This is a genomic window from Companilactobacillus nuruki (genome assembly GCF_002872255.1).
In the GTDB taxonomy this organism is placed as follows: Bacteria; Bacillota; Bacilli; order Lactobacillales; family Lactobacillaceae; genus Companilactobacillus; species Companilactobacillus nuruki.
On sequence record NZ_NIPR01000012.1, the window covers coordinates 1 to 57,671 of the forward strand.

Genomic DNA, 57,671 nt, shown 5'->3' on the forward strand with positions numbered 1-57,671 from the left:
TGTTTGATGAGATAATCATAATTCGAATTCCGCCTAAATCATAGACGGTCGGTTATTAGGTGCTTACAAACATTCTAAAAAGTATTTATGTTAAAGGATAATTTGATATAGTAAAGCTATTGATTTTTAAATTGGGGAATTTTTAATTTAGAAATAAGGGGATTGTATACATGGATACTAGCCAAGTTACGAATATGAGTCGGATGTTTTTAAATTGTCGGTCGTTAAAAAGTCTTGATTTATCAGATTTGGATACAAGTAAAGTTGAAGATATGTCGAATATGTTTAATGGATGTAGTAATTTGAAGGCCCTAGATCTTACTAAGTTTGATACTAGTCAAGTTACTGATATGGATGGGATGTTTGCAGGTTGTGAATCACTTGAGGAATTAGATTTATCTACTTTTGATACAAGAAATGTCAAAAGTATGAAAAATGTATTTGAGTCAGTCGATGCTTTGAAAACCCTAAAATTGGGGAAAAATTTTGTTACTTCTAAGGATCAAAAAAATGACTCTAAGTTAATTGAAAAAACATGGATAAATATTGGCAAAGGGACTGTTAATAATCCTAAACCTGAGAATAAGATGGGAATTAGTTCATCAGATTTATTATCGTGTGAAAACAAAGGTGAATGGGTCGTAAAACCGATGGAAGAATATCATGGCCCCTATATTGTCCAGGTTACAAATAATTTGGATGATAATTTAGGAATAGTAGTCCCTAAAAAGCTCCAACCGGAATATGTGGGAAGTACTTTTGATTTAGTTGTTCCTGAACGAACAGGATATACTGTTGACAAGAAGACTATTTCGGTAATGACATTAAAAAATAGATTATCAAGTGTAGATACAGTTACATATACACCAATTCCAGAAAAAAAGAAGACTGTTTTGAAAACCGATAGTAGTGTTTCAGAGAATAATAATTATGTGGCTCTTCATTCGGATTTAAAGAATGCTAAACTATATGATGTAAGTGGACAAGTTAGAAAGCATGTTTTGAGTCAGGGTGATGGATGGCTAAGTGATAAAATATTGAAGATTTCTAATAATAAATATTATCATGTGGCTGGTGATGATTGGGTCAAATCTGATGATGTTTATCTTTACAAAGATGTAAAGAATCGAGTTAAAACTAAAGATGTTCTAATGACCACTTTGGTTGATAGCCATGCTAGAGAGATCAGTAACCGTGGTTTAGGAGCTTTAAGTACCTGGGACACAGATGAGGTAGCAATTATTAAGGGTCATAGGTATTATCGGGTATCACATAATGAGTTTATTGATTCTGATAAAGTGGATATAGTGAGATCATAGTTGGAAAAGATAACGTATATATTAAAATGTACGTTATTTTTTTACCGTTATGGCGTTACCTTATTTATTGAATACTTTCATATAAAATAGTTATACGTTATGAAAAGATATTATTCTAAAAATGCCTATATGAAGGCATTTTTATATTATAAATTAAGAAAATAATAAGTCTAACTAATTAAATACCGTTGGTTAACTCGTTGTGATAAATTGAGTATGGTATAATTTTGTTTGAAATGTGTGAGAAATTAAAAATAGAATTAATATAGTAAGAGGTTGATCCCTATCGAAACTGAATCAGGAAAAAAATTCACACCTATATTATTAGGTAGTGACATGAATGTTTACGGAATGGCTCGAGCTTTCCACGAACTATATGGGGGCACTGTTCAGGCCTATGCCGATATCCAATTGGCGCCTACAAGATATACAAAAATTTTAAATCTAACTCTTCACTCAGGTTTCTCTGAAGATCCAGTCTTTATTGAAACAATGCGTGAAATTGCAAAAGTTTACCAAAACCATGATGAACCAGTCATTTTGATTGGCTGTGGGGATGGTTATGCCGAACTTATTAGCAAACATAAAGATGAATTATCTAAGACATTTGTCTGCCCATATGTTGATTATGATTTATTAAAATCGTTGAACAATAAAGAGAGTTTCTACGATGTTGCTGACAAACATGGTTTGCCACATCCATTGACTAAAATTATTACTAAAGATATGTATGAGAATAAGACAGATATGGATGTTCCATTTGATTTTCCAGTAGCATTGAAACCCGCAAATAGTGTTGAATGGTTGGATATTCATTTTGAGGGTCGTAAAAAGGCTTTCACAATTCATTCACAAGATGAATATATGAGTATCGTTGGTAAGATTTATGATAATGGTTATACGTCTGATTTGATTCTCCAAGATTTCATTCCAGGTGATGACTCTAACATGCGTGTTTTGAATGCTTATGTAGATCAAGAACATCATGTCAAGATGATGTGTTTAGGACATCCAATTTTGGAAGATCCAACGCCTCAATCAATTGGTAATTATGTAGCAATTATTCCAGAATTCAATCAAGACGTTTATGATCGTGTTCAAAAATTCCTTGAAGATATTGAATTCACGGGTTATGCAAACTTTGATATGAAGTATGATTCTCGTGATGATACATTCAAATTCTTTGAGATTAATTTGCGTCAAGGTAGAAGTAGTTTCTTTGTGACCTTGAATGGCTATAATCTTGCTAAATATGTCGTAGAAGATTATGTTGAAGGCAGCTTAGAGAATGAACCAACTGTTTATGCCAATAAGAACAAAGCTCAACATAAACTTTGGCTAGGTGTTCCTGTTAAGGTCTTCAACAAGTATGCTGCTGAAAATGAAGCAACAAAGTATGCTGATGAATTGATCAAACAAGATCGTGTTGGCACCACTGTTTTCTATGATAAAGATAGATCATTGAGACGTTGGTTACTTTTGACGTATATGTTCCATAATTATGTTAAGAGATTTGATCAATATTTCCATGAAAATAAAGGACGCGATTTCGAATAATTTAGGAGGTTTTGTTGATGGACGAAATAAAAGAATACAAAGTAAAAAAAGTAGACTATTCTAAGATTTTGATTTGTGTTGATTCAGATGATTTTGTATCATCGAAGAATGCCTTTAATTATGCTTGTTCATTAGCTAGACATCATGATGCTGAACTAGGAATAGTTTCAGTGTTGGAGACAGGCGATCTGAATATTTTTCAGTCACTAGATCCAGCTGTGTTAAAAGAACGTCGTGAAGAAATAAAAGAATTACTTGAGATATATGGTCAAAAGGCCGAAGAATTTGGAGTTAAGGATGTTCATTTGATGGTGACAGAAGGTGCACCGGGTTCAACCATCGTTGATCGAGTTATTCCCAAATTTGAACCAGATTTGGTTATTGTTGGTGTGGAAGAAAAAAATCGCACCCGAAATACTATTGGTTCGCAGGCTGCTAAAATTGTTAATAATTCTAGATGCTCAGTGAGCGTTATTAGATAAAAAGGTGAGGCTAATGTCTCATCTTTTTTATTACATCTATGTTATTCTAGCAATGGTTTACGAACGATAAATATTCTAATAAAATAAATTTAGTGATATAGTAGTCACTAAAAACTAATGGCGGTGAAAATATTGTTAATTAATAAAGTTATCGGCGGAGCAGGGGATATGGTAGATGCTAAACCAGCCGATTATAAAGATAATTTGTATTTGGCTGTTAATGGTGCATGGCAAGAGAATGCTGAAATTCCAGCTGATAAATCACGTACTGGTGGTTTTTCTGATCTCGATGAGGGTGTTGAAAAGACACTTATGAAAGACTTCCATGAATTTGCAAATAATGAAAATGAGATTAATGATGATTTAATGTTACAGGCGATTAAATTATATCGTTTAGCTAATAATGTAGATCATTTAAGTAAGTTTCATCAACAACCAATTTTGAAAGATATTCAAAGAATCAATGATTTAGAAAGTTTAAAAGATTTAAGTGATAATTTGGCTGACCTTTCAAAAGATGGTTTTCCATTGCCAATTGATATTGGAATTGAAGCTGATATGAAGGATACCTCTAAAAACGTTGTTTATGTTCAAGGTGCAAGCTTGATCCTTCCTGATAAGACCTACTATGATGAGGATAATGAGTCCGGTAAGCAATTGTTAGCTAAGTATGCTGAAGTTGCGGGGCGTTTGTTATCCATGATTGGCTATAAGTTAGATGACGCAAAGGTAATTGTTGAGAAGGCATTGTCCTTTGATAAATCATTGGTACCAATTGTTAAGAGTTCAGAAGAGTGGGCTGATTATACTAAGGTTTATAATCCGATGGACTTTTCTGATTTCGTTGCCAAATCAAATAATCTTGATTTGAGGAGTTTAGTCGTTGATTTGATAAATGATACCCCTGAAAAGGTTATTATTGAGGAACCAAGATATTTGGATAACCTTGGAAAATTAGTCAATGATGAAACCTTTGAAAATATTAAAGCTTGGATGATGGTTAAGTTTCTAACTGGTAATGCTTCAATTCTTGATGAAGAATTCCGCCAAACTATTGGCGAGTATAATTTGGCTCTAAGTGGTGCCAAGGAATTGAAGAATAGGACTAAATATGCATATAATTTTGCAGCAGGAATGTTTAGCGAAGTTGTGGGCGTCTATTATGGTAAGAAGTACTTTGGTGAAAAGGCTAAGGAAGATGTTCGTAGTATGGTCAAAAAAATGATCTCTATCTATGAACAAAGACTATCCAATAATAATTGGTTGAGTGAAGATACTAAGAAAAAGGCAATTGTTAAGTTAGACAAGATCGTTATCAAAGTTGGTTATCCTGATAAGATTGATGATATTTATAGTAAATTTGAGATTAATGAGAATGATTCATTGTATGATAATGTTTCACGTCTAAGAAAAATCATTACTCAAAATTCTTTGGATCAATATCATAAACCAGTTGACCGTACAAAATGGTTGATGCCAGGACATATGGTCAATGCTTGCTATGATCCATCAAGAAATGACATTACTTTTCCAGCTGCTATTTTACAAGCACCGTTTTATAGTCTGAATCAAACAAGCAGTGAAAATTTTGGTGGAATTGGTGCAGTCATTGCCCATGAAATTTCACATGCTTTTGATAATAATGGTGCCCAATTTGATGAGTATGGAAATATGAATAATTGGTGGACTAAAGAAGACTACGCTAAGTTTAAGACTTTGACTCAAAAGATGATCTCTGAATTTGATGGTATTCCATATGCTAACGGCAAGGTCAATGGTACCTTGGTCGTTAGTGAAAATGTCGCTGATGTTGGAGGACTACGTTGTGCTTTAGAAGCAGCTAAGTCTGAGAGTGACTTTGATGTTAAGAAGTTCTTTATCAATTGGGCAAGAGTTTGGAGAAATAAGTCAACTAAACAATTGACAGAAATGTTCTTGTCGATAGATGTTCATTCACCAGCACCATTACGTGCCAATGTTATGGCTCAAAACATGGATGAATTCTATGATGCCTTTGATGTTAAATCAGGCGATGGAATGTGGTTAGATAAAGAACAACGAGTTAATATTTGGTAGAAGAGAGTAGAAAACCAGTAATTGATTTATGTTAAATGATTTTAATCTTTCAAAATAAATAGTCTGTATTGATTATTAAACATGCTTGAAAAAACATGGTTGATTTCAATACAGACTATTTTTTAGTATATTTGAGTATTTAGAATAAAAGTATTTATAATATTTTGCCTTAATGTTGTATTCGCTTTCTACTATAATAGATATTAACTAAGAAGGGTGAGGAAAATAATGGCATACATTGAGGTTAGAAACGAATCAAAAAAATATCAAATGGGAGAGACAACAATTTATGCGAATAACAATCTTTCATTTGATGTCGATCAGGGAAAACTAACAGTTATTCTGGGTCCCAGTGGTGCTGGTAAATCAACGGTCTTAAACATCTTGGGTGGTATGGATACTCCTAGTGATGGTCGAGTTATTATTGATGGAACAGATATTGCCCAGTTTTCTGAACGAGAATTAACGACTTATCGTCGAAATGATGTCGGTTTTATTTTTCAATTTTATAATTTGATACCAAACTTAACTACGAAAGAAAATGTTGAATTAGCCTCCGCTATTGTTAAGGATGCTCTGGATGCAACTAGAACTCTTCAAGCAGTTGGGTTGGGAGATCGAATAGATAATTTTCCATCACAGCTTTCTGGTGGAGAACAACAACGTGTAGCTATTGCACGGGCCTTGGCTAAAAATCCAAAACTATTGCTTTGTGATGAGCCAACTGGTGCACTAGATTATGAAACTGGAAAACAAGTTCTTACTTTATTACAAAATGCCAGTCATTTGGATAATAAAACAGTTATCGTGATAACTCATAATTCGGCTCTAGCCAAAATGGCAGATCGTGTAATTAGGATTCATGATAGTAAGATTCAATCAATTGAAGACAATCCGTTTCCAACTCCAGTGAAAGATATCGAATGGTAGGTGATTAGATGAATCCACTGACAAGAAATATGTGGCGTGATATACAAAAGTCCAAAGGACGTTTTATTGCCATCATCTTAATCATTATGTTGGGCGTTTTGATTTTTGTTGGGGTCAAGGCGGCTGGTCCTAGTTTGAATGATTCATTGAATAAGACGGTAAATAATAAAAATTTGTCTGATATTCAAGTTGTTTCATCAACTGGTTTTGATCAATCTGACCTTGAATTGGCCCGTAAAGTTCCAGGAGCACAAGTTGAAGCAACAAAATTGAAATATGTGATTGGTGGTAAAGATAAAGTAGCTATTGCTTTATATGGATATAATCCTAACTCAAAACAAAATCGTTTAATAATGCGTAGTGGTCGATTACCACATAATAATAATGAGATTGTTTTGGATAGTAGAGCTAAGACCAAGTATGGTTACAAATTGGGCCAGCAATTTAAATTTGATAAGGATTCTGAAATGAATAATCGTTCTTATAAAATTGTTGGTTTTGCTGATTCGCCACAGTACATTGATAATCAATCTCGTGGTTCAACCAATATTGCCGATGGACAGGTACAGTTATTTGCTTATATTCCTGAAGCAGAATTGGGCTTGACGGTCGGAACAGTGCTCAACTTGCATTTTAATTCATTAAAGAAAATGAATACCTTCAGTGATGATTACAAAAATGCTGTTGCTAAGAAGTTAAAATTACTAAAGCACGAATTTAGAAATCGAGCTAGCCAAAGAACTAATGAGGTTGCCAGTGATGCTTTAACGTCACTGGATCAACAACAGTTTTTGCTTGATAAGCAAAGATCGATTGATGTTCAAGCGACTAATCAGCAACAGATCCAATTGAATTCCGCTCGGATTAAAATTTTAAAACAAGCCAAAACTACCTATACTTGGCAAACTCGTGAGGATTTAGCTGGGTTCTCTGCTTATGGTGAAAGCTCCGATCGTATCGCAGCCATTGCCAATGTATTCCCAGTTTTCTTCTTCTTAATTGCTGCATTAATTACATTCACAACTATTACTAGAATGGTTGAGGAAGCTCGTAGTGAGATAGGAACCTTTAAAGCATTAGGTTATACAAAGTGGGAAATTTCTAAAAATTATTATTACTATGCCATTTCCGCTGGAGTTATAGGTGCTGTTATAGGGGCAATTATTGGAAATGAAACCCTGCCACGAATTGTTTTGGCATTATATAAACAATATATAACGATGGATTGGGTAGTTGGGTTACAGTGGAATACAATTTTAATTGCTTTGTTCTTTTCACTCTTGGCTACATTAGGGGCAGCAATTATTGTTATTAGAAAAGAATTAGTTGAAGGTCCCGCTGCTTTGATGAGGCCAAAATCACCTAAATCGGCTAAGAAAATACTTTTGGAACGGATCAAGCCATTATGGAATCACTTTAGTTTCAATAGAAAAGTTAGTTATCGAAATCTGTTTAGATTTAAATCCAGAATGTTTATGACGATTATTGGAATTGCAGGTGGAACAGCCCTGATATTGACAGGATTTGGTATTCAAAACTCTATTGGAGCTAGTGGGGATAGACAGTATTCTGAAATATTTGATTATCAGGCAGTAGTCAAATTAAATGACGATGGTAGTTTTACTAAAGTAAAAAACGTTTTGAAACAAGATAAGAAATATCGGAGTAGTACACCAATTAATTCGACAACTGCTAAGGTAATGGCATCAGGTAAACAAGTGAATGATGTTAATGTGTATACACCGGATTCGGTTAAGGATTTTGATAAATTTGTTCATTTGGGAACGAATTTAGATAAACATTCCGTGATATTATCGAAAAAAACGGCTCAGTTATTGAATGTTAAATCAGGAGATAATATCCATGTTAATCTGACGGGTGGTAAGAAGGTGACATTGAAGGTCGGTGCAATTTCGGAAAACTTCATTGGTCATTTTCTATACCTAAGTCCAAGTCTGTATCAACAAAAATTTGATAAGCAAGTTGACCCTAATACATTATTAGTGCATTTGAAAGAACAAACTAATAAGCAGAGGAAAACTTTAGCCAACAACTTATTAAAATCAGGATCAGTCATGGGTACCAGTTATACACATGATGTCTTAAGCACAGTATCAAAAATGTCATCATCTTTGAAACCAATTGTTTTGATTTTTATTCTTTTATCTGGCGTCTTGTCTTTCGTGGTATTGTACAATTTAACCAATATCAATGTCTCTGAAAGAATTAGAGAGTTATCAACTATCAAAGTTTTAGGATTCTATAATAATGAAGTGACAATGTATATTGTTAGAGAGAATATTATTTTGACGATTGTGGGAATTATTGTTGGTTATGGAGTTGGTAATCTATTAACTGCCTATATTTTGAATCAGGCAGCGACGGAACAGGTTATTTTCCCATTAACGATCAGTTGGCTAGGATATTTAGTTGCCACGTTATTGATGATAATTTTTACAGCTATTGTTATGCTAGTAACACACAAAAAATTACAACATATCGATATGATCGGTGCGTTGAAATCTAATGAATGATTGAGGGTAATTAATATGAGTCTTGAAAATGATAAAGTTCTTGTTATCGGTGGTACTTCCGGCTTTGGTAAGGAAGTTGCTATTATGGCCCAACATAAGAAAGCTGAAGTTTATGTGATTGGACGCGATCAAGAACGTGTCAATGAATTGAGATACGACGATAATATTCAAGGCAGTTCATTAGATGCTCAGGACCAAAAACAATTGGATCGGTTCTTTGAAAAATATGGAGCCTTTGATCATATTGTTTCAATGTTAGGTGGAGCAATGGGCGGTGGTTTTTTAAATAGTACAGTTGCTGAAATTCGTGAAGCAGTTGAAGATAAATTTTTTGCCAATTTGCAATTAGTTCAGATTGCTAGTAAGCACCTTAGGTATCACGGCTCAATAATTTTAACTTCAGGTTCAGGTGGTCATCCATATGATGCTTCAGGTGCAATTATTGGTAATCAAGCTATTAATACTATGGTTGAAGGTGTTGCCGTGGAAATGGCGCCAAATAATAGGATTAATGCAGTATCACCGACATGGACACCGACTGGTCTTTGGAGAAATATGGATTCGAAGCAATTGGCGCAACAAAGAGATAATGTAGTTGAAAATGTTCCTTTAGGTCGTGTGGCCAAAATTGATGAGGTAGCCTCTGCATATATCTATTTAATGGAGAACGATTTTATTACAGGACAAGTTTTAAGAGTCGATGGTGGAGTTGATTTGTAATAGGTGTTATACTTGAAGCCAACTTTAAGTAGAGGTGAAATGAATGCCTGTAGAAATTGAAAAAAGATATCGAATTGGCGATTTTTCTGAATTGATAGGACTGAATAGCCCTACGCTGAGATATTATGAAAAAGAAGGATTGATCAAACCCCATCGAACAGAAAATGGTGTTCGTTATTATACTGATCAAGATGCTAGATGGGTCCGTTTCTTGTTACATTTGAAGAGTACCGGGATGTCGATCGAGCAATTAAAATTGTATGTTAAATTGCGTGCGGAGGGAGATTCAACCATTAATCAGCGGATTGAATTATTAGAAGACGTTCGTCGTAGTTTTGAGATTGAATTTCAACAATTACAAGATAGTTGGACAATTTTAAATGATAAGTTGGATTGGTACAAAGGTAAGATGGGCGGACATATTGAAGATGATGAACAGTTCTCAGATTATCTTCAAAGTTTGAATCATGGTTATTTGGAAGAGAGATAAAATAAAAAAACATCTGATAACTAACTTTTGTTCCAATTATATGAATATATTGCCCTTTAGGTATACAGATTGAATAAAAAATCTGTATATCTAAGGGGTTTTTGTGTGCAATCAAATGGAAATCTAATCAATATTTATACACTGTCTAAGTTTAAAATAAATATTTGCATAATTTTAATATTCCTCTTGACTTAAAGTTAACTTTAAGTTGTTTAATATATTTATCGAAACGAGGAGGAATTGATTATGGCAAAACAAACAGCAGGACATGACTTACTAGGAGATTTTGCTCCACAATTTGCGAAATTAAACGATGATGTATTATTCGGAGAAGTTTGGAGTAAGGAATCCGAACTTTCTGCACATGATCGTTCACTCATAACAATCGCAAGTATTATTTCTGCAGGCAATCTTGAACAATTAGATGCACATTTAAAAATCGGTAAGAAAAATGGAATTACTAAAGAAGAAATCGTAGCTGAAATTACTCATCTATCATTTTATGCAGGTTGGCCTAAGGCTTGGAGTGCGTTTAATCGTGCAAAAGAAATTTGGAAGGAAGATTAATTTATGACAAAAAATGAAGAATTAAAAACTAACGGAGTATTTCCTGTTGGAGATAAAAATGAGGCTTATGCCCAATATTTTATTGGTCAAAGCTATTTGAAAGGTTTAGTTTCACCGGAAGATAATATTGATTTTGGAGTTGGTAATGTAACTTTTGAACCAGGTTGTCGTAATGATTGGCACATTCATCATGATGGATTCCAAATTTTACTTGTTACTGGAGGAAATGGCTGGTATCAAGAATGGGGTAAACCCGCTCAATTGTTAAAACAAGGTGACGTCGTCGTTATCAAAGAAGGCGTTAAACATTGGCATGGAGCAACTAAGGATAGTTGGTTCAGCCATGTGGCAATAACTAAAGGAACATCAGAATGGCTCGAAAAGGTTACTGATGAAGAATATAACAAATTATAAGAGGTAAGTATGACGGAAAAATTTTTATTGTTAGGTGCAGCTAGTCAAATTAGCCATTATTTGATACCTGATTTGTTAACGCAAACCGATGTACAATTAACGCTTTTTGCTAGAAATGCTAATGATCGTTTGAAGAAATATGCCGACAAGGCTGGAATTATTGATGGAAATTGGGATAATTACTCTGAATTAGCATCGGTCCTAAAGGATCAAGATATTGTTTATCTAGCAACGGTTCCCAGTATGGTTACATCACAAAAGATCGTTAAAGCAATGAAACAAAATGGTGTGAAACGGTTAATTGTTGCTGGTGGCTTGGGCATCTTTGATGAGGTTGTTGGAAAATTTGGTCAGTGGAATGCTCAGATGATCGGTGATTATAGTGCTATTAAAGAGGCTTCTTTTGCCTTATGTGATCAAGATTTAGATGTGACGTTTTTAAGAATGACTTGGTTATATGACCAAAATAATAATACAGATTATGAAATAGTTCCTGAAGGGGAGCCTTATAAGGGAACACAAGTGACTCGACAAGCGGTGGCACAGTTGATCACCGATATAGTTAAAAATCCATTGCTTTACAGTCATCAAAATATTGGAGTGGTTGAACCTGATACGGAATGGGATAAACCATCATTTTATTAATAGGAGAAATTTATGATAAAAGATAAAGTTGTTGTAATTACAGGTGCTTCAAGTGGAATTGGTGAAGCTAGTGCTAAATTATTAGCCCAAAATGGTGCTAAGGTAGTTCTTGGCGCTCGAAGGGAAAGTCGTTTACAAGAAATTGTTGATGATATAAAAAAAGATGGAGGACAGGCTGCCTATAAAGTAACTGATGTTAGAAATGCACAAAAGGTAGCAGATCTTGTATCACTTGCTAAATCTGAATTTGGTGGATTAGATGTTATTTTTAATAACGCTGGTATCATGCCAAGCTCACCAATTAGTGCCTTACATACTAAAGAATGGAACGACATGATTGATATTAATATTAAAGGTGTCTTGAACGGTGTTGCGGCAGTAATGCCTGATTTTGTAAAGAATAAGGCCGGACATATTATTACTACCTCATCTGTCGCTGGTATCAAGAGTTTCACCGGTTCAGGAGTTTATGGTGCTACAAAATTTGCTGTTCGTAATTTGATGGAAGTTATTCGTATGGAAAGTGCTCAAGAAGGTACTAATATCAGAACGACAACCCTTTACCCAGCAGCTATTAATACAGAACTTTTGCATACAATCACTGATGAGGATACTAAAAAAAATATGGGTGAGTTTTATAAACAAGTTGGCATCTCACCTGATGCAATTGCCAGAGTGGTTAATTTTGCGGTTGATCAACCGGAAGATGTTAATGTAAATGAATTTACAATTTACCCAACTAAACAAATGTAATATCATTTTGTAGAGAGGTGATTTGATGGATCGTGATTATAAAAGTTTACTTGAAGGATTCCAAAATGAGATTGGAGATAACAATCCACTATCAAAAGAAGAACAGGAACTAACAATTATTAGTGCTTTAACCGTTTTACAGGCGGAAGATGAACTCAAAACACACTTCAAACTTGCCTTAGAGTCAGGAGTAACTAGTGAAATTATTAGGGAAGTTCTTTATCAGTTAAGTCCAGCCGTAGGATTAGTTAAGGTAAATTTGGCATTGAAAGTGTTTAATGAAGTTTCGACTGATGATAGTCAACATTTTACTTTGTCAGAAGACACCTATGAAACTGGTTTAAAATTTCAAAAACCATTGTATGGAAATGAAATAAAGAATCTTATGGCAGATTTACCAGCCAATGCAGGTGAGTTATTGCCAAACTGGTTAACTAAACATTTCTTTGGTGATTTTTATAGTCGAGGGAATCTTTCAATCAAAGATCGAGAAAGATACTTGTTGGCGGCTTTAATAACTATGAATGTTGATTTTCAAATTAAGGCTCATGCTACAGGTAGTTTAAAAGCTGGTAATTCTGAAGCAGAATTGATTTGGGGAGCGTTGAGCTTGCTACCTTATATTGGTTTTCCCTTAGTAATTAATTCGATTCAGAAAATACATCAAGCAAATGAGAACAAAAAATAGGCTTAATTCTATTATTAATGTATATACAAAAGAAGCTATATTGACCGAATACGAGTCAATATGGCTTCTTTTGTATATTAATGATTTCAAACGAAAATAATCATTTGTTTAGAATTAGTTCTTTTACAGTAAATTTACATGAAATAGATTATATATATACATTCATTTTGCATACTGTAACCAACGACTTATTTGGAGGTTTGAGCAATGTCAACAGTGTTAAAGAATGTATGTAAGCAATATGATTCGGAAAAAATGGTTTTGAATGATGTTTCTGCAGAAATTCAAACAGGGGAATTCTTTGTAATAGTTGGCCCATCTGGCTGTGGTAAAAGTACTTTATTACGAATGATTGCTGGTTTAACGCAGATCAGTGATGGTGAAATCAGTGTTGATGATAAAGTGATCAATGATTTAGCGCCTAAGGATCGTAATTTAACCATGGTTTTTCAAAGTTATGCTTTGTTTCCATTTTTGAATGTTTGGGACAACGTTGCCTTTGGCCTAAAAGCTAGAAAAAAGACTTCGCAAGCTGACATTGAAAATAGGGTCAATGAAGCCTTGAGAATGGTCAACTTGGAAGAATTAAAAGATAGAAAACCTCGTGAACTATCCGGTGGTCAAAGGCAACGTGTGGCTCTTGCTCGTGCGGTTGCTAGTGATGCCAAGATCTGTTTAATGGATGAACCCCTATCTAATTTAGATGCTCAATTAAGAATTAAAATGCGTCAAGAAATTTATGCTTTACAACGTAAGTTAGGAATTACATTAATTTATGTTACGCATGACCAAGTAGAGGCTATGACAATGGCAGATCATATCATGGTTTTAAATGACTCAAGAGTCCAACAAGTTGGTACACCAACTGATATTTATAAGCATCCAGCTAATGAGTTTGTAGCTAGTTTCTTTGGAGTGCCACCGATTAATATTTTACCTGCTGTGAAAACATCTAATGGAGTTATTAATGTAAATGGTGATTTTGAGATTACAATTGATCAACCAGTTCCAGTTGATAATTTTACAGTGGGAATCAGACCCACCGAATTAATTATAGAAAAAACTGATGAATTATCAGCCAATGCATCAATTAAGACGATTGAATATTTAGGCGATGAAAAAATTATTTATGCCAAAATGAGTAATAACAATGTTGAAATTGCTGTAATTGTTACTAGTGATGCTGATTTTAAGGCTTATGACACAATCAATGTTTCAGCCACTAATAATATTTTGCTGTTTAACAGTGATGGTGTAAATATCACAAAAGCGGAGGATCTGATCAATGCTTAAAACTTCAACGACAGATGTCATTTCCAAAGAGAAAATTAAAATAAAAGAACGTCGTGGTTTTCGTTTGAATGCTAAAGATAAGTATTTTGCATCAATTTTCTTAGGACCATCACTGTTGCTTTTGGGAATTTTTGTTTTTTATCCAATGTTTAAGACACTTTATATAAGTTTATTTTTAACTAACACTTTGGGTAAGACTACGGTATATGTCGGATTAGACAATTATATTAAATTAATAACATCTCCTGATTTTGTTTCTAGTATGTGGGTAACCTTCTTTTATGTAATAGCAGTAACAATTATTACGATTGCAATGGGATTATTATTGGCTAATTTAGCTAGTCAAAAACTACCAGGAATAGGGATCTTTAGGACATTATATTCTGTTACCATGGGAGTTTCGGTTGCAGTAGCGGCAATCTTTTGGCTATTTATTTTTAATCCTTCAACTGGATTTTTTGCTCTTTTGAGTGGTTGGCTAAATTTGCCAGTAGTTAATTGGCTAACAAGTCCAACAAATGCTATGTGGGCAGTTATCATTACAACAGTCTGGATGCATTTAGGATTTACTTTCCTGATTTTACTAGGTGCGATTGAATCGGTTCCCGGTACCCTTTATGAAGCTGCTGATGTTGAGGGGGCTTCATCAAGATTTCAATTCTTCAATATTACGATCCCAATGATTTCCCCAACACTTTTCTTTGTATCAACTATTACTATTATCGATGCTTTTAAGAGTTTTGGATTGATCGATCTTATTACCAAAGGTGGGCCAACTAATGCTACGAATATGCTAGTTTATCGAATTTATAAGGATGCCTTTTATAGTGGTAATTATGCCAAATCAAGTGCAGAAGCAATTATCTTAACGGTTATCATTGCTTTCTTCACTTTATTACAGTTCAAATTCTTAGAGAAGAAGGTAAATTACTAATGACAGATTTTGATGAAAGTGTAGCTCTAAAGAAAGCCTTCAATTATCTTTTATTAATTGCTTTAGCTGTTATTATTCTGGCACCGTTTTTCATTGGTATTTGGACTAGTTTATTACCAACAATGGATATTGCTAAAGGAAATCTTTTTAGTACGCATCTTTCTTTCGATAACTATGTAGCAGCATTTACTAAAACGCCCATTTTAAGATACTTGCTTAATACATTGGTTATTTCGACGATCACGATGGTTGCACAATTACTATTTTGTTCCATGAGTGCCTATGCGTTTGTTTTTTTGAAGTTTAGATTTAGAAAGATAATTTTTACTTTATTTTTGGTTACAATGATGCTTCCGTTTGAAGCCGAAATTATCCCTAATTTTGCAACAGTTAAACAAATGGGATTGCTTGATAATTATGCGGTTTTGATTATCCCGTTCTTAACATCAGCCTTTGGGACCTTTATGCTTCGTCAATCTTTCATGCAGACACCAGTTGAATTAAAAGAAGCAGCTGATATTGAAGGACTAAATCATTTCCAATTTTATTGGAATATTGTATTACCGTATAACAAAATAAGCATGATAACCCTTGGGGCTTATAGTTTCTTAGGTTCATGGAATCAATATTTATGGCCTATGTTGACAACTTTTAGTAATAATTCACGGGTTATTCAAAATGGTTTGAAACAATTACAATCAGAAGAAACATTTAATGATTGGGGAATGATTCAGGCTAGTGCGGCTATTATTGTTATTCCAACTATTATAGTTTTATTTATCGGTCAACATTATTTCAAGTCAGGCATGAATGAGGGGGCTGTTAAATAATGACAAAATATAAGAAATTAGTTTTACCACTGATTTTAGTTTTAGGAGTCTTATTAGTAGCGGTCTTTGGAAAATCGCTTTCTGCCAAATCAGCAACTAAGGATAATCGTACACAGATTGTTTTTTGGCATGAAATGGGCGGTCCTTCAGAAGATGCTTTGGAACAAGTTGTTGATGGTTTTAATAAGTCACAAAATAAGTACAAAGTTGTTCCTAAATACCAAGGTACTTATGATGAAGCAATTCAAAAGATTCTTCAAACACATAACACAAACACTTCTCCAGCGGTGTTTCAGGCATTTGATATTGCTACGGCTCAAATGATACATAGTGGTTATACGACTCCAGTGCAAGATTTTATTGATGAAGATAATTATGATGTCAATAAAGTTTTGCCAGTAGCTAGAGCCTTTTATTCAAATAACGGCAAACAGCAAGCGATGCCTTTTAATACTTCACAACCAGTGCTGTATTATAATGCCAGTCTTTTGAAGAAATATAATATTACTCCACCACCAGTATCACCAACTTACAGCGACATCACACGTGTAGCTAAAGAACTTTATGAAAAATCTGGTCACAAGACAAAAGGAATGACGGTCCAAGTCTATGGATGGTTTATGGAACAAGCCTTAGCAAATGCTGGAACTCAAATGGCTAACAAAAATGATGGACACACGGGTAACCCCACTAAGGTCAAAATCAATAATCCAGATACTGTAGAATTTTTAAATTGGATCAGAGAAAATATCAAGTCAGGGGACTTCATAGACTATGGTTCTGGTGCGAATGCTGGTGCCAATCAAACAGCAGGTTTCTTGTCTGATAAGGTCGGCATTTTTATTCAATCCTCAGCAAGTATTGGTCAATTGACTAAGGATAATAAAAATGATCTAGGAATTACATATTTTCCACATCCCGATAACAAAAAAGCCAATGGAGTATCAATTGGTGGTGCCGCGCTTTGGATCTCAAATGATAAACCCAAGAATATTCAACGCGGAGCATTTGAATTTATTAAATATACATTGAAACCAGAGGTTCAAGCTCAATGGCAAAAATCAACTGGTTACTTAGCACTTAATAAGGATTCTCAAAAAACAAAAATTCTAAAAGATTTATATGCTAAAAATCCTGAGTCAAAAGTTCCTGCAGACCAATTGGCTAAAGCTAAGCCTAATTATTCTAATTCAGGTGTTTTGATGGAAGGGATGCAATTAACTCGTCAATTAGAAGAAGTCGCTATGGAAACTGTTTATAATGGTGGCGATATTGATCAAGCACTTAATACTGCTGATAATAATATTAACGAAAATCTTACACAATTGAATAAAGCTAATGGTTATAAGTAAAGAAAAAATCATTCCTCTAATTAGAAGAATGATTTTTTTGATATCTTTTTAAAGTAAATAAATTAGGTGGAAGTGCCTGTAAGAAAGTAATACCTAAAATCAATAAAGCTCCAGCAATTTCAGCTGGACTGACTTTGGTATTTAAAATAGTGACAGCTAAAAAAGTTGCGGTCAAAGGTTCAAAAGCACTCAACATTCCGGTGGTCGCTGGTGTTAGATAATTGAGACTTTGTAAATAAAATAAATATGAGAACATCGTTCCACCTGTAACAATAAAAATAATACAGATCCAAGCGATACCAGTTAAATGTGGTACTTGAGTCAGATGAGCGAATGGTGCGAAGACGATGCCACCTAAAAGCATTGACCAACCGGTAACGATTCGAGCATCGAATTTACTTAATAGCTCGCGTGGTAAAAGGGTATATGAGGCTTGACTGATCCCTGCACCAACGCCCCAAAGAATGGCAGCCGGAGAAAGCATTAATTGATTTAAATGCCCATGAGTAACTAATAAAAAAGTACCAAGAATTGCTAAGAAAATTGAGATTATGTCGATTCTCCTAGGCATTTGTAATTTTCTTAATGACAAATAAACAATTATAAACAATGGACCTAAGAATTGTAAGACCGTGGCAGTCGGTGCGTTACCATATTTGATAGCCATAAAATAGGTAAACTGTGCTGGTAGCATTCCTAATAATCCAAAAGCCAGCAATTGAATAATGTAGCGAGGCTTTTTTAAAATGGAAAATAATTCCTTTGAATCTACAAAGTAACACCAAATAACAAGCATTAAACCGGCAAAAATCAATCGAATACCAACAATCCACTGAGTGGGAATATTTTCTTGTGTAAAAAGATATTGTGCAATGCTGCCTGAGAATCCCCATAGAACAGGCCCTGCAATTGCGTAAAAGAATCCCTTTTGTTTGTCAGTCATGAAGTCCCCCTAAAACTCGTGTTAAATCCCATGCTAACACAAATTATTAATTTACCAATATGTCTAAGCAAAAAAATTACTATCATGTATAATCTGTTTTATAGGAGGTTGTGCCATGCTTACAATTCAGAATGTCAGTAAAAATTTCGGAGATTTGAAAGCATTAGAAGATATTTCTTTTGATGTCAGAGATGGTCAAATTTTAGGGTTAATCGGACAAAATGGTGCTGGGAAGTCTACTACTTTTCACAGTATTCTTAATTTCCTAAGCTATCAGGGGAAAATAACATGGAATGATCAGCCGATTACAGAGTCAATTTTTGATGAGATCGGTTATCTACCAGAAGAACGAAGTTTGATGCCCAAATTAACAATTGAGCAACAAATAATTTATTTGGCTCGTTTAAAGAATAAATCAGCTAAAGAAATTCGACCTCAAATTGATATGTGGTTACAAAAATTTGCGGTTAAAGGAACGAAAAAGGATAAAATTAAAGATCTGTCTAAAGGGAATCAACAAAAGGTTCAATTAATTTGTACTTTAATCCATAATCCAAAACTAATTATCTTGGATGAACCATTTAGTGGATTAGATCCAGTCAATTCAGATTTATTAAAGCAAGCAATCTTGAGTGCTAAAGAACAAGGTGCCGCTATCATTTTTTCTAGTCATGATATGGCAAATGTAGAGGAGATTTGTGACAAATTAGTTATGCTTCGTAATGGTCAGATTGTTTTGCATGGTACAGTTCGGGAGGTTCGCCAGTCGTTTGGCAAGACTAGAATTACTGTGACAACAGATTGGAATCAAGAACAATTAGAAAAACTTTCAGGTGTTCAAAAGGTTGAGAAACTAGAAGAAAAAAGATTTTTACTTAGCTTAAGTGATGAGACCTTAGGGAAAAATATTTTTGATGAACTGACACATGGTCAATATATTGAAGAATTTAATCAGCAGCCACCAACTTTAAATGAAATCTTCCGTTTGAAAGCAGGTGAACATAATGAATAAATTATGGATCGTAACCTTTGAGACTTTTCTTAGACAGATAAAATCATGGAGCTTCGTGATGTTGATTCTAGGACCATTCTTGATGTTTGGTATCACTATTGGTGCAGGTTATCTTGGCGCTAATGGCGGACAAAATACTAATAAGATTGCAATTGTTGGTGGACAACCAGAATTACGTAAGAGTTTTATTAAGGATGATAAAAATGATATTGATAAATCAGTGACAGATTTTAAAACAGCTAAAGAGAAAATGGATAAGAATGATTTGGCCGGTTATTTAAAATTGGATATAAAAAATGGCAAGCTTTCTGGACATTATTATGGAACAGAATCTCTAAATTCAGGAATCAAAGCTAGAATTAATAATTATTTGATGCAATCGCAACAACAGTTAAATATTACTCGGGCCCAATTGACTACTGGACAAATACAAGCATTGCAACAGCAACCTATCTTGAAGCAATCAATTCAAAAGAAAACTGGTACGGCTAATTTAGCTAAAATAATCTCTTATTGGATCACGGTAATAATGGTATATATGATTCTTAATACTTATACTAGTATCACTGCTCAAGAAATTGCCTCCGAAAAAGGTACGAAGATTATGGAAATAATTTTCTCAAGTACAACAGCCTTGAAATATTTCTTTGGTAAAATCTTTGGAGTTTTACTAGTAATCTTGACTCAGATTCTGATCTATTTAATTGGTGGATGGGGTGGATATATTTTTGTCCAAAGTTCCTCGTTAACAAGGAGTTATGTCCTTCAGTATCAATCGCTGATTAATTCAGTGTTGAAGAATTTTTTGAGTATTAATCTGGTTTACTTATTATTAGGGGTAGTTATTTATACTATCCTAGCTGCCTTTACTGGAGCATTAGTCGCCAAGGTAGAGGATGCTTCAAAGGCGGCTCAGCCTGTAATTATGTTAAACTTAGCCGCATTTTTTATCACATTCCCATTTCAAAATAATTTGAATTCGATTGTGGTTAAGGTACTTTCTTATGTTCCGTTCTTCTCATCTTATTTCATGCCATTAAGAATTATTAATGATAATGCCAGTGGTTTAGAAATTGGAATATCATTAATGATTTTGTTGATCAGTATAGTTTTACTGGCTACTTATATTGGTAAGATTTATCAAGGTTTGATGTTACAGACTGATGATTCTAGTTTCTGGAAGAGATTCCGACGTGGACTTTCGTATAATAAATAGTAATTGAATAAAATACCCCTAGTAATCATATTTTGATTACTAGGGGTATTTGTTTAAATAATTGAAATATTAAAAGAATAATCCATAAAGTTTAACGGCACAGACAGCGCCAAGAATAGGTGCAAGAACTGGAACCCAACTATATTTCCATTGAGAAGATCCCTTGGGATTTAAAGGCAATAAAGCATGCAAGATACGAGGACCAAGGTCACGGGCAGGGTTTAAAGCAGGACCAGTAGGACCACCAAATGAAACAACCAAACACATAACTAAGAATCCTAGTCCGATAAAGTCGGCACGTGGATCAATATGATCTGATGTAAGTGCAACAGCTCCGAATACTAAAATGAATGTACCAATAAATTCGTTAATAAATCCGTTTAAACGACTATTTTCATTGTCAATTGTTGAGAAAGTACCTAAGATACTCTCAACATTTTCAGTTTTGTTATAGTAAGGCTTGTAAGCAGCCACAATCATCATTTGGCCAAAGATAGCACCTAAGAATTGAGCTATGATATATGGTCCAACCTCAGCCCATGGAAATTCTCCATTGAAAGCGAGTGCTAAGGTCATAGCTGGATTGATCTGGCCTCCAGAGATAGGCCCAAACATCATGGCTGGTACCATAACACCAATACCGTAACCGAATCCGATTAGAATCCACCCACCGTGGAAACCCTTTGTTCCTTTTAATTCAACGTTGGCAACTGAACCATTACCGAGGGCAACCATGATAGCTGTTCCGATAAATTCAGCGATACAACGTGCTAATAACGTATAATGCATAATTAATACTACCCCTAAATTTAATTGATTTGGTTCATCATGATTTACACTATCAAGCAAAACACGAATATTAAAATTCACTCGAAAATGGGTTAAATCATATAAATTCGTAATAATTTGTCTTTTGTGAGTGAATATTTTTCAAATTTCACATAAAAAAATTGCTCCACCAATAAGGAGCAATTTCCTTTAACATAAATAGCAAAATAAATCAAACGATGAGCATCGAATAATATTGTATCATACATTACGAATATTTTTTTATATTTTCAGAAAAATAAACTAGAATTTGCTATATAGTAGTAATATAAAATTTAATTATTTTAAAACGAGGTAGGAAAATGAAGGTTCTTAGTTTAGTTAATTTAACAAAGAAACAAACGGAGAAAATCCAATCAATTTCTGGAGTTGATCTAAAAGTAGTGTCACCCAAAAAGGTTACTCCTGCTGATCTTGAAGATGTTGAGGTTCTTTACGACTGGTCTAATACACTTAAGGATTCCGTTTTAAAAAGTAACACTTTAAATTGGATTCAAGTTGTTCGTGCAGGTGTTGATGCTTTGCCATTACCACAATTAGCTGATAAAGGTGTTATTTTGACTAATGGTTCAGGAGCTAATGCCATTAATATTGCAGAACAAACATTAGCATATATGTTAATGTTTGTTCGTCGGATGAATTTAACAGCTAGACATCAAGATGCTCGTGAATGGAAACAAGATGATGGCTATGATGAGGTTTACAATAAAACAGTTATGATCGTTGGAGTTGGACATATTGGCACATTGATTGCTAAATATGCAAAAGCTTTAGGCATGAAAACAATTGGTGTTAGAAGAAGTGACAAACCTGCTGAATATATTGATGAAATGATTCCTATGACTGAACTAAAGAATCGTATTGGCGAGGTTCATTTTGTTGTTAATTCTTTGCCAGATACACCAGCAACTATTGGGATGTTCAACCAAGATTTATTTGCCACTATGTCCAAGAAGGCATATTACATCAATATTGGCCGTGGTAAAACAACTGATATTGATGATTTGATCTCAGCCTTAGAAAATGACGAGATTGCTGGAGCTGGTTTAGATGTAACGACTCCTGAACCATTACCAAGTACCAGTCCACTATGGGATATGCAGAACGTTATCATCACACCACATGATGCTGGTGCCAGTGTTCATTACGAAGAAAGAGCTTTCGACATTTTTAAAGAAAACTTGAAGTCTTATGTGGAGAATGGTGAAGTAGTAGTAAACGAAGTTAATTATTCAACTGGTTATTAATTATTGTGTACGTTTTCAAGTCGAAAGATTGTTGAGAAATCCTAGAGATGTATTAAAATTAAGCTAGATACGTGAAAGGAAAAATAATGTCATCTGGTGATTGTTTTATAGGGTTTATGCTTGTTTTCTTATTTTGGTTATTATTATTGCTTTTGGAAATAATTTTAAATATGAGAAATACAATTGTAGAATTATCTTTCTTTTCTGATGAAAAACTAAACACTTTAGATAAAGATTTGAATAAAAGGTTTGGAGTTCGATTCCAGGGTCCATTCGAATTATTGGAATTTTTATTAGTTGGTTATATTGTCTATGCATTGTTGACAGATTTAAGATTTCAAGGTGTTCAATTGAATGCAGCTTCACTGAATCAAGTGATGTTTTTCTTTGTGATTATTTTGGCAGTGATGATTGGCGATATGCTTTTGATTGCTAAGGACTTACATATTTATAAATTTATCAAAAATTATGCAACATTATCTCGAAAGAATTAAAGCGTGCAGTAAGTACGCCGGTTTTACGAATAACTAAAAAAGTCGGTTTAGTAACTATTTGATAGTTACTGGACCGACTTTTTTGATATTATCTCAATATTTATTTTTGTGATGCAACAATTGCCGGAAGAACTATCTCGTTGATAAGTTCGAGTAACTGTGCGTCATCTAGGTTGTGGTTCTCAATAACATAGCTATACCTGATTAAATGAAATAAGGAAAGTCTGACTTGTTGAGAAGGCATAAATTTTATTTCTTTATTATCAATTGCCATTTGTAGGGCGGCATCGATGATTTGTAAGTTTCCTGTATTAATCTCATCAAATAACTTATGTATTTTTTGAGGTTGCTCAATCATCTCTGAAAGCATCATTTTGTTGAATTCGGTTAAAACAATATTAAAACCTGTGGTTAAACTTTTACCAATGATAAATAGATTTTCTTGTAGATTTTTACCATTCAGATTAGTATTTGCAATTTGACCGGAGTCTTTCATTTGATTATGAATCATTTCAAAGACCAAATCAAAAGGGGTATCCCAGTAACGATAGATCACAGAACGACTAGTTTGTGCAGCTTTAGCAATTTTAGAAAAAGTTAAATTAGTGTAACCTTCTTTTTTTAACAGGTTATAAGCTGCCTGATAAATATCGTTTTGTAATTGGTCGCCACGACGGCGATTTTTCTTATTTTCAACCATAATAATCCTCCTAAAAGTCATTATACGATAATGTGTACTTTAAATAAATAAGATACTTTGAGTATCTTATTGACGGACGGGAGAACGGGATGTAATATAACTTTTGAAAGTAAATAAGATACATTGTGTACTTAATAAGGAGAGATAAAATATGAAAATTGTTGTTTTAGGAGCTTCACATGGTGGATTTGAAACGGTTGAAGAGCTATTAGCAACCTATGATGATTTAGAAATTAAATGGTTTGAAAAAAATGATTTGGCAGCAGTTATTGGTTGGGATAAGGAAACGACAATTCATAAAATAAAAGAGCTAGAAGATAGACAAGTTGAGATTTTTAATAAAACAGAGGTTATTAAAGTCAATGCTAAAGAACACAAAGTTGAAGCTGTTGATAGAAATGGAAATAAAATTAGTGAGTCTTATGATAAATTGATTTTAAGTCCTGGAGCAAAACCTAATATGTTACCTGTTTCTGGAAATGATTTAAAGAATATTCAAACTTTGGGCGGTCGCGAGGATATGGATATGATTAGAGAGAAGGCCCAAGATCCTACAATTGAGAACGTGGTTGTTGTGGGTGCAGGTTATATCGGTGTTGGTGCTGTTCAAATCTTGGGGATGGCTCATAAGAACATTACATTGATTGATGTATCTGAATTACCATTAAGTACATATTTGGATAGTGAATTTACTCATAAAATTATGTCTGAGTTTGTTGATAAAGGTGTTCATTTAGCGATGCATAATTTTGTGCAAAATTTTGTTGGAAATGATCAAAATGAAGTAACGAGTGTTGTGACAGATAAAGCAGAATATCCAGCTGATTTGGTTGTTGTTGCTGCTGGTTCACATCCTAATACTGAGTGGTTGAATGGTGTTGTGGATATGACTGAACGTGGCTTGATTAAGACTGATAAATATTTACATACTAGTAATCCAGATATTTTTGCTATAGGTGATGTGACTGAGGTATTTTATAACCCTGGTCAAAATGATATGAATATTTCTTTAGCAAGTAATGCCCGTTTGCAAGCAAGTTATGTTGTTCGTAATTTGAAAGACGATTGTTATTCAATTAATGGTGTACAAGGTACATCTGCTTGGATGGCTTTTGATTATAAATTTGCTGCTACTGGATTGAATGAAACAACTGCCAAAAGATTAGATGTAGCAATTGATTCAGCATTTATTGAAGTCGATGTACCGAGAGATCATACTCAGATCAGTCATATTCTATTTAAGGTTGTATTTGATCCTAAAACTAGAGCAATATTAGGCGCACAGATTATGTCAAAGGATAACCTAAATGATAATATCAATGCTATATCAATAGCCATTCAAGCTAAGCTCACGATTGATCAATTAGCTTATGGTGATTTCTTCTTCGAACCAGGGTTAAAGTCTCAAAGAAGTATCTTTAATTTAGTCGGTTTGAAAGCAATTGAAAAAGGAACTTCCAATTAAGGAAGTTCCTTTTTCAATCTAATCATGTCTCTTAAGATTAAATTGTTTTCGATAATGGGTTCATCATAATTATCCACAAAGAAATCACGATCAATGTTCACAACTCGGAATCCACATTTTTGGTATAAATAGAGTTGTGCAAAACTAGTGCTACCAGTCCCAATTTCTATTGTATGATAATGCTTTTCGGTAGCCCAATTTATAGCAAAAAGGAGCATTTTTTCGCCTAAACCGTGATTTTGATGGGATTCATCTACAGCAATGTTCACAATTTCTATTGTTTCTGGTCGTGTATTGATCAAAGCGAGGACACCCAATAAATCTTTTCCACTTGTTAATTCAAATTTGTGGGCACGGCCGAGATAACTGTTAATAACTTTTTTGGATGGATCAGCGTTTAAGAACAATTTATAATGATCTCTTGTAACTGTCGAGATTGGATGAATTATTAAGTTACTTTCTGATTTGTCCATCGCCTTGCACCAGGTATTTTGTTGTAGTTAATTCGTTGGCTCCCATAGGTCCTCGGGCATGCAATTTTTGAGTACTGATACCTATCTCAGCACCAAATCCAAATTGCTGACCATCAGTAAAGCGAGTAGAGGCATTAGTGTAAACAACGGCAGCATCAATTTGTTTCATAAATTGACGGCTAGCAGAGTAATTTTCGGTAATGATCGATTCACTATGTTTAGTGTTGTACTTGTTGATGTGTTTGATAGCATCGTCAATTGAATCAACGATTTTAATGGCGATAATATAATCATCATATTCCGTACCCCAATCTTCCTGTGTTGCAGGAACAATATCGGGCTCAATTGCTTTAGCTAATGTATCGCCACGAACTTCAACATTGTTAGCTCTTAGTGCATTGTAGAGGTCAGGCAAAAATTGATTGGCTACATCACGGTGAATGATGACTTTTTCGGCAGCATTGCAAACGGAGGGACGCTGAACCTTAGCATTGATAATAATTTTGAGTGCTTTTTCTAAATCGGCGTCTTTATCAACATAAATATGACAGTTTCCGGCTCCGGTTTCAATGATGGGAACTTTGGCCTGATTGACAACCATTTTAATGAATTTTCCACTTCCACGTGGAATTAAAACATCAATGTAATCAGTCAATTCCATCATCTTCTGGGCCGTTTCATGGCTAATGTCATCAATCAATTGCACAGCATTGGGATCAATATTTGAATCTGTTAATGCCGAACGTAAGGTCTCTGAAAGAATAATGTTAGAATTGATAGCTTCTTTACCACCACGTAAGATAACAGCATTACCAGCTTTGAAACAAAGTCCTGCGGCATCAACAGTTACGTTGGGACGAGCTTCGTAAATCATGCCAATAACTCCGAGAGGAACACGTTCTTGAGTAATATCTAAACCAGTGACAGTTTCCCAACCACGTTCGACTTTACCAATAGGATCGGGTAGATCCATAACTTGACGCAAACCATCGGCCATATCGTTAATGCGGTCAGGCGTTAATAAGAGTCGATCAATCATTGCTTCTTTAATACCATTTTTCTTAGCATTCGCGATATCTTCTTTATTAGCTTCGATAATTTTTTGAGTATTGATAACTAAAGCATTAGCCATATTCAAAAGGGCAGTATTTTTTTGTTTAGTACCTAATTGTCCTAATTTAAAGGCAGCGTTTTGAGCATCTTGGCCCATTTTTTCGAGATCAATCATATTATTCACTCCTAAAATGCTTCTAATTATCTATAGTATACACAAAAAAATAGTGGACGGCTGTATCCACTATTTTTAACGTCTAAGTAATTTGTTTTTTATTTATCGTTGATAAATATGTTGCCGTCAACGTAATATTAATCTATCACCATTTTATGTTGCCGTCAACATAAAATGCTATTTATTTAAATTATCAGTTATATGATCGATCATTTCGATGAATAATCTTTGTTCTTCAGAACTTAATCCACCTGTAGCAGTGTGTTCGGATGAAACCCAAATATCTTCTACTTTTTGAGCCAGTTCACGTCCATGGGTGGTTAAACTTACTAAAGTTACACGTTTATCTTTAGTGGACTTTTCTGTTGTAACGAGATTGCTTTTCACCATTCGGCTAACTGACTTGGCAATTGTAGAGTGATCAACACAAAGTTCAACGACTAATTTATTTTGGGAGACTTGCCCATGTTTTAATAATGCCAATAAAATCATATCTTGACCAGGATAGAGTCCTAGTGGTCGCATTTTTTTGGTGACTTGATTTTTATAACTTGTTATAAGGTTAATAATGGCGTTTTCGATTGGAAATTGTGAATTCATTATTTGCCTCCTAAGGAGTGATTATTCACGGTTCTTAGAAAATAGAGTTCCCACAGGGTCGCCCGATAAAATATTAAAAATAATATCAGGATTCTTTCCATTAGTTAAGACCATTTGTTGATTATGTTTGAGAATTCTTTCAGCAGCTTTTAACTTGGTAGTCATTCCACCAGTTCCAAATTTGGTACCATGACCTCCAGCTGCCGCAATAATAGTGGGACTAATTGAATCAATGGTTGAAACCAACTTAGCATCTGGGACTTTGAGAGGATTTGCATTGTAGAAACCATCAATGTCAGATAGCATAATTAAAAGATCAGCGTCAACTAAGTTAGTAACAATCGCCGAGAGCTGATCATTGTCGCCAAACTTGGTGTGATGATCCAATTCGGAAACAGTTACCGAATCATTTTCGTTAACAATTGGAATTGCATTGTCCATTGATAATAATTCTTGAAAACTATTCATAACATTAGTATGACTTTCCGGATAATCGATTATATCACGAGTTATCAAAATTTGGGCAACTGACATACCATATTCGTGAAATGCCTCATTATAGATCTGCATAAGTTCCGCTTGTCCAACGGCAGCAACAGCCTGTTGCTTTGAAATTTTGATAGGACGTTTATCAATTCCTAAAACACCCATGCCAACACCGATGGCTCCAGAGGAGACCAAAACGACATCTTTACCTTCTTTTTTCAAAATGCTCAAGGCGTGGGCAAGTTTTTTGATAACGTCGAGATTAATTTTGCTATTTTGACGAATTAATGTGCTGGTACCAACTTTTACAACGATACGATCAGCATAAATGGAACGCTTGTTTTGCATATTTTCTTCCTCATAAGTTAAAAACTAGTAATTATTTTCCAATACTATTACGATAGAACAATAGGAAGAATAAGAAAAGGGTGTATTTCATGTATAAAGTATTAATCGTACTCCATGATGGCGACGACTACATTAGAATGAACAAAGTTTATATCGAAAGTATGCCAGTAGCTGGCCAATATATTATTCATTCAGACGGATTGGCTTATTATGTTGAAGAGGTAACGACTTTTGTTGGTTATGTTAGTAGTAAAGGAGCTATCGCTATTGTGGTCGTTCATCCAGCTGAAAAAGACGCTGAGGTTAATAAGTTGTATGGCGTAGATATTGCCAGAGATTTGGATGATCCCGAATATAATAAGAATGAATAAGAACATGAATTGGCTTAGAAACTTATAACATTTTTGTTTAAACATGATAAATAAACTAATTCAAATCTGGTAAATATTATTTAGAAGATGTGGTATGTAAAACTACTCAAAAGCAGATATGATATTGAGTGATAAGATAGCTGGCGGACAGGACAATTGTTTTGTCCGTTTTGTAACTAAAGCAAAAAAAATAAAGGCCTACCACTAGCCTTTACCTTTGCGAGAAATTACAAATCAGAGCCTACCACTAACCCTGATTCCTAAGCAGTTGAGAAGGAGTACTACTTTTTTCAAAAGGATAACAATAAAAATATTGTTAGGTTAATACATCTCGCCTATATAACCAAATTAATTATAAAACGTATATAAAAACATTTCTACAAATAAGGAAAAATATTTTGATAAAAATAGCAATATATTAAAAAAACAATGCCTATTGATACATTATCTTGGCGAGTTTTCAGATAGACGTGACATGTGTAGACTAACGTGGGATACTCATATTACTGAAACAATGCTAATAATATATAATAATTTCAATTAACTATAATTATTTTATATAAAGTTGAGGGCATATTAAGAAACCTATGAGTCATAATAGCATTAATGAATGAGAAAATTATTATATGGGTAGAAGATTTGCCAATAGAAGGGTGGTAACATTTTGAAGCAAGTGAAAATTTCCAACGCTGAACGAGATAATTTTATCCGATCTGTTGAGGAGTCAGTTGGATCCTTCAATTTGGGTTCTGAACGGTCGTTGATCAATTTGGTATTTAAGCATTTAGAGTTATTGGAATATAATGATAATTTAGAATCTGAATTAGCTAATTTCAGACGTGAATTGCTTGAGTTTGATGTTGATACAGGTCATCGTCATAGCCGTGATGTCGAGGAGTTATTGTTCAAAATTAAAAATCGTAATTTGCCGTATATTTAATGTAGGAATATATTTTATTCCTGCATTTTTTTTGTTATTGATGATATTCTTATCACGAGGTGAATTATATGGTTAAGGTTTATCAACGAATGATTCAGGATATTCCGATTTTGGAAGTCGTTCAAGAACAATTGCACAAGGAAGAATTGCCCTTAATAGTTTTTTACCATGGTTGGCGTTCCAGTAAAGAATTAGTCCTAACACAGGCACGCAAATTAGCACAAAAAAATATCCGTGTTGTTCTTCCAGATGCAATGAATCATGGACAGAGACATACAGATATTTCTTCGATTCCTTCATTTACTTTCTGGAATAGTATTCAGGGCAATATTGCTGAGTTTTCATTGATCCGTAATTTTTATAGTAACCAACATTTGATCAAAGATCATCTGATTGGTGTTGGTGGTTATTCTATGGGAGGAATGACCACCGGAGCATTGTTAACTGCTCATCCAGAAATTAGAGCGGCTGCAATTATTATGGGTACACCAAATCTTGATGCTTATGCCAAATTAGTTAGAAAAGACGCTGTTAGAAGAAACATTTATATTCCGGAGGATATGGAATTCTTGACTAGTTGGATCAAATACTATGATCTTAATCAGCATCCAGAAAAAATTAATCATCGACCAGTTTTATTTTGGCATGGTACTAATGATCGACGAATACCGTATCAACAATCAAAGGATTTCTTTGATAAAGTTCATCAAACTGATTATGGAGAACAAGTTTCCTTTATTACTGGATATAAAGCTGGACATTTAGTAGAAACTAGATTGATGGATAAAATTGCTAATTTCTTTGAATATTATTTAGAATAAAACTGATACCGATTTATTGGCTAACCTATGTGGTTAGCCTTTTTTAGGGATTGTTTTGAATAAGATTATTAAATTAATAAGTCCCGGAATCGTTAAAACAATTTTATTTTCATGAACATTTTTCCAAGATGATATTAAAGATTAATTGCAACGCCTGTTCCTAATTATATGATAATAAAATAGAAAAAATTGGCATGATAGTATCTATCAACTAAGACAATTAAAATAAATAAGCAATTAGCGACAATGATGTTATTATCGAAGACAAAAGAAAAAGTAAAGAGGATCAAATAATTGGAAAAAAGAGATAATTTTATATTAGAACATCAGGCAGATTTTGAACAATTATTGTCCAAATTTATTGCTTTGAAAAGTGTCAGTGTTACCAATGAAGGTATTGATGAAACGGTGAAATTTTTGAAAGAACTTTTGATTGAAAAGTTAAAAGCAAAAGTGGAAATCATACCGACAATTGGACATCCGGTCATAGTAGCTAAAATGGAGGGTAAAAGTAGGAAAAACGTTTTGTTCTATGGACACTATGACGTAATGGTTCCAGGAGATATATCTGGCTGGAGGTTTGATCCGTTTACTTTGACTAAATCTGAGAAGCGTTTATTTGGGCGTGGAGTTGGTGATAATAAGGGACAATTATTAGCACAGATTTTTGGATTATACTCTTATCTAGAATTACATGGTAATTTTCCCTTTAATGTTACTTTATTTATTGAGGGCGAAGAGGAACAAGGCAGTGTAAATCTAAAACCAACGCTCGAAAAGATTGCTAAAACAAAATTACAACAAGTCGATACTGCAATTGTAGTAGATGGTGCCTTTGGTGCTGATGGAACTCATGTTTTACGAATGGGTAATCGTGGGGTATTTGCCTTTGAATTGATTAGTAAGACCGGTACACATGATAATCATTCTGGCAACCTAGGCAATGTTATGAAAAATCCTTTTGAACAGTTGCTGCAGTTTCTTGATAAAATTTATGATCATCGATCTGGTAAAGTTAAGATTCCTTATTTTTACGATGGAGTACTAGAAACAAACCAACAAGAGAAAGAATGGATTAAACAGTTACCATATAACAAAGGAGAAATTGAGAAACAATCAGGTATTGATTCATTAAAGATGGATAAAGTAACTTACTATCAAAATCTAATGTTCAAACCAACATTTAACTTTTTCGGAGTCACTTCAGGTTATCAGGGTAGTGGTGTCAAAACAATCATTCCTAACCAAGCAAAAATAAAAATTGATTGCCGCTTAGTAGGTGAACAATCAATTTCTAAGATAAAAAAAGGTTTGAAAGAAGTTTTGGGAGAGGACTTAAATAGTGGTAGATTACAACTTAATTATTTAGGAGCTGTACCACCTGAACATACACAAACTTCAGATGAACAAATAGATTGGATCTATCACTCAATCATTGAAGCAACTGGCAAAGCATATATTGAACCTTCAATGCCAGGAACAGTTCCTAATTATGTCTGGAAAGATATTTTAAAAGTTCCAGTCTTTACTATTCCCTACGCTAATTATGATGAGCATAATCATGATTTTAATGAGAATTTAACTGAGAACGCCTTTTTGGATGGGATTAGAATTAGTTATGAACTGTTAAATCAATATTCAAATTAAAAATAACCTGGAACAAAAGTTCAATATTTGACTGAAATATGACAAAAAAGACCTAGTAATCGTAGTTTGATTACTAGGCCTTTTGATACTTGAAAACTGAATATGTTTTATTCTTTTATATAACTTTATATTTTAAATTGAATAATCTGTTGCGCATAATTTTGCCACCAGTTGTTTTAGGAAATTGATTAAGCAATCGAAATTCTGTTGGAACTTGATAGCTTAGTAGATTATGTTGTCCAAATTCCTGTAGATCAGCACTAGTTAAAAAACTATTATCTCTAAGTGTTAAATAAGCAACTGGAATTTGTTCTCCATTAGATTTATGCTCACCAACTAGGCAAATATCAATAATTCCATTAACATTGTGGTAAACATTTTCAATTTCTTCAGGATAAATAATATTGTCACCACGATAAATCAAATCATCTTGGCGTCCCTTGAGGTAAAGAAAATTATCTTCATCCAAATAACCAAGATCACCGGTTTTAAAGAAACCATCTTTGGTAAATCGCTTATGGAATAATTGTCTTTTGTTAAGATAACCAACGGCAACAGTGGGCGATTTGACCTCGATTTGTCCGATATTGTCTTGATTGATATTTGTAATTCGAATTTGAGTAGTGAAGAATGGTTGACCGCACGAACCAATTTTGTTCTCAGCATCATCAAAGTTTAAAGCAGATATGTTGGCAGTTGTTTCTGTCATACCATATGATTGAAGAACAGGGATATTTAGCATGTTACAACGTAATAGGGTCCAGTTGTCAACAAGTCCTGTACCCAAGAACATGCAGCGAAATTTGTCATTATATTGTTGTCCCTTTGGTAAGGCGTTTATTAATTCTCGCAATAATGGCGGCGTTAATGAAATAATCGTAGCATGTTCGTTAATTAGTACCTTGTTGATTTGATCAGTATCAAAGTTATCAATTAAATAAACACCAATTCCGTATATGATTGAACGCATAATGATTGAGAAGCCAGGAACATTAAAAGTTGGTAAAGTAAGGACCCAAGCGTCATTTTTATTGATCCCTAAGTTTAAAGTAGTACCCATGGCTGAGTAAAAATAATTTCCGTATGTTAACATAACACCAGTATCTTTTTTATCTGCATTAGGAGTATAAAAAATTGAAACTACCTGATTAGCATTAAATTCAGATATGGGATGATATTGAGTACTAGGGTCTAGACTCAATATGTCTGATATCATAGTATGAGAACCGTTAGTTTTTAAAATATCCTTTGTGTCAGATGAATCGCTAATCAAGACAGTTTGGGGGTTACAATCATTAAGTTGGTAAGCTAGAGTTTTTAATGGTAGTCCCGTATCCAATAAGATTGTCCGTGCTCCCAGTTGTTGAAGTGCTAGAATGGCAACGTAGCCGTTAAAGCAATTATCAGAAAATAAGGCTACGGGGTCATTTTTACGAATACCGCTAGTAAATAATTTGCTAGCAAAGAGCTGAACGATCGAATTGAGTTCATTAAAGGTGAAATCCGCGTGTTCTAAGACCAAAGCAATTCTGTTTGGATCTAATTTTGCACGTTTAACTAACCAATTTTCCAAAATATGACCTCTTTTCCTTAAAAAATTTGATACTATTAAAGTATTATATTTTAATTGTATAACTTTTATACAAAAAATGAGCTAATTATTGAAAAAAACTGAGGTATGAAATGAGTTTATTAAAAGATTTAGGAATAGAAGTAGTTGAACAAGGAAAACATAAGGTTGTCTTACAAATGGATCTAACACAGGAACGATTACAAATGGAGAAGGAAAAGGCCGGTAGCATTAATTCTATTTTGTCTGAAACGGCAGCAAGTATCGGTGCCAATCTAAATGTTGAACCGGATGATTCGGCGGTTATTTTGGGAGTAAACCTTCATAATTTGAATGCTTTGAAACAAGGAAGATTGGTTGTTGAGGCTGTATCTGTTAGAAACGGAAATAATGTCCAAACATGGCAAACGACAACACATTATGAAAAGAGCGCTATTACTAATAGTCTCAGTACAATAACATTAAAAAAAATCCAGATCTAATTGCGATAGATTCTGGAATTTATAATTTCAAAGAAAGCTAATATTATTAAACTTAAACCAAATAATTGATAGATAAAAATAATTGTTTTAGAAGGGTTGAGAATAAAGACAATACCAGCAACCACTAAAAGTGCTGAGTATAAATAGTCCAGAAATGGAATTACGTGAACTCGTTTAGCCATTTCATGAGAATCTCGATACTGATTAATGCCATTGACTAGTAGTACAATTCCTAGAACTGGCGGAACTAATGTAACTAAAAAATGAGCTAAAAATAAAACACCTAAAGATAAGAACAGAGCTCCAATACCCAAACCAATGGCAATGTTATTCTCACCAGTAGTGCGACGGATGCTTAGACCATCGATGATAGATAAGATACCATAAATTGCTATATAACTAGAAACAATGTAAATTATGATGTCAAAACTTTTTATCGGCGCTACTACAATTAAAACGCCAGCTATTAACAAAAAAATAAACCGTAACCAACGGTAAAGTTGGAACTGTCTAACCATTACAAAATCCCCCTAAATAACGTATGTTTATATGATAACAGAAATTAATAATAAAGAAATTAATCAAAAGACAATAAGATTTAGCGTAGTAATACTACTTATAGTTTTTATTAGGGTGTAAGTAGTTGCCGCCTTCCACAAAAATTAAAATTTGACCGGAACGCCATGGACACGACTTGAAACTTCCACAAAATCCGCGTAATTTCCAAGCTTGGTCTTTTACTAAGCGAGAAAAACACTCGCTAAGTAAAATTTCATAACTGAGACGATTTTAATTCTTGCTCCAGACTAGATAACAGTTGTGTATTCTTTAATTAAAATAGTTTTAGCCAGTCAAAATAAATAGTCTATATTGATTATTAATAATGTTTGAAAAAACAAAATTGATATCAATATAGACTATTTTTATATATTTAAAAATTTAAAATGGAATCATTTACACCCTAACCAAGTTTAAATAGAAACTGATTAAAGCGGACAAAATTCCTTCATAACATATGTACTAGGAAAAGATTTGTTCTTATTTAAATATTTCTGGTAATTGGTTTTTTGATTAATCTCGTTATAGGCATCTTCTAATTGAGCCATTGTATATTTTTGAGTTAATTCACTTGAAGAGATTTTATAAAAGTTTGACATGTATTCTAACAACATTTTTTCATCATTCATGATTGTTAAATACCTCCGCCATTATGGTAGTTCCCAATATTATTATTAGCAACTTCTAAGAAATTAGAATTATTTTAATTTATTTTTAACGCTTACAATCATTGATAACACCTGATAAAAGAGAAATTCCTTGATTTAACAACGTTTAAAACTAAGAAAATTCTTGCAAGTAAATTAAAAAAATATTAAAATGACAATATTTCTAACAATAAAATAATTAGGGGGTGTCATTATGACAACGCAAAAATTAGATCATGATCACGAGGTGGATCATCGATTGATTGTGCAAGAGAATAAGTACTACGCCCAAGCCTCAAGAATCAATTATTATGATCTTGTCATAGAATCAGCACACGACTCAACGTTGATTGATGCAGATGGAAATGAGTACATCGACTTGTTGGCAAGTGCTTCGGCTATTAACGTTGGTCATACGAATGAGAAAGTCGTTCAAGCCATCCAAGAACAGGCTGAAAAACTGATTCATTATACACCTGCCTATTTTCATCATCGACCCGGACAAGAATTGGCAGAACGTTTGGCTAAATCGGTTCCTGGCGCTGAAAAACAAGTAGCATTTTCTAATTCTGGTTCTGAAGCCAATGATGCAATTATTAAATTTTCTCGTGCTTATACAGGACGTCCATATATTGTTTCTTTTATGGATTCTTATCACGGATCGACTTATGGATCAATGACACTTTCAGGAGTTAGTTTAAATATGGCTCGTAAGATGGGGCCATTGCTACCAGGGGTTGTACATGTACCATATCCTGATGTTTATCGACGATATCCTAACGAGACTGAGCATGATGTGGCACTACGCTATTTTACAGAATTTAAGAAGCCCTTTGAAAGTTTCTTACCAGCTGATGAAGTTGCTTGTGTATTGATCGAACCAATCCAAGGTGATGGAGGCATTAGAAAAGCTCCTGAAGAATTTATGCAATTGGTTTATGATTTCTGCCATCAGAATGGAATACTTTTCGCCGTTGATGAAATCAATCAGGGTATGGGAAGAACTGGAAAAATGTGGAGCTATCAAAATTTTACTGATATTGAACCCGACTTGATGTCAGTAGGTAAGTCATTAGCTTCAGGAATGCCTTTGAGTGCTACTATTGGCAAAAAAGAAATTATGGAAAGCCTAGATTCACCTGCCCATGCGTTTACTACGGCGGGTAACCCCATCTGTTGTGCTGCTTCCATGGCGACCTTAGATGTTTTGGAAGATGAAGATTTGCTTGAAAGGTCAACAGTTGAAGGTGCATATGTGGAGCAAAGATTCCAAGAGATGCAAAAACATTACCAAGAAATTGGCGATGTTAGAATGTATGGACTCGATGGAGGAATTGAACTAGTTAAGGACCGTGAAACAAAGGAACCAAATCCTGATTTTGCTAACAAAGTTATTTACTATGCATTTCAGCACGGAGTCGTTATTATTACCTTGAAAGGTAATATTTTAAGATTTCAACCACCGTTGGTGATAACACGTGCTGAATTGGATCAAGCGTTAGATGTTTTGGATGACGCTTTTGCCGCTGTAGAAAATAATCAAGTAATTATTCCAAGTAACGAAAAAATAGGTTGGTAAATCAAGAGGAGTGTATTTTTTATGAGTGATTTTTTTAAACGTTTAACCTTAAAAGAAGATCCGAGTATATATGAGGACAAAGATTCACATTTAGTTAGAGTTTTAACTGTTAAAGATTTTCTAGCTTTGGGTGTTGGTACAATTGTTTCAACCTCAATTTTTACTTTGCCAGGGGTTGTTGCAGCTGAGCACACTGGTCCTTCGGTTGTGTTCTCATTTATTGCTGCGGCGATTGTTGCCGGTTTGGTGGCATTTGCCTATGCAGAAATGGCGGCAGCTATGCCGTTTGCTGGGTCAGCTTATTCTTGGATCAATGTTATGTTTGGTGAATTCTTCGGTTGGGTCGCTGGTTGGGCCTTGCTAGCCGAATACTTTATTGCTTTAGCCTTTGTTGGATCAGGATTGTCTGCTAATTTTAGGGGACTTTTGGAGCCGTTGGGGATACATTTTCCGAATGCAATTGCTAATACATTTGGTAGCAATGGTGGAATTGTCGATTTAGTGGCTGTTGTTGTTATTGCTGCGGTTGCGTGGCTGATTTCACATGGTGCCAGTGGCGCCGCTAAAGTCGAAAATGTTCTAGTTATTTTAAAGGTTTTAGCTGTTATAACATTTATTATCGTTGGTTTAACAGCCATTCATGTTGAAAACTATGTTCCTTTTATTCCTAAATATCGTGTTAATCCAGATGGAACAGCCTTTGGTGGCTGGCAAGGAATTTATGCAGGTGTGTCAATGATCTTCCTATCATATATCGGATTTGATTCTATTGCTGCTAATTCTGCTGAAGCCAAAAATCCAGGTAAAACAATGCCTCGTGGTATTTTAGGTTCATTACTTATTGCCGTTGTTTTGTTTGTTGCTGTTGCTCTAGTTCTAGTAGGAATGTTCAAATATTCTTCATATGCTAATAATGCTGAGCCTGTTGGTTGGGCTTTGAGACATGCAGGACATCCAATTATTGCCAGCGTCATTCAGGCTATTGCTGTTATCGGTATGTTTACTGCTCTAATTGGAATGATGTTGGCCGGATCACGATTAGTTTATTCATTTGGTCGTGATGGAATGCTTCCAAGTTGGTTGGGAAAGTTGAATAAGAACAATCTTCCTAATCATGCACTATTAGTTTTATCGATCGTTGGTATTTTGATTGGTGCTTTCTGTCCATTCGCGTTCTTAGCTCAATTGATCTCGGCTGGTACTTTGATTGCCTTTATGTTTGTATCACTAGGAATTTATCCATTGAGAAGACGTGAGGGAAAAGACATTGCCATGCCAGATTTCAAAGTTCCTCTATATCCAGTATTACCAGCACTTGGTTTTCTTGGTGCCTTAGTAATTTTCTGGGGACTTGATATTCAAGCCAAGATGTATGCAGGTATCTGGTTTGCCATTGGTCTAGTGGTTTACTTTACTTATGGTATTCATCATTCTACTCTGGGCAAAAAGAATGCTGCTGAAAAGAAAAATAAATAACGAAGTAAAAAAGAGGAATCACATATTCGAATGAATATAGGATTCCTCTTTTTTTGTTCCATTTATATTTGTATTCAGAATTGTAGTTTAATTGTAAGGAGAAAACTAGCAATTTTGTTAACCAAGAATAGAAATATGAAGGGTGACTTAAACTTAATCACTTGAAAGCCACAACCTGACGATTGCGGAATTTAAGTATAGCATGATTGTAAGTGATAAGATACTCAAAATTCAATCGAATTTGTTGTATTTTATGTGTTAAAAATTAATTTATTTTTAAAAGTTAACGATATTAACTCTTATCAGTGAAAAGATAATGCCAATTTAAAAAATCATAAAAAATTATGGGCATTTAGTGTGTCACTTTTTCGGATTAGAACTATAATAGGTCTTGTAACTAAGGAGGTTGTTGAATTATGGCAGAAGTAGATCCATCAAAGATGGCTGATGCAGCCATTGCAAAAGAACCAGAAGTATTGAACCTAAAGATGAGTGAGGCTTTCGACTGGAGCGATGATGATACAGTTGTTCGTGACGCAATCTGGGATTATTTCATGGAGAACAACAATCACGATACAGTTAAGACAGAAGAAGCTGAAAAACCATTCCTCGATATGAAGGATGAAGAAGTACGTGACTTTGTCGAAAAAAACCTTAAAAAATAAATCTTTAATTTTCCTTTAGACATCCGATATGAGGTGTTTAAAGGATTTTTTTTTGCATTTTTTTCAAATAAATAGATTTAGTTAATGTATATCATGACATTATAGATGTGCTTATAATTTTTTTGTGATCTTCTGAAGGATTAGGCGTATGGAATGGTAAAAAGCGGTAATACCCCAAATAGGATACTACCGCTTTCTTTTATTATTTTCATAAACTAAACCGACAACATCATCAACGGCATCAAATAAGAAATCCATCACGCGTTGTTTAAATTTTTTGCTAGTAATAAAACTAGTCATTTGTCGATCAATAAATTTTCTAACTACTTTAGGTGTTCTTTTATCCATTATTTCATCTGCTTTCTCATTTTTTTATAGATCTTTTTGAGAAATTTATTTTTAGTATTTTTTTCCAGATGATCATAAGCCAAAAAGTGTAATTCTCGTTTGGAAAGATTGGGATGTTTAGCTAGTTCTTGTCCTAAGAAGAAGTATAACTCTTGGGGCTTTAGGTCAGTATCACGGGTGAATTGATCCATACGTTTATTGACACCATTAGTGATCTGCTCATGAATTGCACTATACATCATTCCATGAGGCAATAACTTCTTATGTGTTTGAATCTCGTGATCGACGTGTAATTTGAAATGTAACTTAGCTTCTGAATTAAAATCGTCGATTTTTTGAGTAACTTTGGCTAAAGCGTTATTTGTTTCCAATCTTTCCACCTTCATTCTTATAAATCAATTATAAGATTCTTAAGATGAAATGTAAAAAGTGTACTAAAAAAGCCTCCGTAACAGGAGGCTTCTTCTATATTAGGGAGGAAGGTTATATTAGCTTGTTTATTATATATTAATAGGTAGTAAAACAATTAATTCTTGTCTACCAAGTATTATATTAAACGGTAAATGTGAAGAAATTGTGAAATACATAAAAAAATATAACTATTCCCAATTATTGAGTAACAGATGTAGCGAATTCTGGTTCACTAGCAGCATTGCTTTGTGAATCATTTTGATTCAATTGCATATTTGAACTTGGTGCCCATTCATTGTTTGAAACTTGATAGAATGTATAGCCATATTTGTTTTGAACTACTTGACCGACTTTCCATTGGGTACCGTCTTGTAATTGACGTCCTGAGAAAGAGTCCATCGAAGTATCATAAACATCAGCTGGACCGTTCACAACAGTACCAACTAGTGGTTCTTGAGCAGTTTGCTCACTAGTTGTAGCTGTTGTGGCAGTTGCAGTGGCAGATTGAACAGTTAAATCATTAGCAGCGACATATTCATCTGTTGCAATTTGAACATATGAAGCGCCATTAATAGTTACTGTGTTACCAAGAGACCAAGAAGAACCAGCTGGAATAGTAACACCAGAAATTGCCTGGCCTTGACTATTTACCACAGCTGAAGCCCACTTAGTTATTCCAGTTTGTCCAGAATTAGCCACTTGAGCGTATGCTGTATTAGCTTGTGTTTGTGCTTGTTGCTGAGTATTAGTAATGTTCAAACTATTAGAGGCAACCCATTCATTGGTAGCAACTTGATAATAAGTTACACCATTGATTTGTTTAGTATCGCCCAGTTTCCAAGAACTATTGTTTGGAAGAAAAGCACCTGAGATAGTTTGTCCCTGATCATCAACAAGAACACCGCTACCGTTAACAGTACCAACTAAACTACTTTCCGTTGTATCTGCCGCACTTACGGTTTGAGGTGACAAATTAGACAGAACAGTTGGTGCTATTAAAAGAGCCAATGCCGAGCCAATTAGAGCTTTATTCTTTTTCATCGTTTAACCTCCTCGTCTTATTTTGCGGTTCATAATAAACCTATAATGCAAATAGAATTTGCGCAATGGATTTAAGAAACAGTTAAAAGAAACATTAGTATTTCTTTAGAATTACTAAGTAAGTTTAATTGAAGAATATGAAAAAAGATTGTCTTTTGTTTGATGAATTATTTAATTCAAGAAACTAGAGAAATCAGATGCATAACCCTTGATAGAGAATTTATGATAACTCTTTAAATCACGATCATCCAGTTTGACGATTATGGAATTAGTAATAGTAGCTTTTTTGGAACGGATAGTAGGTTTTATTTTATAAATTAAGCCATATTCAGAAGGCTTTTTCATTTTATAGACATTGATAGAAACATTTTGATAGTTCTTCCAATTAAAGGGACCATCTTTTTTGTCGATGGCGACTCGAGCCATTTTAATGAATTGTTTCTTTTGGTAGTCGTTTAACTTGTGAGTGTCTTTGCTTTCCAAAGTTATTTGGTTACCAGATGAATAACAATAAGGTGCCGAATGATAGTTACGATATAACTGAGGAATTCCAAATGCCCCTAATAAAATCAAAATACAAGCAATCCAGATGGCTCTGGTCGTATGCTTTTTTACTTTTTCTTCGGTCATGATGCCTCCTGTAAAAGTAGTGTTAACTTAAATATTATAATACATTTGAGCGTTGACTAATTGTGAAATTAATAAGGAAAGCAATAAAATTTATTGGCTTAGCAATCGATTCTCCATTAAAAATAGCCTCAATGAAAGTAAAACCTTCATTTGAGGCTATTATTGTCTAAAGAATCATAATATTAGTTTCTGATTTTAGCATCAGATGGTTTGATAGTTGTTCTACCATCAGCGTGAGCATTCTTGATAGCACGGATAATATCGTTATCGCTCCAGGCACCAACTGTCTTAACACCTTGGTCAGTCAATTGTTGTCTAGCTTTGGCAATATCATCGTCTGTGATTTCTTTACCATCAAGTTTTCTTGATTCGACATCGAAGTCACCCTTGGCCGCTGGGTTGTCACTTTGATCATCAGATGAGTTTGATGAACTATTTGAGTCGGTTGAGTTATTACTATTATTACTGTCACTGGAATTGCCAGTCTCATTAGTAGCTTGAACAGAAGAAGCAGGTAATGATTGTAGTAGAGTATTAGCTTCATTATAAAGGTCTGAGTAATACTTACCCTTGATTCCCTTAGCCTTAGTTACTTGTTCAAGCAATGAACGAGCTTGATCGTTAGTACCAGCCTTGATCATTGTTTTGGCATTCTTGATATCTAGTTTGTAGTTACTACGATTTAATTGAATCTTTTTAACTTGAGCCAAAAGAGATTTGGCGCGGGATGTCATCTTCTTATTACCGTTATCTTGTTCCTTGGCAATAGTCAAAGCTTTTTTGGCATCTGAGAATTGACGCTTGTTCATGTACTTTTTAGCTTTTGCTAAGTTGTCAGCTTGTTTCTCAGAAGCTGTTGCCTTGTCAGTCTTTTTAGCTTTAGCAGCGGATTCGAAATGGTCAGCTGCAGTTGCATATTTTTCATCGTTAACTGCATTGTTCCCCTTGGTCATTTCGGTATTATATGTGCTGTTGTTATTGTCGCTACTCTTAGTTGATGATGACGAATTACTGCAGCCGGCTAGAACTAATGCCAAACCTGTTGTTGCAAGTAATAGTGCTTTTTTCATTTTCAAATTCCTCCATATAAATACTGCCAAGATTATAACATGTTCCAGTAAATTCAAAAAAGTATTTCCGTTTTTGAAGGTCTCACTCGTTACTATATGTGTAAGTTACTTAAGGCGGCCGATAAGTTCTTACAAATAAAAATAATGAGGTAAGTAGTAATGGAATGGAAGAGAACATCAATAATCGTGACTATGGGAAATGACATGTATCCTGATAATGGAATCAAGCGCTTTACGTTTAATAATATCGTGGCTGATCCCACAAAGGAACAAATCAAACAATTTGTAAGTGGTTTACTACTATTATCTGATGGGGATTCATACCTAGGTTCAGAAATCGTTAAACATAACATTCAAAGTGCTGAATAAGAAGGAGAGTAATTAATATGAAGAGACTACAATTAAGATTCAAAACAGCAGAAGGCAACAAGAAGAACTTAGTATTAAGCTATGTAAAATCTGATCTTGACCAAAAAGTCACCCAGGAAGCTATGGAAAAGATTAGTGCCAGTAAAATTTTTGAAAAGGATACTGTCGAACTATATAAAGAAATCCTTGGTGCCAAGTATATTGAACGCGTTGAAACCGAAGTATTTTAAAATTATTCAGTATTTAGACAAATTAATTAAAATTTTTAGAGGATAAGACTTGAGCCTACGACATAATTCGACTAGAATATGAGTAGGCTCTTTTGGATGAGCTGAATATTGTCGAACATGTTTTTTGTAATGCTTTGTAATAAATACGCAATTTTATAGCTTTAATAAGTCATAAAATTGTAATTTATTTATAAAAAAATGGTTTTATATTACAGAATCGTGATATTTAATACAGAAATGTTACAAATATACATAGTTTATGATTTTCAGTTGATTCATAAGCCAGAGTTTCATATAATGGTTGTCAGTGGGATAGCCCACTAATAATTAAAATAATAAATTCTTGTAGTCCAGGGGAGGATTATACATTGAAAAAATCTATTAAATATGCAGGAATCGCTGCTGCAACACTTCTAACTGTTGCACCTATCGCTGCTCCTGTTGTTTCAAACGTTACAACTGTTAAGGCTGACTCAAGTGATGCACAAACAGATGCATCAACTATTAATAATGCTGTTTCAAACTTCCAAGATCTATACTCAGATAAGGATGCTTCAACAGTTACAGATGTTTCTGACATTGATCTTGGTAATGATGTTGATTTTGCAAAATTCAATACTTCAGCAACAAATAAGTCATTGACAACTAAGACACTTTCAAGTGAAGATGTCACTACATTGTCAAATCCTGATCGCGATGCTAAAGTTAACGTTACTGCTGCAACATCAAAGGGATCAATTACAAAGACTGCTGATTTACAAACAATCTTGAAAGATAATGATTACCCAGCTGTTACATTTACTATTACTTTGAACTATAAAGATATCAATGGAAACCGTCAAACAAAGACTGCTACTGTTGTTGCAAAGAGAACAGATCAAAGTGATATCACAACTTTGAAGGCTACATATAGTACACCACTTAACGTTGCTTTAAACTCAAAGACAACTACATCACAATTGATTAGCGCCGCTAATGTTTCAATCAAAGATCAAAACAATGATGATATTACAAGTGGTGATGTAGAACCTACATCAAACTATTACTACACATATAGTGCAGCAATGGCAAATGATGACTCTAAGACCGTTCAAAATCTTGATGGTACAGATGTAATCAACAGTAAGAATGAATTCGTTAAGGCTGGTACTTATTACCAAGCAATTACTGTTAATGTTACTGCTGATTCAGCACTAGCAACATATCTAAAGGATTATAATTCAGATCCTACATCAAACCCTGTTTATATCAACGGAAAATTGGCTTCAAAGGGTTATGATTTCTCACTTGATAGTGATACAGCTCCTACAAAGATTACTTTTGTACGTACAATCAATGTTGCTACAAGCACATCTGACTGGACTGTTGAACAAAACAAGGGTATCGTTACAACAAAGAGTGACAAAGATTCATATACTTTGAAGAATGATGACAACGAAACTATCTCAGATCGTGCATTGGCTAAGAACTCAGCATGGGTTACTGACCAAAAACGTACAGATCAAAATGGTAATGTTCAATACCGTGTTGCTACTGGCGAATGGATTCCTGCTGAAAATGTAACATTCTCAGACAAGACTGCTGACACTGGTTACACTGATGTTAAGGCTTTGAATGGTAAAGTTGCTACTGCCGGTCCTGCTGGTTACTACTACCCACTATTCGATGACAATGGCAAACAAATTTCTAACCGTGGTGTTAGTGGTTTGACAGAATGGTACACAGATAAATCAGCTGTTAATGCTGATGGAGTAACTGTATATCACGTTGCTACTGGCGAATGGTTACAAGGTACAAACGTTACTTATACTGCATACTAGGATTCTAGTTGTTAAGTAAAGTCAATGAATTTAAAGACTCGCGTAAGCGGGTCTTTTTTTTGTACAAAATTATAATTAAGAAATGCTAATAATCTGGTATAAAGTTTGGAAATGCTTTATGATTAGTAAAGATACTTAATGAAAAAGGGAGTTTTTTTATGTCACGTAAGTTGAAAAAGATTAGCATAATTATTGCTACTGTTCTTTTAGTTCTAAGTTCATTATCCTTTACCAATTTAATTACTACAAAAGCTGCGACGGCTGCTGGTAGTGACAAGATAACGCTTGGAGTTACTAAGAATACGGCATCGATACCTGCTTTGATGGCTAGCAGTAATAGTATTTTTTCTAAGGAAAATCTATCCGTTGATGTAAAGACATATGATTCAACCAGTCAATTGAATGAGGCAATTAATAGTGGAACCGTTAATATTGCTGTGACTGACTTGGTTAATTATGCATCTTTGATTAATGAAAAAAGCAACAAAGGTTGGAAGTTGGCAGGGACTTTGCCTGGCTATAACGGTTTAGTTGCTAATAAGAAATATAAGAATATTAAGAGTCTTAAAGGTAAAACAATTGCCCTTGATAAAAAGGATTTCTCAAAGCAATATTTGTTAAATGTTTTAAAGAAAAATAAGATGAAGGCTTCAAGCGTTAAGATTCAACAAATTGATTCACAATCAGATAGGGTTAGTGCTTTAAAGGATGGTACTGTTGATGCAGCTGTCTTAGAGGATCCAATGATGAGTAATGCCAAGTCTAATGGTGGTAAGATTCTTAACCGTCAAAATATGAAGGCTGATAATGGTAATGTACTTATTATTAATAATAAATATTCTAAGAGAAATGCTACAGCTATGACGATGTTCATTGATTGTTTAAATAAAGAAATTAAATTACTCAATGATAGTGGTAGCTATGGTATGGCAGGAACTGTCTTGAATAGTATGAATTATGATACAAATGCAGCCAAAGTTTTAACTGGTTTGAGTGTTGATTTCAAGAAAGTTCATAAGATTAAAAAAGCTGATTTTAATAAAGCATTCAAGTATGCCAAATCTCATAAACTCTATAAGGGAAAGATAAGTTATAAAGCTCATACTTTAAAGATTACAAATGTTAAGTAATAATGATATAAATAAATAATAAAAAGTCGGTTTAGTAATTATTGAGAATAGTTACTAAATCGTTTTTTTATGTAATGGTCTAAATAATTTTGAAAACAGAACATACAATGCTTTATACTTTTAAGAGACAGATTATCTAAGGGGGCTTTCATTATCGAAGAATTTTGGCTAAAAATCAAAAAATATCGATGGTCGCTAATTATTTTGACGATTATCTTCTTGATAATGTTATTGCTTAATTTAAAAACATTGTATGTAGCGGATGATTATGTTTATCGCTTTGTTTATCAATCTCCAACACCGACTGATGTTATTCATCCAGAACGAATAAACACTTTTTTAATTCCATATTCAATGTGGAATCACTATCTGTTATGGAACGGTCGTTTTGTGGCACATTCGATCGTACAATATTTTATGCAATTTAATAGTAAAGTGCCATTTGATATTTGTAGTAGTTTGATTTATGTTTTGTTAATTTTGTTAATGAATAAATTTTCAACTAAGTTATCGAATAGGTCAGATAATGCTTGGATACTACCTTTGATTTTCTTCTTTACATGGTTTTATATTCCGTATTTTGGTCAGTCTGTTTTGTGGCTATCAGGATCGGGTAATTACTTATGGATGAGTATTATTTATCTGGGATTTATTCTGTTTAATCTGCAAGATAATCGATTCAATATGTCCAATTCAATTATTGCAATTATCTTGGGATTTTTAGCTGGAGCTACTAATGAGAATTCGGGTCCAGCCGCAGTTTTGATTGTCTTATTATTTATGTTGAAGCGATTTATTCAGGATAGAAAGATCAGTCTGGTTTCAGTTATCGGTGTTATTTTTAGTGGGATTGGTTTCATTTTAATGGTTATGTCACCGGGATCTCAGAAAAGAGCAGCGGTACATCAGACATGGGAAACGATTCAAAATAACTTTACTGGTATTTATAAATTAACGTTTGGTAAGTGGGTATGGATTTACTTATTGATAGCAATGCTGTTGATTGTAGCGATTTTGATGAAAAGAATAACTAAGGATACTTTCTGGTCTGTTGTTATTTTTTTGATAGGTCACATGGCAGCTGTTTATTCGATGGCATTTTCACCAGAATATCCAGAAAGAACCTTCTTTGGAGGAGTTATTTTCTTAGGGATTGCTTTATTCATCCTTTTATATACAATATTGGATGATGTTAAAGTTCCATTAGTTATTTCAGCTGTTTTAGGAATTGCCTTTTTATTCAGTTTTTGGCCAGCATATCAGGATATTAATTTAAGTTACCATCAGATGCAGGTACAATATCACATTATTTATAAGGCAGAAAGAACTAAAGAAAAGCATGCTGTAATTCCTTTAATGACGATGCAAAAGAGCAAGTATAATGCTAATTATGGAGTTATTGCTTTAGATACACCACCGCAGGCTTTGATGAACCAATGGGAAGCTAAGTTTTTTGGAGTTAATCAAATAAGTGGTTACCGGGTTAATAAATCGGCTACTGTTTGGTTAAAATAAGGGAGTTTACGATGTTGAAGGATCTTCATAAGAAGTATCAGCTATTATTAATAGTGCTATTTTATTTAGTTATCTCGATTGTCATGTATGGATTCTACAAACGTAGTTTCATTTGGGCTGGCGATGATGTTTATTATCAATTCCAGAGAATAATGGGATTGCCGGCTAATTATAAAGATGGCATTCTGTATTCAAATATATCACCATTTAACTTTGGAACCTTTGGTTATGGGGTTAATATTTTTTATCCTTGGTTAACTTTGATACCGTTTAATATTGCTTTTTTGATTTTTGGAAGTTGGATCAGTGCTTATTATAAGACTATGCTGTTTTATTTTTTTGCTTCATTGATGATCAGTCATTATTCAATGAAACGTTTTTCTGGTAGTACTAGAATGGCAATATTTTTTGCCATTGTTTACAATTTTAGTACGTATCGCTTAATTGAGATGTATACCAGAATGGCATTAGCGGAATATTTAGCTACCATTTTTCTACCGCTATGTTTTCTTGGATTTTATGAATTATTTTTTGGTGATGGTAAACAGTGGCAACCGCTAGCAATAGGTATGTCATTGATCATACTGTCGCATATATTGTCAGTCTTCTTGTGCTTGATCATGTTTGGTTTAATAATGATATTATTCATGTTTAAATTAAAGTTTAGTAAAGTAAGATTAATCAATTTTAGCAAAGCTGTGATTGCGACAATTGGTTGTACGTTGATTTTTACGGTACCATTTTTACTAGAAGAGTCATTTCAGAAGTATGGGGTTCCTGACAGACAAATTCTTCAAGGGCAAAACTTGCAAAAAGTTATTATGGCTAGTTTGGAGGACAATAGCCTACAGGTAATGAGTAGGGGCACTTATAATATTGGTTCGATATTATTGATAACTATAGTTTTAGGATTAATTTTGTTCTTAAAACTGCCTCTTTTATATAAGAATATCTATATTACATTTGTACTGACGTTTATTTTAACTACAGATATTTTTCCTTGGAAAGTATTTCAAAATACTCCTATTGAGGTTATTCAATTCCCATATCGTTTTTTTATGTTTGTGACGCTGTTTGGCACGGTAATAATGGCCTGGATTCTTACTTGGATTGCTCATAAACTTTCGTATAAGTCATTCTCAGTAATGGTGTTGTTGGTAGCCTTAGTGACAGGAGGACTATGGATGAATTCGATTTCAAGATCTTCAGGTAAGCGTTTAGGTAACCCACAAGCGGGAATTACTGAAGAGATGATTAAGAATAATAAAATTATTGATACCTATCTAGAGCAATATGTTCCAAAAAATTCTCAAAAGATGTTGTATACGAAGACTAAGCATCAGATTAATATTAATGGTTCATCCATGATTCAAAAACCTAAGGCTGTTGGAGATGGTAATGACTTTTATATTACTAATGTAAAAAAAGGTGATGTCATTGACTTACCATTTGTTCGTTACAAATACACCAAAGCCAAGTTTAATAATAAACAAGTTCCAATCGGGCTGAGTAATCGCGGATCGGTTCAAATTATTGCGCCTAATAATGCAAAGAGTGTTACGATTCGTATGTCTTACGGGAATCAAAGATTGTCTAATATAATTTTCTTATTGACTGTGGTGTCTTGGATCTGGGTACTTGGTTCAAAGTGGTTTGTTGAGACGTATAGATTTTATTTAACGAAAGATGATATGTGGATAGAATTATAATATATCAACAAAAGGGCTTGTAATTACTAGTTTTGTACTAGTAGTTACGAGCCCTTTTAATTAAATATTTTCTTTTTTGAAACTTTTAATCAACTTAAGGTCTAACTGTTTAACTATTAGACTGGCAATGATAATTAGTAAGGATAGGAATGAAGTACGACGTGCAAACTTTTGAATAGTAGTTTCAAAGTAATCTACAACGACTTTGCCCTTTCCGTTGATTGTAACCTGAGCCAGATTATTATGTGATTTGTCCATAGTTAGTTTTGAAACTTTACCGACAGATTGCTTAGATTGAAATCCATAATAACCGATAATTGGTAAGTTTACTTTAGTATTTTTGGCATTTTTAAAGTCGAAGCTAAGTCGAGTTCCGTATTGTTTGAAATTACTGATATTGGCTTTGCCAGTGATGATCTTAGGCTTGTGAGATGCTGTTTGTAATTTATCAAAATCAGTATTGATTGGAAGATATTCATGGCCAGCACCAATACTATAAGGTGATGGTTGATTATAAGTTGCATATGGGACATAGGATTGTGAGCTGCTTGCTAGACGATAAATTGATGATAAGGTTAATAAAAATGTAAAGGAAATGAATACTATCTTCAGTGCTCTAGTATTTATAAATTTTAGAGGATCATAAGCAACGAAAACTGCTAGAAGGATGGTTGAAATCATATAGAAACGCCAAGGATATTGGATTGATTTCAACATCGTAGTGTTTAAGATGAACCAAGGGAAAACTTTACTACTGCAAATGAACATGACAACACCGATGATTGCAAAGTGTTTAACAGCCCTATTTTGAATTTTTTTGTAGGAGATAAGTACAATTATCGAGGTCAATAGCATGATTAATCCAATTGAAGGATCAGTTATGACATTGTTGAGGCTGTACGTGAAAGCATCAGAAAAATTAAGAGCTCCAGCGGGAAGTATTCCTTTGGATTCTGTCAATACGAATGTTGTATGTTTCATTTGTTCTATCATAGGTAAGAAATATGCGATACTTAAGAAGCCTGAACTTATTGTTGCCCAAAGTAGCGAGAGCAATCTTTTGGGATGCTCTTTTAACTCACCTATTTGAAGAAGACCAACTGCAATAATTAAAATAGCAGTCAGTATTGGAGAGATAGCATGAGAGTAAATAATAGCAGTCATGCCGAAGGTTAGGTATAACCAATTCTTGCGGTTGCCATAGAATATTTCATATATTCCTAAAACGGCAATTGGAAGGAAAAGAAATGCTCCGACCTCACCTAAATCATGGCGAAATAACAAATCATGTAAACGATAATTAGATAATGTGTAAATAAAACTAAAGACCAAACTGTTCCAGTATTTTTTTTGAATTTTATAGTAACAAAGAAATGAAACTACAAAAGTAAGAAAATTTAAAAGAAGATAATATCTGATAATTGCTTGAGAAGCTGTATATCCCATGACTCGCATTATTGCGACTGGATAAATCAAGAAGTCTGAATAGAATATACTAGAAATATAACCGAATCCATCCAGAAATGACATATTTATGAAAGGAAAATATTGATGTCGTAATAATGAATAATATAATCCTTCAATGCGCATCATATGAAAACGATTATCGCTTGACCCAAGAAAGGTCCAAATGGAATCATTTTTGAACTCAGTTATATAAAGTGAAAGATAACTAACAAGTGCAAACAATACTGCTGTAGATAGTATAATAGTTGTATACTTTACATACTTATTTTTTTTTAATGAAAATGTCATGAATAAATCACCTGAGGAGTCCTTATTTTTTGCTATATTAAGTATAGCAAAGTTTATCCTTGTGGTTTGGATGATTTAAATTTATTAAGGGGATTATTTTGAAGAAGAAAAGAATTGTATATATTGATGTGATTCGTTTATTTGCGATGTTACTGGTGATATTGGCACATTCATGTGCCGCCGTTTTGGGGCATCCAAGTAATAGTTTAAATTGGAGAGTATCTAATGCGATGGTTTCAATTACTAGTATTGCCGTACCATTGTTTTTCGCAATTAGTGGAACAGTAATTTTGAACAGTTCAAAAACCACAAATCTTCAATACTTATTTAAACATCGTTTGGTTAGAATTGTAATGCCATTTGTGGTTTGGTCAGTAATCTCAGCATATGGTAACAGTATTAACACTACTTACATAAAATTAAATCCTTGGGATTCAATCATAAATATATTTCATCAACCAGTATTAGTGACATATTGGTTCATGTATCCGTTGATTACACTTTATCTTTTGTCTCCTTTGATGAAGGCAATGGTTGATCATACTAGTACGAAAGTGTTGGATTATGCATTGTTGCTATGGTTTATTTTTATAATTTTTTTACCAGCAATTGTTCAATTTACTCCTAAGTCATTTGGAGTTTATTTTCATAGTTATTTTCAATCAAGAATAGTTGTTTCGGAATGGATAGGTTATTTTGTCTTAGGGTATCGATTGACGAGAGAAAAACATGCGCGAATAAATCTTTGGATTATCATCCCGATTATTGTGATATTTTTGATGGAAAGAATTTATATCAATTTCTTAACCTTAAATGGATATGAGAATTATTTAAATATTATTTCAGAAATCATCTTGCCGATTTTAATAATATTTGTTTATATGACATTTCAAGCCTTAGAATCACATTATCCTCACTGGTTTGCTAAGTTCATTGAGTTTATGGCACCACTGACATATGGAATATATTTGATGCATGGTATTACAATTTTAACCTTGCAAAAATATCTTGGTTATACGAATTACTGGATGATTTTTGGTATAACGGTAGCAATTACTGTTGTAGTAATTGGTATCTTGAGTAGGATTCCAGTTGTTAAAAGATTATTTACTTAGAAAAGTATCCCTGAAGGGATGCTTTTTTATTTAATAATAATTTGAGAGAGGTGGGAATTCCTTTAAGAATAGATTATAATCTTAGATGTTTAAACGAAAGGGGTATCGGGCTGCTTAGTTTGATATTAGGGTGATTTATTATTAAGGGCGCACTGGGTAACCTGTATTTTAAAACAAAGAAAAATATTTTATCTATTGGGATACTTACTATTGTTTTTGCTATTGTATTAATTTTAAATTTAAAAACGCTTTATGCGGCGGATGATTATATCTATCGTTTTGTTTATCACACCCCTGGTGTAATGCCACATATGGAAAAAATAACCACTTTGACGATTCCGTATTCAATGTACAATCATTATATGAATTGGAATGGACGTTTTGTGGCGCATTCGGTTGTGCAATATTTTATGCAATTTGATACGAAGTTAGTATTTGATATTTGTAACAGTTTGATTTTTGTGGTGCTATTACTATTGATCAATAAGTTTGCTACTAAGTTATCAGGTAAAAAATATAATGTGTTCATATTGCCTCTGATTTTCTTCTTTACTTGGTTTTATATACCATATTTTGGTCAAACAGTATTATGGGTATCTGGTTCAGGTAATTATTTATGGATGAGTATTATCTATTTGGGTTTTATTTTATATAATTTGACTAATCGTGACTTGACAATAACCAGTGGTATTATAGCTGCAATTCTTGGCTTTTTGACGGGAGCAAGCAATGAAAATTCAGGTCCAGCAGCAGTCTTGATTGTGTTGCTGTTTATGATTAAACGTTTTATTCGAGATCATAAGGTTAATCTCAATTCAGCTATTAGCGTTATTTTTAGCGGAATTGGTTTTATATTGATGATGATGTCACCAGGCACTCAAAAACGTGGGGAAATACATCGTACTTGGAAGTTGATTTCGGATCATATTCAAGGGATTAATATGTTTATAATATCTAAGTTCTGGCTGGTGTATCTGTTAATAGTGATTCTACTCGTAGTAGCAATTATTATGAAAAAGATTAGTATGGATGGAATTTGGTCGGTTGTTTTCTTTGTAATTGGTCATTTTGCAGCTATTTATGCAATGGTATTCTCTCCAGAATATCCTGCAAGAACCTTTTTTGGCGGAGTGATTTTTCTAGGAATTTCCTTATTCATTCTGGTGTATTCAATATTTAGCGAGATGAAAGTAACACCTTTTGTCGTATCTGCAGTTCTTTCGATATGCTTTGTCTTTAGTTTCATACCAGCTTATCACGATATCAGTATTAGTTACTATCAAGTTGAACAGCAATATAAGGCCTTTAATGCTGCTAAAAAGGACGGATTAAAAGATGCTAGAGTGGCACTAATGACTAAACGTCAAAGTGAATATAATGCCTATAATGGCACGCTAAGCCTTGATGAGAGTTCAAAGTCTTGGATGAATGTATGGGAAGCTAAGTTTTTCGGTATTGATAAGATCAGTGGTTATTATCAAGATTAAAATAATAAATTTTAAGAGGGCTTGCCATGCAAGTCCTCTTTTTATTATATTTAAGGTATAATAAAACCAACGTTATTAAAAAGGTGGTATTTACAATGCTTGAAAATGTGCATGGTATTGTTAAGGTCAACCAAGACAGCCGTTATGTAGTCTTCTTGTTTGATACTTATGAAGTAAATCGTAAGATGTTACAAGATAAATATGTTAAAGGTGAATCATCATGGTATACCGATGCTAAGGGTACTGGTGATGACGGTAAATCCTTCTATCGTATCGCTGAGGATGGCGAATGGATCGAAGCTGAATATGTCACTTATGTTGATATGAATGAATAAACTTCATTTTTCTTAAAAAAATGTTTAAAAATCATTAGATTTCTTAAGATTTTGTTGATGATAATCCTTTTAAATAGTAGTCTACTCTTAGATATCTTTATAATTGGAGGGAGACAATTATGAATAAAAAATGGGTTGCCTCAACTGCCTTGGCCAGCTTTTTAGCATCTGTAGGCGTATCTTCAAATGCCGCTCCAGTAAAGGCAGCATTGTCAAATGATGATGGAAATCAAGATGATAATCAAGATCAAAATGATTCTGCTACTAAAGATGAATCCGTTGCTAGTGTGATGGACGAACAGGGCGCTCCAATTAATGAGCAAGCTGCTGATGCGATTGAAGCTAACGAAAATAATACTAATAGTATTTTGCCAGCTAGTGCTGTGACTGCTATAACTCAAAGCGCAGCAGTTACACAAGCAGCTAGTGCGACTAAGCAAAGCGAGTTTATTAATAAAGTTGGACCAATTGCTCAACAGGCTGCTTCAAAGTATCGAGTATATGCATCGGTTATGATGGCACAGTCGATTGTTGAAAGTGCTTGGGGAACGTCTGATTTATCAGCTAAATATAATAATTATTTTGGAATCAAGGGCAGTTATAATGGCTCTTATGTTGCAATGCCTACTCAAGAGTGGAGTGCCGATAAGGGGTATTATACAATTTACGATAACTTTAGAAGTTACCCTAGTATTTATGATTCATTTGCTGATAATGGTAATTTATTAAGATCAAATAGTTTTTATAATGGTACATGGAAAGAGAATACCTCTTCATATAAGGATGCTACTGCTTGGTTACAGGGGCGTTATGCGACAAGTCCAATCTATGCATCAACTTTGAATAATATAATCGAGACTTATAATTTGACACAATATGATGATGAGGCCAGTACTGGTGGCACTGGCGACAGTTCTGTTAATGGAACACAAACAGCTATGCAAGACACCGCAACAATTACAAATAAAAATACAGCGACAATTTATATTAATGCTAATCCTAATCAGATTGCAGCCAACCGTGCTTTGGCTTATGGTACTGACTGGCATGTTTCTTCAAAGGTAGTTGCAGCTGATGGTACTGTTTATTATCAGGTGGCTTCCAACGAATACGTAAAGGCCAGTGATGTTCAACTTGCTTCTGAAGGTTCCAAACCTCAAGTTAATATTCAAGATGTAGCAATCGTGGTTAATAACGGTGGAACAACTGTTTATAGTTCAGCTAATAAGAATACCGCAACGAATAGAGTTTTGCCTTATCAGTCTTCGTGGGTAACAACAGGTTATTCAGTTGATGATAATGGTAATACTTTCTACTTTGTCGGTAATAACTCTTATGTTTTAGCAACTGATGTGACCTTGCAATCACAACAGGCTAACGATGAATATAAACAAGATGTTATTACGCCTTATCCTGATATAGTCCATGTTGTAGCTTCGCCTAGTGCTAGGGCATATGATGATAAACATAATGGTTTGGCAGTGAGTTTAGCAAACGGCACTGACTGGAAGATTGATCAGAAGTCAGTTCATTCTGATGGATCAGTCTGGTATCGTGTTGCTACTAACCAATGGGTTAATGCCAATGATGTTGAAGTTAAGGGGTCTAATTATGTAACATCTGTTTCTGGATCAGTAAAAATTAATTATATTCCGGGATATGGTGTTAACGTTTATAATAGCCCTGCTACTAATAATAAGTTTACAGGAACACGACTAGCTGATGGTACAACATGGCGAGTAACCTCTAAACAAATCGTTGATGGACAAACATGGTATAAGGTTAATGTTGGTTGGGTCAATGGTAAGTATTGTATTTTTAATGCAGATTAAAAACTCTCAAGAGAATGTTTAAATTCTCTTGAGAGTTTTTTTATGTATGTATTACATACAATAGGAAGTAACTAGTTATTTATAGAGTACAGATATTGTACAAAAATATGTTCTTCTATTTTAGATATCGTTCTTCAATTCCATTTTCTTCATTTAAGAGGGTTTTAATTCTTAAACGAGTTTCTACTAGTTCGTCGTTGAGTCTATCCCAATAGTATTGTTGAATCAGTTGTCTCATAGAATCTATTTCATAATTCATACCGTCCCAATTAAGTGTACCTTCTTTAACAAATTTTTTTGCGACTTCATCAAAACTTTTTTTAGTCCATGTAGTGTTTGTGGGATGAGTGGATCGATCTTCTAGCTCATGTAGAACATCCATAGCTTGTCCTTCAAATGATCTAACTTGTTCATAGTAAATATTCTCAATGTAAGGATTAGTTACTCTATCAATTTCTTCAAGGCTTGTATTGTAGGTAATCCCTTTGGAAGCAAAAATTTGAAACAATCCAGGGTATATCTCATTAAAAATTCTATCCTTAACTCCGGTATCATCATCTTGCAAAACATGATCTTTTAGCTTAGTGATGTGTCTAACAATCACGTCGTCTGGATGGAAATTACCATTGGTAACATTTATAAGTTTATTGAAGGTTACGTTTGCTCTAAAACCATAGTTATCTAAAACATTTAGTACTTTTATTTTTAAAAAGTTTTTTAAATCTCCGTAGTATAGGTAGTTGCTATTAGTACTCAAAACGGTTGAGAGACGATCCATAGTTGTTTTCTTTGGAAGACCTCTACCTTTTTCCCATTCATTGATAGTACTTTTGCCACTTACACCAATAATATTCGCTAATTCCTGCATACTTAGATTTTTGCTTTTTCTAAGATACATCAAACGCAATCCAAAATCCCTTTTTGAAATGCTTACCATAAATACACCACCTATAATTACTAAAGTCGCAAGACGTTGGAAAGTACAAATAATGTACAAAAAAGTATTGAACTGTTATATAATATGTTCTGTATTATAAGGTTATTAGCACATTAATATGTGTCTAATATACTTTTTGTTACTTCATATCTGTAATTCACTTATTGTTTTTTGCTGAAAATACTGGAGAAGTCTGATGAATATTTTATGACGGATATATCATAGTAATTTATGAGATTACTATGATTAAGTTTGACGATCATAGAGCTTGTGATAGTCGAATCCTTAATCTTGAGTTTAGGTTTGATTTTTAGAATCAAAGCATATTCAGATTGTCTTTCTAGTTTGTATATATCTAGATAGATTATTTTATAATTTTTCCAGTTGAATGGTCCGTCTTTTTGATCAATTGTTTCTTTCGCAATTTTTGTAAATTGAAGCTTTTGATATTTATTTAGCTTATGAGTGTCTTCCTTATTATTCTCTAATATTATTGTTCTGCCAGTAGAATTGTAGTAAGGGGCGGAATGGTAACTTCGATAGAGTTTGGGTATACC

58 protein-coding genes (1 of these 58 running past the window's edge) are annotated in these 57,671 nt (G+C 33.8%); 40 read left to right on the plus strand and 18 right to left on the minus strand.

The annotated features are described in order from the left end of the window. Positions 1 to 161: 161 nt before the first annotated feature. The 17 genes from CBP76_RS05260 to CBP76_RS05340 all read left to right on the plus strand — a co-directional run bounded on the left by CBP76_RS05260 (position 162) and on the right by CBP76_RS05340 (position 17,584). Positions 162 to 1,319: a BspA family leucine-rich repeat surface protein gene (locus CBP76_RS05260; RefSeq protein WP_342746073.1), complete on the plus strand. Its 1,158-nt coding sequence runs from the start codon at positions 162 to 164 to the stop codon at positions 1,317 to 1,319. A 336-nt stretch (positions 1,320 to 1,655) separates the two neighbouring features. Continuing rightward, positions 1,656 to 2,876: a carboxylate--amine ligase gene (locus tag CBP76_RS05265; protein WP_102195951.1), complete on the plus strand. Its 1,221-nt coding sequence runs from the start codon at positions 1,656 to 1,658 to the stop codon at positions 2,874 to 2,876. Positions 2,877 to 2,893: 17 nt separating this feature from the next. Next, positions 2,894 to 3,358, plus strand: a complete 465-nt coding sequence (locus CBP76_RS05270; RefSeq protein ID WP_102195897.1) for a universal stress protein — start codon at positions 2,894 to 2,896, stop codon at positions 3,356 to 3,358. Between the two features lie 168 nt (positions 3,359 to 3,526). Next, positions 3,527 to 5,434: a M13 family metallopeptidase gene (locus CBP76_RS05275; protein WP_166667195.1), complete on the plus strand. Its 1,908-nt coding sequence runs from the start codon at positions 3,527 to 3,529 to the stop codon at positions 5,432 to 5,434. Positions 5,435 to 5,662: 228 nt separating this feature from the next. Next, positions 5,663 to 6,364, plus strand: a complete 702-nt coding sequence (locus CBP76_RS05280) for an ABC transporter ATP-binding protein (protein ID WP_102195898.1) — start codon at positions 5,663 to 5,665, stop codon at positions 6,362 to 6,364. A gap of 8 nt (positions 6,365 to 6,372) precedes the next feature. Continuing rightward, positions 6,373 to 8,898, plus strand: coding sequence for an ABC transporter permease (locus tag CBP76_RS05285; protein WP_102195899.1), 2,526 nt, complete (start codon positions 6,373 to 6,375; stop codon positions 8,896 to 8,898). A gap of 15 nt (positions 8,899 to 8,913) precedes the next feature. Then, a complete protein-coding gene (locus tag CBP76_RS05290; protein WP_102195900.1) occupies positions 8,914 to 9,618 on the plus strand; it encodes an SDR family oxidoreductase in 705 nt (234 codons plus the stop codon). Between the two features lie 43 nt (positions 9,619 to 9,661). Continuing rightward, the gene (locus CBP76_RS05295; RefSeq protein ID WP_102195901.1) at positions 9,662 to 10,108 is read left to right on the plus strand and encodes a MerR family transcriptional regulator; all 447 of its coding nucleotides are present in this window, start codon (positions 9,662 to 9,664) and stop codon (positions 10,106 to 10,108) included. Between the two features lie 246 nt (positions 10,109 to 10,354). Then, positions 10,355 to 10,675, plus strand: coding sequence for a carboxymuconolactone decarboxylase family protein (locus tag CBP76_RS05300; RefSeq protein WP_166667193.1), 321 nt, complete (start codon positions 10,355 to 10,357; stop codon positions 10,673 to 10,675). A 3-nt stretch (positions 10,676 to 10,678) separates the two neighbouring features. Continuing rightward, entirely contained in the window at positions 10,679 to 11,089 is a 411-nt protein-coding gene (locus CBP76_RS05305) for a cupin domain-containing protein (RefSeq protein WP_102195902.1), read from the plus strand. Between the two features lie 9 nt (positions 11,090 to 11,098). Further along, a complete protein-coding gene (locus tag CBP76_RS05310) occupies positions 11,099 to 11,734 on the plus strand; it encodes an NAD(P)H-binding protein (RefSeq protein ID WP_102195903.1) in 636 nt (211 codons plus the stop codon). A gap of 12 nt (positions 11,735 to 11,746) precedes the next feature. After that, on the plus strand, positions 11,747 to 12,487 hold the full coding sequence (locus CBP76_RS05315) for an SDR family oxidoreductase (RefSeq protein ID WP_102195904.1): 741 nt from the start codon (positions 11,747 to 11,749) through the stop codon (positions 12,485 to 12,487). A gap of 25 nt (positions 12,488 to 12,512) precedes the next feature. Then, the gene (locus CBP76_RS05320) at positions 12,513 to 13,175 is read left to right on the plus strand and encodes a carboxymuconolactone decarboxylase family protein (protein ID WP_102195905.1); all 663 of its coding nucleotides are present in this window, start codon (positions 12,513 to 12,515) and stop codon (positions 13,173 to 13,175) included. Between the two features lie 207 nt (positions 13,176 to 13,382). Beyond that, positions 13,383 to 14,468 (plus strand): ABC transporter ATP-binding protein, encoded by a 1,086-nt coding sequence (locus CBP76_RS05325; protein WP_102195906.1) that lies wholly within the window; start codon positions 13,383 to 13,385, stop codon positions 14,466 to 14,468. Further along, positions 14,461 to 15,402, plus strand: a complete 942-nt coding sequence (locus tag CBP76_RS05330; RefSeq protein WP_102195907.1) for a carbohydrate ABC transporter permease — start codon at positions 14,461 to 14,463, stop codon at positions 15,400 to 15,402. The genes CBP76_RS05325 and CBP76_RS05330 overlap by 8 nt, the downstream gene beginning before the upstream one ends. Next, on the plus strand, positions 15,402 to 16,232 hold the full coding sequence (locus tag CBP76_RS05335) for a carbohydrate ABC transporter permease (RefSeq protein ID WP_102195908.1): 831 nt from the start codon (positions 15,402 to 15,404) through the stop codon (positions 16,230 to 16,232). Before CBP76_RS05330 ends, CBP76_RS05335 begins: the two co-directional genes overlap by 1 nt. After that, on the plus strand, positions 16,232 to 17,584 hold the full coding sequence (locus tag CBP76_RS05340) for an ABC transporter substrate-binding protein (protein ID WP_102195909.1): 1,353 nt from the start codon (positions 16,232 to 16,234) through the stop codon (positions 17,582 to 17,584). Before CBP76_RS05335 ends, CBP76_RS05340 begins: the two co-directional genes overlap by 1 nt. A gap of 16 nt (positions 17,585 to 17,600) precedes the next feature. On the opposite strand, the gene CBP76_RS05345 is transcribed toward CBP76_RS05340, so the two are convergent. Next, on the minus strand, positions 17,601 to 18,527 hold the full coding sequence (locus CBP76_RS05345) for a DMT family transporter (RefSeq protein WP_102195910.1): 927 nt from the start codon (positions 18,525 to 18,527) through the stop codon (positions 17,601 to 17,603). 115 nt (positions 18,528 to 18,642) lie between these two features. Between CBP76_RS05345 and CBP76_RS05350 the strand changes: the two genes are divergently transcribed. After that, on the plus strand, positions 18,643 to 19,539 hold the full coding sequence (locus tag CBP76_RS05350) for an ABC transporter ATP-binding protein (RefSeq protein ID WP_102195911.1): 897 nt from the start codon (positions 18,643 to 18,645) through the stop codon (positions 19,537 to 19,539). Then, positions 19,532 to 20,755 carry an ABC transporter permease gene (locus CBP76_RS05355; RefSeq protein WP_102195912.1) on the plus strand — a complete coding sequence of 408 codons (1,224 nt, stop codon included), beginning with the start codon at positions 19,532 to 19,534 and terminating at the stop codon, positions 20,753 to 20,755. The genes CBP76_RS05350 and CBP76_RS05355 overlap by 8 nt, the downstream gene beginning before the upstream one ends. A gap of 69 nt (positions 20,756 to 20,824) precedes the next feature. Here the strand turns inward: CBP76_RS05355 and CBP76_RS05360 are convergent, their stop codons facing one another. Continuing rightward, complete coding sequence (locus CBP76_RS05360; protein ID WP_102195913.1) at positions 20,825 to 21,544, minus strand: MIP/aquaporin family protein; 720 nt, start codon at positions 21,542 to 21,544, stop codon at positions 20,825 to 20,827. Positions 21,545 to 21,885: 341 nt separating this feature from the next. On the opposite strand from CBP76_RS05360, the gene CBP76_RS05365 reads away from it, so the two are divergent. Together CBP76_RS05365 and CBP76_RS05370 are read left to right on the plus strand one after the other, a co-directional pair. Then, on the plus strand, positions 21,886 to 22,830 hold the full coding sequence (locus CBP76_RS05365; RefSeq protein ID WP_102195914.1) for a D-2-hydroxyacid dehydrogenase: 945 nt from the start codon (positions 21,886 to 21,888) through the stop codon (positions 22,828 to 22,830). 86 nt (positions 22,831 to 22,916) lie between these two features. After that, entirely contained in the window at positions 22,917 to 23,324 is a 408-nt protein-coding gene (locus tag CBP76_RS05370; RefSeq protein ID WP_102195915.1) for a hypothetical protein, read from the plus strand. Between the two features lie 100 nt (positions 23,325 to 23,424). Here the strand turns inward: CBP76_RS05370 and CBP76_RS05375 are convergent, their stop codons facing one another. Continuing rightward, positions 23,425 to 24,024, minus strand: coding sequence for a TetR/AcrR family transcriptional regulator (locus CBP76_RS05375; RefSeq protein ID WP_166667194.1), 600 nt, complete (start codon positions 24,022 to 24,024; stop codon positions 23,425 to 23,427). A 151-nt stretch (positions 24,025 to 24,175) separates the two neighbouring features. Here CBP76_RS05375 and CBP76_RS05380 point away from each other — a divergent pair, with 151 nt between their 5' ends. Then, positions 24,176 to 25,489: an FAD-dependent oxidoreductase gene (locus tag CBP76_RS05380; RefSeq protein WP_102195917.1), complete on the plus strand. Its 1,314-nt coding sequence runs from the start codon at positions 24,176 to 24,178 to the stop codon at positions 25,487 to 25,489. Here CBP76_RS05380 and CBP76_RS05385 read toward each other — a convergent pair. The 4 genes from CBP76_RS05385 to proB all read right to left on the minus strand — a co-directional run bounded on the left by CBP76_RS05385 (position 25,486) and on the right by proB (position 28,624). After that, positions 25,486 to 25,962, minus strand: coding sequence for a GNAT family N-acetyltransferase (locus CBP76_RS05385; protein ID WP_102195918.1), 477 nt, complete (start codon positions 25,960 to 25,962; stop codon positions 25,486 to 25,488). The genes CBP76_RS05380 and CBP76_RS05385 overlap by 4 nt on opposite strands. Next, complete coding sequence (locus CBP76_RS05390) at positions 25,943 to 27,190, minus strand: glutamate-5-semialdehyde dehydrogenase (protein ID WP_102195919.1); 1,248 nt, start codon at positions 27,188 to 27,190, stop codon at positions 25,943 to 25,945. The genes CBP76_RS05385 and CBP76_RS05390 overlap by 20 nt, the downstream gene beginning before the upstream one ends. A gap of 177 nt (positions 27,191 to 27,367) precedes the next feature. Continuing rightward, positions 27,368 to 27,790 carry a MarR family winged helix-turn-helix transcriptional regulator gene (locus CBP76_RS05395; protein ID WP_102195920.1) on the minus strand — a complete coding sequence of 141 codons (423 nt, stop codon included), beginning with the start codon at positions 27,788 to 27,790 and terminating at the stop codon, positions 27,368 to 27,370. Positions 27,791 to 27,811: 21 nt separating this feature from the next. Continuing rightward, positions 27,812 to 28,624 (minus strand): glutamate 5-kinase, encoded by an 813-nt coding sequence (proB, locus tag CBP76_RS05400; RefSeq protein WP_102195921.1) that lies wholly within the window; start codon positions 28,622 to 28,624, stop codon positions 27,812 to 27,814. Positions 28,625 to 28,713: 89 nt separating this feature from the next. Here proB and CBP76_RS05405 point away from each other — a divergent pair, with 89 nt between their 5' ends. The 4 genes from CBP76_RS05405 (at position 28,714) to CBP76_RS05420 (ending at position 32,403) form a co-directional block, all read left to right on the plus strand. After that, entirely contained in the window at positions 28,714 to 28,995 is a 282-nt protein-coding gene (locus tag CBP76_RS05405; RefSeq protein ID WP_102195922.1) for a LysR family transcriptional regulator, read from the plus strand. Between the two features lie 664 nt (positions 28,996 to 29,659). Then, positions 29,660 to 29,935, plus strand: a complete 276-nt coding sequence (locus CBP76_RS05410) for a hypothetical protein (protein WP_102195923.1) — start codon at positions 29,660 to 29,662, stop codon at positions 29,933 to 29,935. Between the two features lie 68 nt (positions 29,936 to 30,003). After that, positions 30,004 to 30,756, plus strand: coding sequence for an alpha/beta fold hydrolase (locus tag CBP76_RS05415; RefSeq protein WP_102195924.1), 753 nt, complete (start codon positions 30,004 to 30,006; stop codon positions 30,754 to 30,756). Positions 30,757 to 31,050: 294 nt separating this feature from the next. Then, complete coding sequence (locus tag CBP76_RS05420; RefSeq protein ID WP_102195925.1) at positions 31,051 to 32,403, plus strand: M20/M25/M40 family metallo-hydrolase; 1,353 nt, start codon at positions 31,051 to 31,053, stop codon at positions 32,401 to 32,403. A 115-nt stretch (positions 32,404 to 32,518) separates the two neighbouring features. Here CBP76_RS05420 and CBP76_RS05425 read toward each other — a convergent pair whose 3' ends face one another. Then, entirely contained in the window at positions 32,519 to 33,976 is a 1,458-nt protein-coding gene (locus CBP76_RS05425) for an AMP-binding protein (RefSeq protein ID WP_102195926.1), read from the minus strand. A 110-nt stretch (positions 33,977 to 34,086) separates the two neighbouring features. Between CBP76_RS05425 and CBP76_RS05430 the strand changes: the two genes are divergently transcribed. After that, on the plus strand, positions 34,087 to 34,455 hold the full coding sequence (locus CBP76_RS05430; RefSeq protein ID WP_102195927.1) for a hotdog family protein: 369 nt from the start codon (positions 34,087 to 34,089) through the stop codon (positions 34,453 to 34,455). Here CBP76_RS05430 and CBP76_RS05435 read toward each other — a convergent pair. Together CBP76_RS05435 and CBP76_RS05440 are read right to left on the minus strand one after the other, a co-directional pair. Then, positions 34,452 to 34,973: a DUF308 domain-containing protein gene (locus CBP76_RS05435; protein ID WP_102195928.1), complete on the minus strand. Its 522-nt coding sequence runs from the start codon at positions 34,971 to 34,973 to the stop codon at positions 34,452 to 34,454. The genes CBP76_RS05430 and CBP76_RS05435 overlap by 4 nt on opposite strands. A 468-nt stretch (positions 34,974 to 35,441) precedes the next feature. After that, positions 35,442 to 35,642, minus strand: a complete 201-nt coding sequence (locus CBP76_RS05440; RefSeq protein WP_102195929.1) for an antitoxin — start codon at positions 35,640 to 35,642, stop codon at positions 35,442 to 35,444. Positions 35,643 to 35,874: 232 nt separating this feature from the next. On the opposite strand from CBP76_RS05440, the gene CBP76_RS05445 reads away from it, so the two are divergent. The 3 genes from CBP76_RS05445 (at position 35,875) to CBP76_RS05455 (ending at position 39,380) form a co-directional block, all read left to right on the plus strand. Then, positions 35,875 to 37,239, plus strand: a complete 1,365-nt coding sequence (locus tag CBP76_RS05445; protein WP_102195930.1) for an aspartate aminotransferase family protein — start codon at positions 35,875 to 35,877, stop codon at positions 37,237 to 37,239. A 21-nt stretch (positions 37,240 to 37,260) separates the two neighbouring features. Further along, entirely contained in the window at positions 37,261 to 38,715 is a 1,455-nt protein-coding gene (locus CBP76_RS05450) for an APC family permease (protein ID WP_102195931.1), read from the plus strand. A gap of 416 nt (positions 38,716 to 39,131) precedes the next feature. Next, positions 39,132 to 39,380 carry a P8 family protein gene (locus CBP76_RS05455; protein WP_057891859.1) on the plus strand — a complete coding sequence of 83 codons (249 nt, stop codon included), beginning with the start codon at positions 39,132 to 39,134 and terminating at the stop codon, positions 39,378 to 39,380. Between the two features lie 186 nt (positions 39,381 to 39,566). Here the strand turns inward: CBP76_RS05455 and CBP76_RS13140 are convergent, their stop codons facing one another. From CBP76_RS13140 to CBP76_RS05475, 5 genes are all read right to left on the minus strand, one after another. After that, positions 39,567 to 39,728 carry a hypothetical protein gene (locus tag CBP76_RS13140; protein WP_156866621.1) on the minus strand — a complete coding sequence of 54 codons (162 nt, stop codon included), beginning with the start codon at positions 39,726 to 39,728 and terminating at the stop codon, positions 39,567 to 39,569. After that, positions 39,728 to 40,099: a hypothetical protein gene (locus CBP76_RS05460; protein WP_102195932.1), complete on the minus strand. Its 372-nt coding sequence runs from the start codon at positions 40,097 to 40,099 to the stop codon at positions 39,728 to 39,730. The genes CBP76_RS13140 and CBP76_RS05460 overlap by 1 nt, the downstream gene beginning before the upstream one ends. A 238-nt stretch (positions 40,100 to 40,337) precedes the next feature. Continuing rightward, positions 40,338 to 41,180: an SLAP domain-containing protein gene (locus CBP76_RS05465; protein WP_102195933.1), complete on the minus strand. Its 843-nt coding sequence runs from the start codon at positions 41,178 to 41,180 to the stop codon at positions 40,338 to 40,340. Between the two features lie 171 nt (positions 41,181 to 41,351). Beyond that, positions 41,352 to 41,810, minus strand: coding sequence for a hypothetical protein (locus tag CBP76_RS05470; protein WP_102195934.1), 459 nt, complete (start codon positions 41,808 to 41,810; stop codon positions 41,352 to 41,354). A gap of 182 nt (positions 41,811 to 41,992) precedes the next feature. Next, complete coding sequence (locus CBP76_RS05475) at positions 41,993 to 42,880, minus strand: hypothetical protein (protein WP_102195935.1); 888 nt, start codon at positions 42,878 to 42,880, stop codon at positions 41,993 to 41,995. 159 nt (positions 42,881 to 43,039) lie between these two features. Here CBP76_RS05475 and CBP76_RS05480 point away from each other — a divergent pair, with 159 nt between their 5' ends. The 6 genes from CBP76_RS05480 to CBP76_RS05505 all read left to right on the plus strand — a co-directional run bounded on the left by CBP76_RS05480 (position 43,040) and on the right by CBP76_RS05505 (position 49,653). Further along, positions 43,040 to 43,249 (plus strand): hypothetical protein, encoded by a 210-nt coding sequence (locus tag CBP76_RS05480; protein WP_102195936.1) that lies wholly within the window; start codon positions 43,040 to 43,042, stop codon positions 43,247 to 43,249. A gap of 17 nt (positions 43,250 to 43,266) precedes the next feature. Continuing rightward, positions 43,267 to 43,479 (plus strand): DUF2922 domain-containing protein, encoded by a 213-nt coding sequence (locus tag CBP76_RS05485; RefSeq protein ID WP_102195937.1) that lies wholly within the window; start codon positions 43,267 to 43,269, stop codon positions 43,477 to 43,479. Between the two features lie 368 nt (positions 43,480 to 43,847). Continuing rightward, a complete protein-coding gene (locus CBP76_RS05490) occupies positions 43,848 to 45,299 on the plus strand; it encodes a hypothetical protein (protein WP_102195938.1) in 1,452 nt (483 codons plus the stop codon). A gap of 158 nt (positions 45,300 to 45,457) precedes the next feature. Next, positions 45,458 to 46,429: an ABC transporter substrate-binding protein gene (locus tag CBP76_RS05495; RefSeq protein WP_102195939.1), complete on the plus strand. Its 972-nt coding sequence runs from the start codon at positions 45,458 to 45,460 to the stop codon at positions 46,427 to 46,429. A gap of 174 nt (positions 46,430 to 46,603) precedes the next feature. Next, positions 46,604 to 47,944: a DUF3329 domain-containing protein gene (locus CBP76_RS05500; protein ID WP_281258464.1), complete on the plus strand. Its 1,341-nt coding sequence runs from the start codon at positions 46,604 to 46,606 to the stop codon at positions 47,942 to 47,944. Positions 47,945 to 47,955: 11 nt separating this feature from the next. Further along, complete coding sequence (locus CBP76_RS05505; RefSeq protein ID WP_102195941.1) at positions 47,956 to 49,653, plus strand: hypothetical protein; 1,698 nt, start codon at positions 47,956 to 47,958, stop codon at positions 49,651 to 49,653. Between the two features lie 60 nt (positions 49,654 to 49,713). On the opposite strand, the gene CBP76_RS05510 is transcribed toward CBP76_RS05505, so the two are convergent. Then, on the minus strand, positions 49,714 to 51,408 hold the full coding sequence (locus CBP76_RS05510) for a glycosyltransferase family protein (protein WP_102195942.1): 1,695 nt from the start codon (positions 51,406 to 51,408) through the stop codon (positions 49,714 to 49,716). Positions 51,409 to 51,506: 98 nt separating this feature from the next. Here CBP76_RS05510 and CBP76_RS05515 point away from each other — a divergent pair, with 98 nt between their 5' ends. The 4 genes from CBP76_RS05515 to CBP76_RS05530 all read left to right on the plus strand — a co-directional run bounded on the left by CBP76_RS05515 (position 51,507) and on the right by CBP76_RS05530 (position 56,177). Beyond that, a complete protein-coding gene (locus CBP76_RS05515; protein ID WP_102195943.1) occupies positions 51,507 to 52,523 on the plus strand; it encodes an acyltransferase in 1,017 nt (338 codons plus the stop codon). A gap of 161 nt (positions 52,524 to 52,684) precedes the next feature. After that, on the plus strand, positions 52,685 to 54,010 hold the full coding sequence (locus CBP76_RS05520; protein WP_281258465.1) for a DUF3329 domain-containing protein: 1,326 nt from the start codon (positions 52,685 to 52,687) through the stop codon (positions 54,008 to 54,010). A gap of 95 nt (positions 54,011 to 54,105) precedes the next feature. Next, a complete protein-coding gene (locus CBP76_RS05525; RefSeq protein WP_102195945.1) occupies positions 54,106 to 54,345 on the plus strand; it encodes a hypothetical protein in 240 nt (79 codons plus the stop codon). Positions 54,346 to 54,464: 119 nt separating this feature from the next. Further along, positions 54,465 to 56,177, plus strand: coding sequence for a glucosaminidase domain-containing protein (locus CBP76_RS05530; RefSeq protein WP_102195946.1), 1,713 nt, complete (start codon positions 54,465 to 54,467; stop codon positions 56,175 to 56,177). A 115-nt stretch (positions 56,178 to 56,292) separates the two neighbouring features. On the opposite strand, the gene CBP76_RS05535 is transcribed toward CBP76_RS05530, so the two are convergent. Together CBP76_RS05535 and CBP76_RS05540 are read right to left on the minus strand one after the other, a co-directional pair. Next, a complete protein-coding gene (locus CBP76_RS05535) occupies positions 56,293 to 57,114 on the minus strand; it encodes a helix-turn-helix domain-containing protein (protein WP_102195947.1) in 822 nt (273 codons plus the stop codon). Between the two features lie 161 nt (positions 57,115 to 57,275). After that, a protein-coding gene (locus tag CBP76_RS05540; protein ID WP_102195948.1) for a hypothetical protein crosses the window boundary here: on the minus strand, positions 57,276 to 57,671 show its 3' portion. The gene runs 78 nt beyond the window's last position; the window shows 396 of its 474 coding nt (coding positions 79-474); its start codon lies off the right edge, out of view; it ends in the stop codon at positions 57,276 to 57,278.

Bases quoted from the DNA above. Each gene is read 5' to 3' on its own strand.
- CBP76_RS05355 (WP_102195912.1), top strand. From the start codon at position 19,532: ATGAATAAATTATGGATCGTAACCTTTGAGACTTTTCTTAGACAGATA.
- CBP76_RS05275 (WP_166667195.1), top strand. From the start codon at position 3,527: ATGGTAGATGCTAAACCAGCCGATTATAAAGATAATTTGTATTTGGCT.
- CBP76_RS05495 (WP_102195939.1), top strand. From the start codon at position 45,458: ATGTCACGTAAGTTGAAAAAGATTAGCATAATTATTGCTACTGTTCTT.
- CBP76_RS05375 (WP_166667194.1), bottom strand. From the start codon at position 24,024: ATGGTTGAAAATAAGAAAAATCGCCGTCGTGGCGACCAATTACAAAAC.
- CBP76_RS05510 (WP_102195942.1), bottom strand. From the start codon at position 51,408: ATGACATTTTCATTAAAAAAAAATAAGTATGTAAAGTATACAACTATT.
- CBP76_RS05435 (WP_102195928.1), bottom strand. From the start codon at position 34,973: ATGGTTAGACAGTTCCAACTTTACCGTTGGTTACGGTTTATTTTTTTG.
- CBP76_RS05320 (WP_102195905.1), top strand. From the start codon at position 12,513: ATGGATCGTGATTATAAAAGTTTACTTGAAGGATTCCAAAATGAGATT.
- CBP76_RS05450 (WP_102195931.1), top strand. From the start codon at position 37,261: ATGAGTGATTTTTTTAAACGTTTAACCTTAAAAGAAGATCCGAGTATA.
- CBP76_RS05290 (WP_102195900.1), top strand. From the start codon at position 8,914: ATGAGTCTTGAAAATGATAAAGTTCTTGTTATCGGTGGTACTTCCGGC.
- CBP76_RS05470 (WP_102195934.1), bottom strand. From the start codon at position 41,810: ATGACCGAAGAAAAAGTAAAAAAGCATACGACCAGAGCCATCTGGATT.
- CBP76_RS05525 (WP_102195945.1), top strand. From the start codon at position 54,106: ATGCTTGAAAATGTGCATGGTATTGTTAAGGTCAACCAAGACAGCCGT.
- CBP76_RS05440 (WP_102195929.1), bottom strand. From the start codon at position 35,642: ATGAATGATGAAAAAATGTTGTTAGAATACATGTCAAACTTTTATAAA.
- CBP76_RS05445 (WP_102195930.1), top strand. From the start codon at position 35,875: ATGACAACGCAAAAATTAGATCATGATCACGAGGTGGATCATCGATTG.
- CBP76_RS05465 (WP_102195933.1), bottom strand. From the start codon at position 41,180: ATGAAAAAGAATAAAGCTCTAATTGGCTCGGCATTGGCTCTTTTAATA.
- CBP76_RS05305 (WP_102195902.1), top strand. From the start codon at position 10,679: ATGACAAAAAATGAAGAATTAAAAACTAACGGAGTATTTCCTGTTGGA.
- CBP76_RS05325 (WP_102195906.1), top strand. From the start codon at position 13,383: ATGTCAACAGTGTTAAAGAATGTATGTAAGCAATATGATTCGGAAAAA.
- CBP76_RS13140 (WP_156866621.1), bottom strand. From the start codon at position 39,728: ATGGATAAAAGAACACCTAAAGTAGTTAGAAAATTTATTGATCGACAA.
- CBP76_RS05390 (WP_102195919.1), bottom strand. From the start codon at position 27,190: ATGATTGATCTCGAAAAAATGGGCCAAGATGCTCAAAACGCTGCCTTT.
- CBP76_RS05370 (WP_102195915.1), top strand. From the start codon at position 22,917: ATGTCATCTGGTGATTGTTTTATAGGGTTTATGCTTGTTTTCTTATTT.
- CBP76_RS05380 (WP_102195917.1), top strand. From the start codon at position 24,176: ATGAAAATTGTTGTTTTAGGAGCTTCACATGGTGGATTTGAAACGGTT.
- CBP76_RS05285 (WP_102195899.1), top strand. From the start codon at position 6,373: ATGAATCCACTGACAAGAAATATGTGGCGTGATATACAAAAGTCCAAA.
- CBP76_RS05415 (WP_102195924.1), top strand. From the start codon at position 30,004: ATGGTTAAGGTTTATCAACGAATGATTCAGGATATTCCGATTTTGGAA.
- CBP76_RS05315 (WP_102195904.1), top strand. From the start codon at position 11,747: ATGATAAAAGATAAAGTTGTTGTAATTACAGGTGCTTCAAGTGGAATT.
- CBP76_RS05535 (WP_102195947.1), bottom strand. From the start codon at position 57,114: ATGGTAAGCATTTCAAAAAGGGATTTTGGATTGCGTTTGATGTATCTT.
- CBP76_RS05405 (WP_102195922.1), top strand. From the start codon at position 28,714: ATGTATAAAGTATTAATCGTACTCCATGATGGCGACGACTACATTAGA.
- CBP76_RS05365 (WP_102195914.1), top strand. From the start codon at position 21,886: ATGAAGGTTCTTAGTTTAGTTAATTTAACAAAGAAACAAACGGAGAAA.
- CBP76_RS05345 (WP_102195910.1), bottom strand. From the start codon at position 18,527: ATGACTGACAAACAAAAGGGATTCTTTTACGCAATTGCAGGGCCTGTT.
- CBP76_RS05505 (WP_102195941.1), top strand. From the start codon at position 47,956: ATGTTGAAGGATCTTCATAAGAAGTATCAGCTATTATTAATAGTGCTA.
- CBP76_RS05485 (WP_102195937.1), top strand. From the start codon at position 43,267: ATGAAGAGACTACAATTAAGATTCAAAACAGCAGAAGGCAACAAGAAG.
- CBP76_RS05300 (WP_166667193.1), top strand. From the start codon at position 10,355: ATGGCAAAACAAACAGCAGGACATGACTTACTAGGAGATTTTGCTCCA.
- CBP76_RS05360 (WP_102195913.1), bottom strand. From the start codon at position 21,544: ATGCATTATACGTTATTAGCACGTTGTATCGCTGAATTTATCGGAACA.
- CBP76_RS05395 (WP_102195920.1), bottom strand. From the start codon at position 27,790: ATGAATTCACAATTTCCAATCGAAAACGCCATTATTAACCTTATAACA.
- CBP76_RS05480 (WP_102195936.1), top strand. From the start codon at position 43,040: ATGGAATGGAAGAGAACATCAATAATCGTGACTATGGGAAATGACATG.
- CBP76_RS05280 (WP_102195898.1), top strand. From the start codon at position 5,663: ATGGCATACATTGAGGTTAGAAACGAATCAAAAAAATATCAAATGGGA.
- CBP76_RS05475 (WP_102195935.1), bottom strand. From the start codon at position 42,880: ATGAAAAAAGCACTATTACTTGCAACAACAGGTTTGGCATTAGTTCTA.
- CBP76_RS05270 (WP_102195897.1), top strand. From the start codon at position 2,894: ATGGACGAAATAAAAGAATACAAAGTAAAAAAAGTAGACTATTCTAAG.
- CBP76_RS05350 (WP_102195911.1), top strand. From the start codon at position 18,643: ATGCTTACAATTCAGAATGTCAGTAAAAATTTCGGAGATTTGAAAGCA.
- CBP76_RS05310 (WP_102195903.1), top strand. From the start codon at position 11,099: ATGACGGAAAAATTTTTATTGTTAGGTGCAGCTAGTCAAATTAGCCAT.
- CBP76_RS05295 (WP_102195901.1), top strand. From the start codon at position 9,662: ATGCCTGTAGAAATTGAAAAAAGATATCGAATTGGCGATTTTTCTGAA.
- CBP76_RS05265 (WP_102195951.1), top strand. From the start codon at position 1,656: ATGAATGTTTACGGAATGGCTCGAGCTTTCCACGAACTATATGGGGGC.
- CBP76_RS05455 (WP_057891859.1), top strand. From the start codon at position 39,132: ATGGCAGAAGTAGATCCATCAAAGATGGCTGATGCAGCCATTGCAAAA.
- CBP76_RS05530 (WP_102195946.1), top strand. From the start codon at position 54,465: ATGAATAAAAAATGGGTTGCCTCAACTGCCTTGGCCAGCTTTTTAGCA.
- CBP76_RS05385 (WP_102195918.1), bottom strand. From the start codon at position 25,962: ATGGACAAATCAGAAAGTAACTTAATAATTCATCCAATCTCGACAGTT.
- CBP76_RS05330 (WP_102195907.1), top strand. From the start codon at position 14,461: ATGCTTAAAACTTCAACGACAGATGTCATTTCCAAAGAGAAAATTAAA.
- CBP76_RS05340 (WP_102195909.1), top strand. From the start codon at position 16,232: ATGACAAAATATAAGAAATTAGTTTTACCACTGATTTTAGTTTTAGGA.
- CBP76_RS05335 (WP_102195908.1), top strand. From the start codon at position 15,402: ATGACAGATTTTGATGAAAGTGTAGCTCTAAAGAAAGCCTTCAATTAT.
- proB (WP_102195921.1), bottom strand. From the start codon at position 28,624: ATGCAAAACAAGCGTTCCATTTATGCTGATCGTATCGTTGTAAAAGTT.
- CBP76_RS05430 (WP_102195927.1), top strand. From the start codon at position 34,087: ATGAGTTTATTAAAAGATTTAGGAATAGAAGTAGTTGAACAAGGAAAA.